This is a genomic window from Pseudomonas sp. P7758, assembly GCF_013386485.1.
Taxonomy (GTDB): domain Bacteria; phylum Pseudomonadota; class Gammaproteobacteria; order Pseudomonadales; family Pseudomonadaceae; genus Aquipseudomonas.
The window spans coordinates 1-50,352 of sequence record NZ_JACARS010000033.1; the positions used below are offsets into that span (position 1 = coordinate 1).

General features: G+C 61.7%; 44 protein-coding genes and 1 tRNA gene. 16 read left to right on the plus strand and 29 right to left on the minus strand.

Annotated elements, in window-relative coordinates; translation table 11 throughout:
• Window positions 1-39: 39 nt before the first annotated feature.
• From HX873_RS08520 to HX873_RS08535, 4 genes are read right to left on the minus strand one after another with little or no spacing between them, the layout of a single operon-like run.
• Window positions 40-984: an aldo/keto reductase gene (locus HX873_RS08520; RefSeq protein ID WP_177122573.1), complete on the minus strand. Its 945-nt coding sequence runs from the start codon at window positions 982-984 to the stop codon at window positions 40-42.
• 12 nt (window positions 985-996) lie between these two features.
• Window positions 997-2,376 (minus strand): efflux transporter outer membrane subunit, encoded by a 1,380-nt coding sequence (locus HX873_RS08525; protein ID WP_177122574.1) that lies wholly within the window; start codon window positions 2,374-2,376, stop codon window positions 997-999.
• Between the two features lie 18 nt (window positions 2,377-2,394).
• Window positions 2,395-3,849, minus strand: a complete 1,455-nt coding sequence (locus tag HX873_RS08530; RefSeq protein ID WP_177122575.1) for an MFS transporter — start codon at window positions 3,847-3,849, stop codon at window positions 2,395-2,397.
• Complete coding sequence (locus tag HX873_RS08535; RefSeq protein WP_003216514.1) at window positions 3,846-4,877, minus strand: HlyD family secretion protein; 1,032 nt, start codon at window positions 4,875-4,877, stop codon at window positions 3,846-3,848. The genes HX873_RS08530 and HX873_RS08535 overlap by 4 nt, the downstream gene beginning before the upstream one ends.
• Before the next feature lie 104 nt (window positions 4,878-4,981).
• Here HX873_RS08535 and HX873_RS08540 point away from each other — a divergent pair, with 104 nt between their 5' ends.
• Together HX873_RS08540 and mug are read left to right on the plus strand one after the other, a co-directional pair.
• The gene (locus HX873_RS08540; protein ID WP_003216516.1) at window positions 4,982-5,605 is read left to right on the plus strand and encodes a TetR/AcrR family transcriptional regulator; all 624 of its coding nucleotides are present in this window, start codon (window positions 4,982-4,984) and stop codon (window positions 5,603-5,605) included.
• Window positions 5,602-6,117, plus strand: coding sequence for a G/U mismatch-specific DNA glycosylase (gene mug / locus HX873_RS08545; RefSeq protein WP_134326032.1), 516 nt, complete (start codon window positions 5,602-5,604; stop codon window positions 6,115-6,117). The genes HX873_RS08540 and mug overlap by 4 nt, the downstream gene beginning before the upstream one ends.
• On the opposite strand, the gene HX873_RS08550 is transcribed toward mug, so the two are convergent.
• Window positions 6,104-8,149 (minus strand): prolyl oligopeptidase family protein, encoded by a 2,046-nt coding sequence (locus HX873_RS08550; RefSeq protein ID WP_177122576.1) that lies wholly within the window; start codon window positions 8,147-8,149, stop codon window positions 6,104-6,106. The two genes, mug and HX873_RS08550, sit on opposite strands and share 14 nt — an antisense overlap.
• 152 nt (window positions 8,150-8,301) lie before the next feature.
• On the opposite strand from HX873_RS08550, the gene HX873_RS08555 reads away from it, so the two are divergent.
• Complete coding sequence (locus tag HX873_RS08555; RefSeq protein ID WP_177122577.1) at window positions 8,302-8,565, plus strand: Ada metal-binding domain-containing protein; 264 nt, start codon at window positions 8,302-8,304, stop codon at window positions 8,563-8,565.
• Window positions 8,566-8,630: 65 nt separating this feature from the next.
• Here HX873_RS08555 and HX873_RS08560 read toward each other — a convergent pair.
• Window positions 8,631-8,706: transfer RNA gene (locus HX873_RS08560), tRNA-Asn, on the minus strand.
• Between the two features lie 176 nt (window positions 8,707-8,882).
• On the opposite strand from HX873_RS08560, the gene HX873_RS08565 reads away from it, so the two are divergent.
• Window positions 8,883-10,265: a glycerophosphodiester phosphodiesterase family protein gene (locus HX873_RS08565; protein WP_177022147.1), complete on the plus strand. Its 1,383-nt coding sequence runs from the start codon at window positions 8,883-8,885 to the stop codon at window positions 10,263-10,265.
• A 42-nt stretch (window positions 10,266-10,307) separates the two neighbouring features.
• Here the strand turns inward: HX873_RS08565 and HX873_RS08570 are convergent, their stop codons facing one another.
• Genes HX873_RS08570 through HX873_RS08580 form a run of 3 tightly spaced genes read right to left on the minus strand, consistent with a single transcriptional unit; the run spans window position 10,308 to window position 13,884 of the window.
• Entirely contained in the window at window positions 10,308-11,540 is a 1,233-nt protein-coding gene (locus HX873_RS08570) for a CaiB/BaiF CoA-transferase family protein (protein WP_003216714.1), read from the minus strand.
• A gap of 26 nt (window positions 11,541-11,566) precedes the next feature.
• Window positions 11,567-13,096 carry a 3-hydroxyacyl-CoA dehydrogenase gene (locus tag HX873_RS08575; protein WP_102368468.1) on the minus strand — a complete coding sequence of 510 codons (1,530 nt, stop codon included), beginning with the start codon at window positions 13,094-13,096 and terminating at the stop codon, window positions 11,567-11,569.
• Between the two features lie 2 nt (window positions 13,097-13,098).
• On the minus strand, window positions 13,099-13,884 hold the full coding sequence (locus HX873_RS08580) for an enoyl-CoA hydratase (protein ID WP_010175990.1): 786 nt from the start codon (window positions 13,882-13,884) through the stop codon (window positions 13,099-13,101).
• Window positions 13,885-14,147: 263 nt separating this feature from the next.
• On the opposite strand from HX873_RS08580, the gene HX873_RS08585 reads away from it, so the two are divergent.
• The 4 genes from HX873_RS08585 (at window position 14,148) to HX873_RS08600 (ending at window position 18,782) form a co-directional block, all read left to right on the plus strand.
• Window positions 14,148-15,005, plus strand: coding sequence for an IclR family transcriptional regulator (locus tag HX873_RS08585; protein WP_008433245.1), 858 nt, complete (start codon window positions 14,148-14,150; stop codon window positions 15,003-15,005).
• A gap of 69 nt (window positions 15,006-15,074) precedes the next feature.
• Window positions 15,075-16,229 (plus strand): acyl-CoA dehydrogenase family protein, encoded by a 1,155-nt coding sequence (locus HX873_RS08590; protein ID WP_003216725.1) that lies wholly within the window; start codon window positions 15,075-15,077, stop codon window positions 16,227-16,229.
• A 182-nt stretch (window positions 16,230-16,411) separates the two neighbouring features.
• Complete coding sequence (locus tag HX873_RS08595) at window positions 16,412-17,686, plus strand: MFS transporter (protein ID WP_003216727.1); 1,275 nt, start codon at window positions 16,412-16,414, stop codon at window positions 17,684-17,686.
• 169 nt (window positions 17,687-17,855) lie between these two features.
• Window positions 17,856-18,782, plus strand: a complete 927-nt coding sequence (locus HX873_RS08600) for a GGDEF domain-containing protein (RefSeq protein WP_003216729.1) — start codon at window positions 17,856-17,858, stop codon at window positions 18,780-18,782.
• Between the two features lie 21 nt (window positions 18,783-18,803).
• Here HX873_RS08600 and HX873_RS08605 read toward each other — a convergent pair whose 3' ends face one another.
• The 7 genes from HX873_RS08605 to HX873_RS08635 form a co-directional block, all read right to left on the minus strand.
• Window positions 18,804-19,565 (minus strand): TenA family transcriptional regulator, encoded by a 762-nt coding sequence (locus tag HX873_RS08605; protein ID WP_218166164.1) that lies wholly within the window; start codon window positions 19,563-19,565, stop codon window positions 18,804-18,806.
• 79 nt (window positions 19,566-19,644) lie between these two features.
• On the minus strand, window positions 19,645-22,107 hold the full coding sequence (locus HX873_RS08610; RefSeq protein ID WP_177122578.1) for an EAL domain-containing protein: 2,463 nt from the start codon (window positions 22,105-22,107) through the stop codon (window positions 19,645-19,647).
• A gap of 75 nt (window positions 22,108-22,182) precedes the next feature.
• Window positions 22,183-24,003 (minus strand): ABC transporter ATP-binding protein, encoded by a 1,821-nt coding sequence (locus tag HX873_RS08615; protein ID WP_003216734.1) that lies wholly within the window; start codon window positions 24,001-24,003, stop codon window positions 22,183-22,185.
• Window positions 23,996-24,631, minus strand: a complete 636-nt coding sequence (locus HX873_RS08620) for a DsbA family protein (RefSeq protein WP_008433236.1) — start codon at window positions 24,629-24,631, stop codon at window positions 23,996-23,998. The genes HX873_RS08615 and HX873_RS08620 overlap by 8 nt, the downstream gene beginning before the upstream one ends.
• Window positions 24,632-24,634: 3 nt before the next feature.
• Window positions 24,635-25,579 carry a rhodanese-related sulfurtransferase gene (locus HX873_RS08625; protein ID WP_003216738.1) on the minus strand — a complete coding sequence of 315 codons (945 nt, stop codon included), beginning with the start codon at window positions 25,577-25,579 and terminating at the stop codon, window positions 24,635-24,637.
• A gap of 274 nt (window positions 25,580-25,853) precedes the next feature.
• Window positions 25,854-26,147: a BolA family transcriptional regulator gene (locus tag HX873_RS08630; protein WP_003216739.1), complete on the minus strand. Its 294-nt coding sequence runs from the start codon at window positions 26,145-26,147 to the stop codon at window positions 25,854-25,856.
• A 6-nt stretch (window positions 26,148-26,153) separates the two neighbouring features.
• Window positions 26,154-26,672: a DUF2059 domain-containing protein gene (locus HX873_RS08635; RefSeq protein ID WP_003216742.1), complete on the minus strand. Its 519-nt coding sequence runs from the start codon at window positions 26,670-26,672 to the stop codon at window positions 26,154-26,156.
• Between the two features lie 193 nt (window positions 26,673-26,865).
• Here HX873_RS08635 and HX873_RS08640 point away from each other — a divergent pair, with 193 nt between their 5' ends.
• Window positions 26,866-28,254 (plus strand): class II fumarate hydratase, encoded by a 1,389-nt coding sequence (locus HX873_RS08640; RefSeq protein ID WP_003216744.1) that lies wholly within the window; start codon window positions 26,866-26,868, stop codon window positions 28,252-28,254.
• Here HX873_RS08640 and HX873_RS08645 read toward each other — a convergent pair.
• From HX873_RS08645 to pap, 3 genes are all read right to left on the minus strand, one after another.
• Window positions 28,251-29,207, minus strand: a complete 957-nt coding sequence (locus HX873_RS08645; protein ID WP_003216745.1) for a DMT family transporter — start codon at window positions 29,205-29,207, stop codon at window positions 28,251-28,253. The genes HX873_RS08640 and HX873_RS08645 overlap by 4 nt on opposite strands.
• Before the next feature lie 187 nt (window positions 29,208-29,394).
• A complete protein-coding gene (locus HX873_RS08650) occupies window positions 29,395-30,579 on the minus strand; it encodes a thiolase family protein (RefSeq protein WP_003216747.1) in 1,185 nt (394 codons plus the stop codon).
• A gap of 102 nt (window positions 30,580-30,681) precedes the next feature.
• A complete protein-coding gene (gene pap, locus HX873_RS08655; protein WP_177122579.1) occupies window positions 30,682-32,199 on the minus strand; it encodes a polyphosphate:AMP phosphotransferase in 1,518 nt (505 codons plus the stop codon).
• A 141-nt stretch (window positions 32,200-32,340) separates the two neighbouring features.
• Between pap and mnmC the strand changes: the two genes are divergently transcribed.
• From mnmC to HX873_RS08680, 5 genes are all read left to right on the plus strand, one after another.
• Complete coding sequence (gene mnmC, locus HX873_RS08660) at window positions 32,341-34,329, plus strand: bifunctional tRNA (5-methylaminomethyl-2-thiouridine)(34)-methyltransferase MnmD/FAD-dependent 5-carboxymethylaminomethyl-2-thiouridine(34) oxidoreductase MnmC (protein WP_177122580.1); 1,989 nt, start codon at window positions 32,341-32,343, stop codon at window positions 34,327-34,329.
• 154 nt (window positions 34,330-34,483) lie between these two features.
• Entirely contained in the window at window positions 34,484-36,256 is a 1,773-nt protein-coding gene (locus HX873_RS08665) for an N-acetylglutaminylglutamine amidotransferase (RefSeq protein ID WP_003216754.1), read from the plus strand.
• 3 nt (window positions 36,257-36,259) lie between these two features.
• Complete coding sequence (ngg, locus tag HX873_RS08670) at window positions 36,260-38,005, plus strand: N-acetylglutaminylglutamine synthetase (protein WP_177122581.1); 1,746 nt, start codon at window positions 36,260-36,262, stop codon at window positions 38,003-38,005.
• Window positions 38,006-38,175: 170 nt separating this feature from the next.
• On the plus strand, window positions 38,176-39,360 hold the full coding sequence (locus tag HX873_RS08675; protein ID WP_003216760.1) for an osmoprotectant NAGGN system M42 family peptidase: 1,185 nt from the start codon (window positions 38,176-38,178) through the stop codon (window positions 39,358-39,360).
• Between the two features lie 59 nt (window positions 39,361-39,419).
• A complete protein-coding gene (locus tag HX873_RS08680; RefSeq protein ID WP_003192759.1) occupies window positions 39,420-39,647 on the plus strand; it encodes a YheU family protein in 228 nt (75 codons plus the stop codon).
• 3 nt (window positions 39,648-39,650) lie between these two features.
• On the opposite strand, the gene csrA is transcribed toward HX873_RS08680, so the two are convergent.
• Together csrA and HX873_RS08690 are read right to left on the minus strand one after the other, a co-directional pair.
• Window positions 39,651-39,860 (minus strand): carbon storage regulator CsrA, encoded by a 210-nt coding sequence (gene csrA, locus HX873_RS08685; RefSeq protein WP_008433220.1) that lies wholly within the window; start codon window positions 39,858-39,860, stop codon window positions 39,651-39,653.
• A gap of 268 nt (window positions 39,861-40,128) precedes the next feature.
• Entirely contained in the window at window positions 40,129-40,950 is an 822-nt protein-coding gene (locus tag HX873_RS08690; RefSeq protein ID WP_177122582.1) for an SDR family oxidoreductase, read from the minus strand.
• A 329-nt stretch (window positions 40,951-41,279) separates the two neighbouring features.
• On the opposite strand from HX873_RS08690, the gene HX873_RS08695 reads away from it, so the two are divergent.
• Window positions 41,280-41,432 carry a DUF3309 family protein gene (locus tag HX873_RS08695; RefSeq protein WP_003216767.1) on the plus strand — a complete coding sequence of 51 codons (153 nt, stop codon included), beginning with the start codon at window positions 41,280-41,282 and terminating at the stop codon, window positions 41,430-41,432.
• Window positions 41,433-41,492: 60 nt separating this feature from the next.
• Here the strand turns inward: HX873_RS08695 and HX873_RS08700 are convergent, their stop codons facing one another.
• The 5 genes from HX873_RS08700 to HX873_RS08720 all read right to left on the minus strand — a co-directional run bounded on the left by HX873_RS08700 (window position 41,493) and on the right by HX873_RS08720 (window position 47,247).
• Window positions 41,493-43,580 (minus strand): LTA synthase family protein, encoded by a 2,088-nt coding sequence (locus HX873_RS08700; RefSeq protein ID WP_003216769.1) that lies wholly within the window; start codon window positions 43,578-43,580, stop codon window positions 41,493-41,495.
• A gap of 396 nt (window positions 43,581-43,976) precedes the next feature.
• Window positions 43,977-44,168, minus strand: coding sequence for a PLDc N-terminal domain-containing protein (locus HX873_RS08705; protein WP_003172956.1), 192 nt, complete (start codon window positions 44,166-44,168; stop codon window positions 43,977-43,979).
• Between the two features lie 68 nt (window positions 44,169-44,236).
• Window positions 44,237-44,767, minus strand: a complete 531-nt coding sequence (locus HX873_RS08710; protein ID WP_102605280.1) for a hypothetical protein — start codon at window positions 44,765-44,767, stop codon at window positions 44,237-44,239.
• A gap of 41 nt (window positions 44,768-44,808) precedes the next feature.
• Window positions 44,809-45,324: an ankyrin repeat domain-containing protein gene (locus HX873_RS08715; protein ID WP_010176046.1), complete on the minus strand. Its 516-nt coding sequence runs from the start codon at window positions 45,322-45,324 to the stop codon at window positions 44,809-44,811.
• A 96-nt stretch (window positions 45,325-45,420) separates the two neighbouring features.
• Window positions 45,421-47,247, minus strand: coding sequence for a long-chain-acyl-CoA synthetase (locus tag HX873_RS08720; protein ID WP_177122583.1), 1,827 nt, complete (start codon window positions 47,245-47,247; stop codon window positions 45,421-45,423).
• A 398-nt stretch (window positions 47,248-47,645) separates the two neighbouring features.
• Here HX873_RS08720 and HX873_RS08725 point away from each other — a divergent pair, with 398 nt between their 5' ends.
• The gene (locus HX873_RS08725; protein ID WP_003216777.1) at window positions 47,646-47,924 is read left to right on the plus strand and encodes a DUF3509 domain-containing protein; all 279 of its coding nucleotides are present in this window, start codon (window positions 47,646-47,648) and stop codon (window positions 47,922-47,924) included.
• Between the two features lie 54 nt (window positions 47,925-47,978).
• Here HX873_RS08725 and HX873_RS08730 read toward each other — a convergent pair whose 3' ends face one another.
• The 3 genes from HX873_RS08730 to HX873_RS08740 form a co-directional block, all read right to left on the minus strand.
• Window positions 47,979-48,263 (minus strand): response regulator transcription factor, encoded by a 285-nt coding sequence (locus HX873_RS08730; protein WP_003216779.1) that lies wholly within the window; start codon window positions 48,261-48,263, stop codon window positions 47,979-47,981.
• Window positions 48,264-48,498: 235 nt separating this feature from the next.
• Window positions 48,499-49,044, minus strand: a complete 546-nt coding sequence (locus tag HX873_RS08735) for an acireductone dioxygenase (protein ID WP_003216782.1) — start codon at window positions 49,042-49,044, stop codon at window positions 48,499-48,501.
• A 28-nt stretch (window positions 49,045-49,072) separates the two neighbouring features.
• Window positions 49,073-50,224: an MFS transporter gene (locus HX873_RS08740; protein ID WP_177122584.1), complete on the minus strand. Its 1,152-nt coding sequence runs from the start codon at window positions 50,222-50,224 to the stop codon at window positions 49,073-49,075.
• Between the last annotated feature and the right edge of the window lie 128 nt (window positions 50,225-50,352).

Below are 50,352 nucleotides of genomic sequence, written 5' to 3' on the forward strand. Positions count from 1 at the left end.
TAAATAACGGATATGTACCCCCCCCTCCTCCGGCCAAACTCAACACTTCTCCCGCGAAATAAACCCCAACACCCCAGTATCCATCACCGGATTAAAACGAACCCGGGTCGTAATGTCCTGCTCAATCTCACGCATCGCCACCTGCGGCAACGTAGAAATATCCGCATCCTCCCGTATCCGCGCCGGCGTCACCGACGAGGTCAAAAACGCCACCCCACGCTGCACCGACCACGCCAACGCAACCTGAGCCGGCGTCTTCTGCACCCGCCGTGCAATCCCGGTAATCACCGGTTCATCCAGCACCCGCGGCCTCATCCCATGCCCCAACGGCGCAAACGCCAACACCACAATCCCATGCTGCCTGCAAAACTCCAACAGCTCCCACTCCGGCAGATAAGGGTGTGACTCAACCTGCACCACCGCAGGCTTTATCCGCGCCACCGCCACCAACTCCCGCAGCGTTTCCAGGCTGATATCCGACACCCCGATGGACTTGCAACGCCCCTCATCCACCAGACGCTCAAGCACCCGCCACGTCTCGATCAACGTAACCCCCGAGTCATACAACACATGCCCAAACGCATCCCGTGGGTGCAGCTCGTCACCCGGCAAAAACGCAAACGGCGTATGGATCATGTAGCAGTCGATCACCTCCACCTGAAGCCGGCGGCAACTGGCTTCGAACGCCGGCACCACACGCTCGGGCCGATGGTTGTTGTTCCACAGCTTGGTGGTGATGAACAGGTCCTCGCGCCGGACTTTACCGGCCGCCACCGCATCGTGAATCGCCGCGCCGACCTGCGCTTCGTTGCCATAACGCTCCGCACAATCGAAATGGCGAAAGCCCGCCTCCAACGCTTGCGTGACCGCCTGGGTGGTGGCCGTCAAATCCCTGAACAGCGTCCCGAACCCTACCGCCGGCATCGCGCCCGAGCCATGCTGCAAAGGAAAACGGGTATCGCGAAGTGCATCGTAATAGCTCATGTGTTTGCTCCACTAGCGTTTGAAATCGTTGACCGAGCGACCACCGAGCGCCACGAACAACCGCACGGTGTCGAGATGTTGGGCGGTGCTCGCCCGGATCTGCCCGAGCAGGGCCTGCTCATAGGCGCGTTGTGCCTCCAGCACTTGCAACAGCCCGCTCTCCCCTGCCCCATAGGCCTGCTGGTTCAGGCGCAAACTGTTGGCGGCGGCCTGTAGCGCGGCGGTCTGTGCCTGGTACTCCTCGGCGTCGTGGTTGATCGCCTGCAAGGTGTCTGCGACCTGGCAGAAGGACTTGATGACGGTCTGCTGATAGTTGGCAAGCGCGGCGTTGTAGCCCTCCACGGCGGCCTGGCGTTCGGCCTTGAGAGTTCCGCCATCGAAGATCGGCCCCGCCAACCCGGCGGCAAAACCCCACAGCGCCGCACCACCATTGCCCGACGCGGCCTGGGCCAGTGACGCGGACAACTCCACACGGGGATAGAGATTGGCGGTGGCCACGCCGACCGCCGCGCTGGCCGCATGCAATTCGGCTTCGGCTTGCAGCACGTCCGGGCGGTCATGGGCCAGTTCGGACGGCAAGCTGACCGGCAGCGTGGTGGCCGAGGCAAATCCAGCCAGTTCGAAATCCGGTGCGCGCCAATCCGCCGGGCCCTTGCCCGCCAGGATCGACAGCGCATGCCGCGCCGCATCGCGCTGCTGGGCGAGTGGTGGCAACAGGGTGCGGTCCTGCGCCAGTCGCGTTTCGGCCAGGGAGACATCGAGCTGCGTCGTCGTGCCGCTGTGTTGCGCCGCGCGCACCAGTTCGAGGTTTTTCGCGTCGGTGGCGAGCAAGGTCTGCACCGCTTCCATCTGCGCGCTGGCCGAGGCCATCAGCAACGCCTGGCTGGCGACGTCGCCCGTCAGCGTCAGGTACGCCGCCTCGAAGCGATGCTGCTGGAAATCGGCCAATGCCTGCTGCTGTTCGACCCGGCGCTGATTGCCGCCGAATACGTCGAGGTCGAAACTGACCTGCGGCCCGACGCCATAGAAGTTCGTCACCGCTGGCCGCGCGGCGTTGTGCACGCGCTGGCGGCCCGCTTGCGCGGCGAAATCCACCTGCGGGAAAAGTGCACCCTCGGCCGCAGCCACCGAAGCGGCGGCCTGACGCAACGTCGCGTCCGCTGCCGTCAGCTCAAGGTTGCCGGCAATCGCCCGGCGCATCACGCTGTCGAGCGTTTCGGAATGAAAGGTCGACCACCAGTCGACGCTGACCTTCTGACTGAAGGAAACGTGCTGCTCAGCCTGCACGTCATAGTGCGGCGAAGCGGTAACGGACGGCGCCTTATAGTCCGGGCCAACCGAACACGCGGACAGGGTCATGACGGCCGTGATAACAAGCCCATGGGATTTCATTACGCACACTCCGGAAAACTAGTGGGTCGTGACAGGTTTACGCAGCAGCAGCACCAGCGGGCTCACCACCAGCATTGCCCACAGCAGAATCTTGAATTGGCCGACCACCGCGATGAAGGCGGCCTGGCCGGTGATGGCTTCGTTCAGCGCGGCGAATCCCGCCAGGGGCGTCGATGCGGGGACCGAATGCACAGTCAGGTGGCCGGCCAGCGCCACGTGCATCGCCTGGGTGTTGTTGAAGAAGAACCACTGCACCACCGCCACACCCAGGGTGCTGCCGTAGACGCGGGACAGGTTGAACAGCCCGCTGCCTTCGGGGCGCAACGTCGGGTCGAGGGTGCTGAACGCCACCCGGGAAAGCGCCGGCATCAGCAGGCCCAGGCCCGCGCCCTGGATTGCGCCAGCCACTGCCACCGGCCAGCCGTCCATCAAGGGTGAATAGCCGAGCATCGAGTGGTTGGCGTAGATCACCACGGCGATCCCGGCGACCACAAATGGGCGGCCGTCGAGATGCGCAGGCACCTTGTTCATCAGCCAGAACGCACCCAGCAGCCCCACACCACGGGGGATGGTGAGGAAGCCTGTGGTGTCGGGCGGGAAGCCCAGCAGTTCATCCAGCATCGGCGAGGTCATCGCCATGGTCGGCAGCAGCACGAAACCGACGGCGAAGAACATGACGGTCGACAGCACGAAGTTGCGGTCGCGCAATAACCCCTTGCTGATGAAGTGTGTGCTCGAGGTGAACCGGTGCATTGCGAACAGGTAGAACCCCAGGGCACTGGTGGCGGCTTCCAGCCAGATCTCGGGCGAGTCGAACCACTCCAGGCGCTGGCCACGGTCGAGGACCATTTGCAGGCCGATCACGCCGAGGGTGAAGCTGGCGAAGCCTGGGAAATCAAACGCAGCAGCGCTGTTGGCTTTCTTCTCCTGCTGAAACATCGCCACGATCAAGAAGGTGTACGCCAACAGCGGCAGGCTGGCGTAGAACATCCAGCGCCAGCCGAAATGCTCGCTGATCCAGCCGCCAATCGCCGGGCCGCTGACAATCCCCAGCAACCCGATCGCCGTCCATGACGGGCCGAATTTTGGCCGTTGCGTCGGGGCCAATGTCTCCAGGGCGATGGCCATCGACAGCGGCGCCAACACGCCGCTGGCAGCACCCTGGATGATCCGCGCGCCGACGAATTGCAGTGAGGTGGTGGCCTGTGTCGCGAGCAGCAGGCCGAGGGCGAAGATCAGCATCGCCGCCTGGTAAACCGCCTTCACGCCGAAGCGCGCAGCAAGCCACTGAGCCACCGGCAACGTAATCGCGCTGGCCGCCAGGTACGACGTGAAGATCCACCCCGCCTCGTCATCCGTCATCGACAAACTGCCCTGCACAAACCGCAGGGCCGAGTTCGGCAGCGACACGTTGACCGCCTGCAACCAGGTCACCAGCAACGCCGCAAACCGGAGAGTACGTGCGCCGTTCATGGGCCGGTCCTGATATCAACCGTCACCGTGGCGCTGGTGCCGGAGAACAGCGGCAAGTCCGCGTTGGCATCGTCCAGTTCCAGGCGCACCGGCACCCGCTGCACCACCTTGACCCAGTTGCCGGTGGCGTTTTCCGGCGGCAGCAGCGCGAAGTCGGCACCGGCGCCCGGGCTCAGGCTGGTGATGTGCGCCTTGAAGGGATGATCCGGGTAAGTGTCGAGCTTGATGGTTGCCTGCTGACCGGCTCGCATATGGGTCATCTGGGTTTCGCGAAAGTTGGCTTCGACCCAGGTGCGACGGGGCGACAGCAAGGCGAAGGCCGGCGCGCCGCTGTTCAGGTAATCGCCGACCTGCACGTCATCCACCTTGGCCACCACGCCGTCGTCGGGGGCATAGACCGTCGCGTACGAGAGGTAGAGTTGCGCCTCGTCGAGCTGCGCCTGGGCCTCGCGAATCGCCGGGTGTCGGTCGATTTCGATGTCGGGATTGCCGTTCAGCGCCACCACCGTATTGGCGATCTGCTGCTCGACGGACGCTACGCGTTGCCGGGCGACTTTCAGGTCGGTATCGGCCCGTTCGAACACGGCCTGGGACACGAACTCGGTGGCCACCAGGGCCTTTTTGCGGGCGAATTCCTTCTGGTCGAAACCCGCCGATTCCTTGGCCGCCTGCAACTCTGCCTGCTGTTGCCGGTAGCTGGCCTTGAGGCCTTCAATCCGCAGGCGCGCCACGCTCAATTGCGCCTGGGCACGCTCGACCGCGACCTGGAACGGCTCGGGGTTGATACGCAGCAGTACCTGACCCTTGTGTACCGACTGGTTGTCTTCCACGGCGACCTCCACGACCTGCCCGGATACCCGCGCATTGATCGACGCCTTCGCCACTCGGGCATACGCGTTATCGGTGGATACGTACGGCGCATCCTTGAGGTAATACACATACCCGGCCGCTGCAATGAGTACCGGAAAGCCCACCATCAACAGTGAACGCCAGGGGGTGCGGGTCGTGTTTTCCAACGCATTGCTCATGATCGAATCACCTTTGCTGAGCCCGGGATTTCTGAGGCCTTAATTTTGTGCGATGATGTAAGAATATCGACCCACCCACCTCTACTCAAGGATTTTTGTACGCCATGGCACAAAAAAAAATCACAGAGGCAAAAGGCCGTGGCCGCCCACGGGCCTACGACCCCGAAACGGCAATGCAAAAAGCCCTCGGGGTGTTCTGGAGCACCGGCTATTCCGGCGCCTCACTGGACAGCATCGCCACCGCCGCCGGGATGAACAGGCCAAGCCTGTACGCCGCGTTCGGCGACAAACACGCGATCTACCTCAAGGCACTTGAGCAGTATTGGGGTCTCGCTTCTGCCGCCATCGACGAGGCGCTGGACGACCCGAGCCTGACCCTCGCAGAGGCGTTGATGCGCTTATATGAAGGCCAGTTATCGATCTACTTTTCGGGGGATGGCGAGCCACGGGGCTGCTTTATCATCGGCACCGCGACCACTGAAGCGGTGGAGGATGCGGAGATTCGCGCCGTGCTTTTGCAGCGCCTCGACGCACTCGACGCCCATCTCGAAACCCGCTTGCGCACGGCCATCGAGGCCGGCGAGTTGAAAGGTGGTGCAGACCCGGCAGCCGTCGCCGTCCTCGCCGCGTCTTTGGTGCACAGCCTTTCGATTCGTGCACGGGCGGGCAAGCCCCACGCCGAATTGATCACCCTGGCGCGCAACGCCGTGCAGGTCATCTGCGGATGAGTGAAGGACTGGAAGACATTCTGGCCGAGCACCTGGCCGTGATTTTCTGCGGCATAAACCCGGGGCTGAAGGCCGCCACCACCGGGCATCACTTCATGGGCAGGAGCAATCGGTTCTGGCGCACGCTGCACCTGGCCGGGTTTACGCCCCATGAAGTGCAGCCGGAGAACGACCTCACGATCCTGCAATACCAATGCGGGCTGACCACGGTGGTGGAGCGGCCTACGGCCCGGGCGGACCAGTTGTCGGCGGATGAATTCAGGGCGGCGGCGGCGGGTTTTGAACGCAAGATCGCACGCTACGCGCCACGGTATGTGGCGTTTCTGGGAAAGGCCGCCTATAGCGCGTTGAGCGGGCAGAAGCAGATTGCCTGGGGGCTTCAACCGCACACCCTGGGGTGTGCGGCGGTGTGGGTTCTGCCCAATCCCAGCGGCAGAAACCTTGGGTTTACGCTCGACCAATTGGTGCAGGCATACCAGCAATTAAGGCTGGCAACACTCAGTCCCGATTAGAACTCAACTTCTCCCACAAAAAGCTGTAGACCAGCGCACTCATATGCGCAGCCTGCGCATTGTCTGCCGCCCCGCCGTGCCCACCTTCGATATTTTCGTAGTACGTCACGTCCTTGCCGGCCTCGATCATCTTCGCCGCCAGCTTGCGGGCGTGGGCTGGATGCACCCGGTCATCGCGGGTCGAGGTCAGGAAAAACACCGGTGGGTAGGCCTTCGCCGGATCGAACAGGTGGTATGGAGAAAATGTCTGGATGTACGCCCACTCTTCAGGTACGTCCGGGTTGCCGTATTCCCCCATCCACGACGCCCCGGCCAACAGGAGGTGATAGCGCTGCATGTCGAGCAAGGGCACCTGGGAGACGATTGCACCGAACAGTTCCGGGTATTGAGTAAGCATATTGCCGACCAACAGACCACCGTTGCTGCCACCCTCCGCGCCCAGGTGTCGGGGCGAAGTAATCCCGCGGTCGATCAGGTCACGGGCCACTGCGGCAAAATCTTCGTAGGCACGCGGACGGTTCTGCTTGAGTGCGGCCTGGTGCCAGCGCGGGCCGTATTCACCGCCACCGCGAATGTTGGCAACCACGTACACCCCGCCCTTCGAAAGCCAGGCGCGGCCTGCCTTACCGGAGTAATACGGGGTCAGGGAGTATTCAAAGCCGCCGTAACCATAGAGCAAGGTCGGCGCCGTGCCGTTGCGCGGCAGGTCTTTGCCGAGCACCAGGAAATACGGCACACGAGTGCCGTCCCTGGAGACCGCAAAGTGCTGCTCGATCACGTGCTGGCTGGAATCGAAAAAGGCCGGCAGGGTTTTCAGTACCTCGGGCGGATGACCTATCTCGGCCAGCGACAAGGTGGTCGGCGTCAGGTAGTCAGTGGTCACCAGCCAGACGGCATCACTGTCGTCGCTGTCCACTGCGCTGGCACCCACCGTCCCCATGCTCGGCGCCCCGGTGAACGGGCTGTGCTGCCAGCCGTTCGCGCCGGGAGTGAGGACGCTGAGGCGGTTCTTGACGTGATCCAGTACGTTCAGCACCAGGTGATTCAGCGTCCAGAAAAACCCTGCCAGCGAGGTGCTGTCCGTAGGGGTGAACAGCACCTCGAAATCCCGCTGGCCTGCCATGAAGCGATCAAACCGGATCGCCAGCAACGAGCCGGCCACAAACACTTCATCAAGCGTCCAGTCCTCCCGCAGTTCCAGCAGCAGCCAGTCTTTGTACACCGACTTTTCCGCCGAGTTCGGCGCGTCGATTTTGCTTAACTGGTTGTCGCTGCCCCGCAGGTACAGCTCGTTGTTGTAGAACGCCAGCGTGCGGCTGACGAAGTCACGCTCGTAGCCGGGCGTGTCGTCGTGCATCGCCGCGATGTACATATCATCCAGCGCGCCTTCATAGACAAGACTGGCGGCACTCAGCGGTGTACCGCGCTGCCACTGCTTGACGATGCGCGGGTAACCGGAACGGGTCATCGTGCCTTCGCCAAAATCGGTATAGACATAGACGTTGTCACGGTCGATCCAGCCCAGGCCGCCCTTGGACTCGGGCAACTGGAAGCCGTCTTCGACCCAGGTCTTGCTGGCCAGATCAAACTCGCGGGTGACATTCGCATCGGCGCCGCCACGGGACAGTGCCAGCAGGCAGCGCTGGTAGTCCGGGCGCAAGAAATCAGCACCGTGCCACACCCAGTTTTCGCCCTCGGCGGCGTTCAGTGCGTCAAGGTCCAGCAACGTTTCCCAGGCAGGCTGAGGCTTGCGGTACTCCGCCAGCGTGGTGCGACGCCACAGGCCCCGCGGGTGGGCGGCGTCCATCCAGAAGTTGTAGTAATAGGCGCCGACCTTATCGACGTAGGGGATGTTGCTGTCCGAGTCCAGTATCTCCAGCACCTCGGCCTGGATTTGCTTGAAGCTGCCGGAGCGGGCGAGCCGGTCTTCGGTCTTGAGGTTCTGGGCGCGTACCCAGTCCAGTGAACGCGTGCCGTCGACGTCTTCAAGCCATTGGTAGGGATCATTGGACGTTTCGGGAAGTTTTGACATGTTCGAATCCTGTCGAAAAGCAGAAATGGATAGCGTGCCCGACTTTGAGCCTTTTTGAGCGATAAAAAAAGCAAGAAACCGGGTGCGCTAGCCGATCTGATCGGCGATACATGGCGGACGTACCGCAGGCTGGTGCGGCAGGAGGACAGGCGATGGCTGACAAAAACGTGTGGATGCTGATGGGCGCAGACGCAAGCCCCTTCCCAAGCCCCGAGCCGGGAACGCTGGGCGGTCACCGTCGCGGCAAGCGCTATGGAAAGCTCGACTGTCGTGCGGCGCTGCGAGCCATTGCGCGTGGCGGCTACGTGAAAAATCGCGTGTTTTTTCTCGATGAAGCGACGGCTGTCGCCGCGGGATTTCGTCCTTGTGCGGTGTGCATGCCTGCCGAATATCGTCTGTTTCGAGGGCACGCCTGAATCGAGTGTCCGGGACAAATTCCAGGCAAAAAAAAGCCTGCATCGCTGCAGGCTTTTTTACTATCTGGCTCCACGACCTGGACTCGAACCAGGGACCCAATGATTAACAGTCATTTGCTCTACCAACTGAGCTATCGCGGAATGCGCCGTATGTTACTGATTGAAAAGGAGAAGTCAAGCATTCAGTGAGATTTTTGCTCCACCCCAGGTGCGCCGCGCTGGAAAATCACCACGCCACTTCCTGTCACGACGCTGTCATACGTCAACGCCAACATCCGCAGATACCCCGCCCCTACCCTCTTCTTGAAGGACGACACATGCACACTCGCTCAGGCCCGCCAGCGGTAAAAACCCTGCTTGCCCGTTTTATCGTTATCGGATGCAGCCTGACGGTGAGCGCGTGTGACAGTGTGACCAGGAGCGCGCCTGTCGCGCCTGCTTCGTTCAAAACCCTGGACGGTGCACCGCCGCTGGTTATCGGCCATCGCGGCCTGCCAGGACTGTACCCGGAAGAAACCCGGGCCTCCTACGAGCATGCAGCCGACGCTGGTGCGGATTCGCTGGAGCTGGACCTGCACATGACCAAGGACTGTGTATTGGTGGCCCGGCACAATCCCTGGTTGAGCGACAACACCAACATCAGCGACGTCGCGAAGACCAATCCCGAAGTTGCACGCCGCAAGCGCACGGTGCCGGGTGTGCTGGTTAACGTCAGGTATCCGGCCACTGCAGAAAATGGCCCGGCCCAGTACCTGAGTGATCTGACTGACCCCAACGATCCAAAATCCGTGTTGAAGTCCTTGATCGTGGATGGCGAAGACCATACCAACGACTGGTCAATCAGCGATTTCACCCTGGCCGAACTCAAGCAATGGATCGGCGGCACGACGTATGATGCCCGCGACGAGCGCCCGACCGAACTCAACGGCAAGCTGCCGATCCTGAGTTTCCAGGAAGTGATCGACATCGCGAAAGCCAAAAGCGCCGCCACGGGCCGCGTGATTACCACCTACCCGGAAAGCAAGAACCCGATCTGGAACAATGCCCAGGCCATCGCCAACGGCTGCGGCTCGCCGGGCAGTCATCCGTTCGAAGCGGCGTTTCTCAAGACCCTTGAAGACAACAACCTCAATCGCAAAGACGCGCCGGTGTTCGTGCAGAGCTTCGACCCGAACAGCCTGAAATACCTGCGCTCCATCGGCCTGCAAACCAGGGCGGTTCAACTGGTGGATGGGAACGGGGTGAACTTCAAGACCGGCGAGACCATTTTCATCACCGACAAACCCAACACCTTCGTCAGCGGCCGCCCCTACAGCTGGACCGTCGCCGGCGACCCACGCGCCTTTGGTGCGATGCTGACCCCGGCCGGGCTGGCCGAGGTCAAGACCTACGCCGACGGCATCGGGCCATGGAAGCCGCAAGCGATGTCGCTGACTGCCGCTTCAGCGCATAACCCCGGCTTGCCCGAGGTCGATACCTTCAAGCCCACCAGCCTGATCAGCGATGCGCACAAGGCCGGCCTGTTCGTGCATATTTTCACCTTCCGCAACGAAGCCAAATACCTGGCAGGTGCCTACAAGGGCAACCCGGCGGCGGAATACATGGCCTTTTTCCGCGCCGGTGTTGACGGTGTGTTTACGGATTTCACGCCGACTGCCGTTGCGGCCCGAACTGCCTACCTTAAAGAAGTCGCGCGCTAAAAAGTCGTGCGCAAAGATGGCGGCCTTATGGGCCGCCATCCTTCAGTCGAGTTGCTCAATCACCCCTCCTGCCTTGAGCTGCCCCAACTGCTCTGCCGACAACCCGAGGCGCTCGCCCAGTACCTCATCGGTATGCTGCCCCAACATCGGCGCCGGCCTTACATACTCTACCGGCGTGCCCGACATCTTGATCGGGCTGCCGACCATCTCGAACTGCGGATTCCTGGGATGCGGGATCTTCACCATCAACCCACGGGCAATCACCTGCGGCTCTTCCAGGGATTGCGCGATGTTGTTGATCGCCCCCACCGGTACTTTCGAGGCGTGAATACTCGCCACCCACTCGTCCGCCGTGCGCCCCAGGAAGTGCGCCGACAACAGTTCGACAATCTCCGCCCGATGCGCAACCCGATCGGCATTGCGCCGAAAGCGCGGGTCTTCCGGCAGGTGCGGCAAACCGATGCTGTGGCACAGCGCTACAAACTGGCTGTCGTTGCCGCAGGCAATAATGAAGTCGCGGTCGGCGGCGCGGAATACCTGGTACGGCACGATGTTGGCGTGGGCGTTGCCGAAACGCTGCGGCACCTTGCCCGAGGCCAGGTAGTTCATGCTCTGGTTGGCCAGGGTTGCCACTTGTACGTCCAGCAGCGCCATGTCGATGTGTTGGCCAACGCCGGTGCGTTCGCGGCTGAGCAGCGCGGCCTGGATCGCGACGGTGGAATACAGGCCGGTCATCAGGTCGGAGAACGCCACGCCGACTTTTTGCGGGCCGCCGCCGGGCAGGTCGTCGCGTTCGCCGGTGATGCTCATCAGGCCGCCGATGCCCTGGATGATGAAGTCGTAGCCGGGTTCTTCGGCGCGCGGGCCGGTCTGGCCGAAGCCGGTGATGGAGCAGTACACCAACCGTGGATTGATCTCGGCCAGGGTCGCGTAATCCAGGCCATAACGCGCCAGGGAACCGGCCTTGTAGTTTTCGATCAGTACGTCGGAGCTGGCCGCCAGGGCCCGCACCAGTTCCTGGCCTTCGCTGGTGGCCAGGTCAATGGCCACGGATAGTTTGCCGCGGTTGGTGGACTGGTAATAAGACGCCTGCCCGGACGACTCGCCGGTGTCGGTCTTCATCCACGGCGGGCCCCAGCCGCGGGTATCGTCGCCACTCTGTGGCCGTTCGATCTTGATCACTTCCGCGCCGAGGTCGGCCAACACCTGGCCACACCAGGGCCCGGCCAATACCCGGCTTAAGTCCAGCACCCGCAAACCTGTCAATGCACCCATTATTCTTGTCCTGTGATGAATCGAAATCAGCCGACTGCCGGCTCTTCATGACGCAGGGAAATCCCCAGCACGGCACGCCGCCGCAGCCAGGGGCTGGGGCGATAACGTGGGTCGTGGGTGAGTTCGCTCATGCGTTGCAAAATCGTGAGGATGCGCCGTGGCCCGAGGGCATCGCCCCAGGCGAGCGGGCCTTGTGGATAACCCAGGCCGAGTTGTACGGCCTGGTCAATGTCGTCGACGCTGGCGATGCGTTGCTGGGCAATGTCGCAGGCCAGGTTGACCACCATCGCCAGGGTGCGCTGGGCAACGAAACCGACGCTGTCGCTGATCACTGTCACACCTACACCGTCATTGGCGAGCAACGCGTGGGCGGCATCGCGGGTGGCGGTGGACGTCAGCGGGTTTTGCATCAGGGTGCGGTGGCGCGACAGGTCGGTCAGCAGGTCGATGCACAGGGTGCGTGCCGGGTCAGTGTGGAAGCGCTCGCTGGCCGAGGTGGCGTCGAGACCGTAGGGCGCCAGCAGGCACAACGCTTCAGGCGAAGGCTGCGCCGCGCTTTCAAGGTGTGCGCCCAACTCGATCACCAGGGCGCTGAGGCGCTCGTAGTCTTCGGCGTTTTCGGTGGCGATCCATACCGGCGGGAATTGCTTGATGGAAGGCACCGGCTGCGGCTGCGGGCCGTCCACCACCTGGCCATTTTCATAGCGGTAGAAGCCCTGCCCGCTCTTGCGCCCGAAGCGTCCGCCCACCAGCATCTGGCGGGTCAAGGGCGATGGTTTGTAGCGCGGGTCCTGATAGAACTGGTTGTAGATCGACTCCATCACCGGGTGGGAAACGTCGAGCCCGGTGAGGTCCAGCAGTTCCAGCGGCCCCATGCGAAAGCCTGCGCCTTCACGCAGGATACGGTCGATGTCGCCACGCTCGGCAATGCCTTCATCGAGCATCTTCAAGGCTTCGGTGCCGTACGCACGGCCGGCGTGGTTGACGATGAAACCCGGAGTGTCCTTGGCGCGCACGCCGCGATGGCCGGTACGGGCGACGAAGGCCAACAGGTCATCGCCGACCTTCGGTGCGGTGGCCAGGCCGTCGATTACTTCGACGACGCGCATCAACGGTACCGGGTTGAAAAAGTGCAGCCCGGCGACCCGCTCAGGGTGTCGGCAGCCGGTGGCGATGGCCGTGACCGACAGCGACGAGGTGTTGGTGGCGAGGATGCACGCCGCGCTGACCACACCTTCCAGCTGCTGCAACAGGCCGCGCTTGGCCTCGAGGTTTTCGACAATGGCTTCCACCACCAGGTCGCAGTCGTGCAGCGCCTCAATGGTGGCGGCAACTTGCAGGTTCGCAAGCGCAGCGTCCACCGCTGCCTGGGTGATCTTGCCCTTGGCGGCCAGCTTCGAGAGCGTGGCGCCGAGGTTATCCCGAGCGGTTTGCGCCGCACCGTCGCGGGCATCGAACAAGCGCACCAACACGCCCGCCTGAGCGGCAATCTGAGCAATCCCGGCGCCCATCACGCCGGTGCCTACCAGGCCCATGATCTTGATTGAATCAGCCATTGTCATTCCCCCAGGTAGTTCGCGGTGCGTTTTTCGAAGAACGCCGCGGCGCCCTCCTTCTGGTCTGCCGAATCGAACAGCAGTTGAAAGGCCTTGCGCTCCAACACCAGCGCGCTTTCCAGCGGCAGGTCGGCGCCGGCCAGCATTACTTCCTTGATCTGTTCCACCGCCAGTGGCGGCAAGGCGGCGATCTGCGCGGCCAGTTCCAGGGCGCGGGGGATGGTCTGGTCATCGGCCACCACTTCGCTGAGCATGCCCATGGCCAGGGCTTCCGGGGCCTTGACCATGCAGCCGGTCAACGCGATGCGCATGGCCTGGAACTTACCCACGGCGCGTACCAGGCGCTGGGTGCCACCGGCGCCCGGCATCAGGCCCAACTTGACCTCGGGCTGGGCGAAGCGCGCCGATTCCCCGGCGACGATCAGGTCGCAATGCATGGCCAGCTCACAACCGCCGCCCAGGGCAAACCCGTTCACCGCGGCGATCACCGGCTTGGGGCAGCGGCTGATGGCTTCCCACAGGTATTCGGTGTGGCGGCGATACATCTCGATCGGGCTGGCGCTGGCGAATTCCTTGATGTCGGCACCGGCCACGAAGAACTGGTCGCCGCCGGTGAGCACGATGGCGCGCACATCACGGCGCTTGGCCAGGGCACGAAAGTGCTCGGCCAGCTCTTCGCGAACCTGGGCGTTCAAGGCGTTTTTCACTTCGGGACGGTGGATGCGTACCACGGCGACGCCATTGTCCTGGACGTCGAGGTGCACTACGGGTTGGTCGAGGCTGGCCACAAATTCTCCTGCTGCAATGTTCTTGTTAGTTCGGATATCGCAAGTTTCGCTATGCGAAACAACATTCCGTATTTAGCGATAATCATAAGGACCGAGTCGCCGTGATGTAAACGTAAAAACCTGACCCTCCGATAAATCGGGCTATAACTCGTTGTTTAGACGAGTTTTATTAAACAAAAAGACAACACCACGCAAAGTTGATTAGTTTCGCTGTGCGGAATACAATTTTGTTTTGTTGATTTTCTAAAAAAAGGGGGACTAACATGCGCCGTCGAAACCTGGACCCGAACACACCCGAAACACCTGCCGGCAACCACGCCTTCGAGCACTTGCTGATCGATCCGATGAATGCCGACGAGGAAGAAGACAAGGACCGCCAGTTCGTCACCGCCCTGGCCCGTGGCCTGGAATTGCTGCGCTGCTTCACCCCCAGCGAAAGCGTGCTGGGTAACCAGGAGCTGGCACGCAAGACCGGGCTGCCAAAGCCGACGATTACGCGGATGACCCATACGCTGACCCGCTTGGGCTATCTCAAGCACCTGCCGCAGTCAGGCCGGTATCAGCTGGATGTGGGCGTGATGGCATTCGGTTACGCAATGCTGTCGAACCTGTCGGTGCGGGCCGTGGCCCATCCGCTGATGGAGACGATGGCCAAGTACGCCCAGGCCGCGGTGGCGATGGCCACGCGGGACCGCCTGGACATGGTTTACCTGGACGTGGTCCAGGGTGAAGCCAACATGACCATGCGCCGCCAGGTCGGCACACGGTTGCCGTTGCACTTGAGTTCCGCAGGCCGCGCCTGCCTGGCAGCGATGCCGGAAAACGAGCGGGAATTTATCCTCGACCATATCCGCCAGCGTCATCTGGAGGACTGGCCGGGCATCAGGAAGGGTCTGGAACGTGCCTTCCGGGATTACACCGACTTCGGCTACTGCATGTCGATCGGTGAGTGGCACCGCGATGTAAACGCCATCGCCGTACCGCTGCTGCATGCACAACATGGGCTGCTGACGTTCAACTGTGGCGGGCCGAGTTTTCACCTTTCCCGGGAGAAACTCGAGGACGACATCGGGCCCCGTCTCAAGCACATGGTGAACAACATCGAGGCCGCCGCCCGCTAGACAGATCGGTGCAAGGCCTCGGCAGATTGACGACAACAGGCCCGCCGAACGGGCCGCTGAGGAATGCACATGATCCGAGACCCCGAAACGCTTCATCTGTTGCTGGAAACCCTCCAGCAGTTCGTCAACGAGGCGCTGATCCCCCGGGAAAACGAACTGGCCGAGACCGATGACGTCCCGGCGGATATCGTCAGCCAGTTCCGCGAGCTGGGCCTGTTTGGCCTGACCCTGCCCGAAGCCTACGGCGGCCTCGGGCTGACCATGGAAGAAGAGGTCAATGTGGCCTTTGAACTGGGCCGCACCTCGCCGGCATTCCGCTCCTACTTCGGCACCAACAACGGCATCGGCTCCATCGGCATCCTGCTGGACGGCACCGAGGCGCAGAAGCAGCACTACCTGCCAAAACTCGCCAGCGGTGAACTGCTCAGTTCGTTCTGCCTGACCGAGCCGGACTCCGGCTCCGACGCCGCCTCGCTGAAAACCACGGCGGTGCGCGACGGTGACCACTACGTCATCAACGGCACCAAGCGCTTTATCACCAACGCCCCCCACGCCGGGATCTACACGGTGATGGCCCGTACCAACCCGGACATCAAGGGCGCGGGCGGCATCAGTGCATTCATTGTCGAGCGCAACACCCCCGGCCTGTCTCTGGGCAAGCGCGACCACAAGATGGGCCAGAAAGGCGCCCACACTTGCGACGTGATTTTCGACAACGTGCGCGTACCGGCCGACCAACTGATCGGTGGCGTCGAAGGCGTGGGGTTCAAGACCGCAATGAAGGTGCTCGACAAGGGCCGCCTGCACATTGCCGCCGTCAGCGTCGGGGCCGCCGAGCGCATGCTCAACGATGCCCTGAACTACGCCCTGGAACGCAAGCAGTTCGGCCAGCCGATCGCCGAGTTCCAGTTGATCCAGGCGATGCTCGCCGACAGCAAGGCCGAGATCTACGCCGCCCGCTGCATGGTGGTGGACGCTGCGCGCAAGCGTGACGAAGGCCTGAACATCGGCACCGAAGCGTCCTGCTCGAAAATGTTCGCCACGGAGATGTGCGGTCGGGTGGCCGACCGTTGTGTGCAGATTCACGGCGGTGCCGGGTATGTGAGCGAGTACGCCATCGAGCGGTTCTATCGCGATGTGCGCTTGTTCCGCCTGTATGAAGGCACTACGCAGATCCAGCAATTGGTGATCGCCCGCAACATGATTCGCGAGGCCAAGCACTGAACCCCGGGAACAACACAAAACCCATGTGGGAGCTGGCTTGCCTGCGATGCAGACAACTCGGTCTGGCAGTAACACCGCGGCGATGCCATCGCAGGCAAGCCAGCTCCTACAGTGACCGTGTTCCAACCGCATTACCGCAACACCCATAACTTGTGCCCTAACAACTACAACAAGGTATCGCTATGGAAGTCGCCGCTTCGGCGGGTGCGTTGTCGCCCGCGCAAAACAAACTGTGGATCATCGTATTCATCTTCTGCTTCCTCGGCCTGCTGATCGACGGTGCCGACTTGATGCTGCTGTCCTACAGCCTCAGCAGCCTCAAGGCCGAGTTCGGCCTGACCAGCGTCGAAGCCGGCAGCCTGGGCAGCTTCACCCTGGCCGGGATGGCCATCGGCGGGATTTACGGCGGTTGGGCCTGTGACCGTTTTGGCCGGGTGAAAACCGTGGTCTGGAGCATCGTGCTGTTCTCCGCCGGCACGGCGATCCTGGGCATGACCCACAGCTATTGGCAGTTCGCGAGCACCCGTTTCTTCGCGTCCCTGGGCCTCGGCGCGCTGTATGTCGCGTGCAACACCCTGATGGCCGAATACGTGCCGACCCGCTATCGCACCACCGTGCTCGGCACCTTGCAGGCCGGTTGGTCGGTGGGCTACATCGTCGCCACCCTGCTCGCCGGCTGGATCCTGCCGAACCACGGCTGGCGCTGGTTGTTCTACGTGGCGATCATCCCGGTGATCCTCGCCGTACTGATGCAACGCCTGGTGCCGGAGCCGCAAGCCTGGATCAAGGCCCAGGCCGAACGTGCCCGGGAAAAGGCCGAAGGCATCAAGCGCGTGTCGGCGAAGAAACCCGACGGCATGTTCAAGCTGATCTTCAGCGACCCGAAAGCCAGCCGCATGTTTATCCTCTGGGCGCTGACCGCAGGCTTCCTGCAGTTCGGCTACTACGGCGTGAACAACTGGATGCCGTCATACCTGGAAGGCGAGCTGGGGATGAACTTCAAGTCGATGACCAGCTACATGGTCGGCACCTACGCGGCGATGATTTTCGGCAAGATCCTCGCCGGGCTCGCGGCAGACCGCCTGGGCCGGCGCCTGGTGTTCGCCGTCGGCGCGCTGGGCACGGCGATTTTCCTGCCGGTGATCGTGCTGTTCCAGAGCCCGGACAACATCCTGTGGATGCTGATTGTGTTCGGTTTCCTGTACGGCATCCCCTACGGCGTGAATGCGACCTACATGACCGAAAGCTTCGAAGCGAAATTTCGCGGCTCGGCAGTGGGCGGCGCCTACAACATTGGCCGAATCGGCGCGGCGGTGGCACCGGCAGCCATTGGTTTCCTGGCGTCCCATGGCTCGATTGGCGTGGGATTCCTGGTCATGGGTGGCGCGTACTTTATCTGCGGCGTAATCCCAGCGCTGTTTATCCGCGACAAGCAGTTCGACCCGCAAAAACAATAAGCCCTAACCCGGGGCCCGCGGCGACGCGGCCCCGGCTATAAGACGTGCGGCAGTTATACCCTTAGACAAACCGGGCTAGACTGTACGTCAGTCCTACGGAACTGAAGGAACAGTACGACGCTCTCACCCAGCCTGTAAGACAGTTTTGTGCTTAGAGGCTCATTCGCTTATGAAAACACCGACCCAGACCAACGCAATTGACTTCGACAGCGCCAAATTGCAACGCCTGGGCTTTGGTCAGCCTTCCCTTCTTACACGACGCCCCGCGACGGTTGAGCAACTTCGCCAGCAACTGGGCATGCAATTGCAAACCAGCCTGGAGCCGGAGCATATCCTTGCGTTGTTCTTCCGCGAGATCCAACGCCTGGTGCCGCTGGACGCCCTGCAATACCGCCACGAAGCCAGCGACCTGCGCCTGGAGTACGGTCACCGCGGCCATCATTCGGTGAGCTATGCCCTCAGCCATGAAGGCGAGCACCTTGGCGAACTGGTGTTTCGGCGCAACCAACGCTTTCTCGAAGACGAACTGGCCAACCTGGAATCGCTGCTGGCCACCTTGCTCTACCCGATGCGCAATGCCCTGCTCTACCGTGCGGCGACTCGCAGTGCCCTGCGCGACCCACTGACCGAAACCGGTAACCGCATCGCCATGGACCAGACCCTGCAACGGGAAATCGACATGGCTCGCCGGCACCTGCAACCCCTGTCCTTGCTGATGCTGGACATCGACCACTTCAAGCACATCAACGACAGCCACGGCCATGCCACGGGCGACAAGGTGCTCAAGGCGGTCGCCGCCTCGATCAAGAGCCAGCTGCGCAATGTGGACATGGTGTTCCGGTTTGGCGGGGAAGAGTTTCTGATCCTGCTGTCCAACACCGGCCGGGACGCGGCATCGATGGTCGGCGAGCGCCTGCGCCAGGCGGCACAGGCCCAGGATTATTGGGCGGATGATGAGCGGATCGAATTGACGGTGAGCCTGGGCTGCTCGACCTTGCTGGCGGGAGAGTCCGCCGAGAGCCTGTTGCGCCGGGCGGACAGCGCCTTGTATGTGGCCAAGCGTGAAGGCCGCAATCGGCTGGCAATGGCGGGGTAATTTACCCCGCCATCACCCCGTTTACGCCTCGCTGGCAACCAGGGCCGGTTGTTTGCGGGGGGCGGCCACCGACTTTTCCAGCTGCATGCAACGTTCCAGGAACAGGTACATGTAGTCGTAGCTCTTGCAGACCGCCTGGCGCAGCTCTACCTGCAGTTCCTTGGTCGGGTTCATGCCGGCCAGGGTGCAGATGATTTCCAGGGCTTCCCAGGGATGTGCGTCATCGTACTGGGCATGCATCTTCAGCCACTTCATCGCGCGCTTGCGGTCTTCCTCAGGGAAAGCCGCGGCATAGACGCCGGTGGAACACACCACGGCGGACCACTCCCCAGTGGCCCCCTCGATGGCGTAGTTGGTGGCGGCAATCGCGACAATCAGCGAATCGGCCGAGCTGGTGTGCCAGCACCAGTGGCTCAGTGCATGCAGCTCCGGCGGCACTTCCTGTGCCTGCAATTCTTCCAGGCTAACACCGTGGGCGCGGGCCCAATGCACCCAATAATCGGCATGGTTGAGTTCCACGCGAATATTGCGCATCAGCCAGCGGCGCGCCATGTCCTCCCCAGGATGGCGGGCAAATTTGGTCTTGGTGAGGTTCTGTGCCATGTACAACGCAAACTGTTCAACCACCGGCCAGCCACCAATCAGGTAGTGGCGCATGGTCTTGGCGCTGAGCTTGTTATCGCGCATGCGCTGGTACAGTTCGTGTTCGACAACGCGACGCTTGCTCTCGCTACAGTCCTGGATCAGCTGTTGCGCCCAGGCGGGGTAACTTGAGGCTTCCATAAGCGGGCCGGTTCTGTTGAATGTGTCGATCACTGTCGGGCTCCTTTTGATTTGTGATATGTACAGACCAGCAAATGTTTCATCGGAACGTGCCAGGCGCCTTGAATAACAGAGGCTGCGGTCGCACAGGTCGACACTGCAAACTATCAAAGGTAAACAACTGCGGTCGCTCGATCAGGTATCCCTGAGCGTAGTCGACCCCGATCTCAAGCAAGGCTTGTTCGATCTGGGGTGTCTCGACAAATTCGGCAATTGTGCGCTTACCCATGACATGACCGATGTGATTGATCACTTCGACCATAGCGCGGTTAATCGGGTCGTCCAGCATATCCTTTACGAAACTTCCATCGATCTTCAAGAAGTCTACAGGTAAATGTTTAAGATATGCGAACGAGGACATCCCGGCGCAGAAGTCATCCAGGGAGAAATGGCACCCTAACTCTTTGAGCTCGTTGATAAAACGAATCGCACTACCCAAATTCGCTATAGCGCTGGTTTCTGTAATTTCAAAACAAATCATTTCCGGTGGAATGCCATAGGCAATGAATTGCTCACGCAGGAACCCAAGAAAGTCCTCATCGCCGATGGTAGTGCCTGACAGATTGATCGCGCACATGGCCATGGGCCGGCCCGGGCGCTCACGCATGCAGCCCGCGATGATCTTGAACACGTTCTCCACCACCCAACGGTCCAGTGAGGTCATCAAGCCGTAACGCTCGGCGGCCGGGATAAAACTGTCCGGCAGGATGATCCGCCCCGCCTCGTCATGCAGGCGCAGCAGGATTTCGATATGCCCATCCCCCTGTTCGGTGTGCCCAAGGGGCGCGATTTCCTGGGCGTACAGGCAAAAACGGTTCTCTTCCAGCGCCATGTGCAGGCGTTGCACCCAGGCCATCTCGCCAAAGCGCAGGGACAATTCCGAGTCATCGGCGTGATACACCTGCACCCGGTTGCGGCCCTTTTCCTTGGCCATGTAGCACGCCATGTCGGCGGCTCGCAGGGAAGTCTCTAGGGTGGTCGGGGCGTGCGTGATGTGCACCAGGCCAATACTCACGGTGGTGACAAACGGCCTGCCCTTCCACACAAAGTGCAGGCTCTGCACGGTGTGGCGCAGGCTTTCGGCGATTTTTTCCGCCACCGGCGCCGGGCAGTTCTCCAGCAGGATGCCGAACTCGTCGCCCCCCAGCCGGGCCAGGGTGTCACCTTCACGCAGGTCGGACTGCAAGAGCGCGCAGATATGCCGCAACAGTTCATCCCCCGCGGCATGCCCACAGGTGTCGTTGACCAGCTTGAACTGGTCCAGGTCGAGGAACATCAAGGCATGGCGCCCGGTTTGCTGGCGCCCGACGTTGTGCAGCACCTGCTCCAGGCGGAACTCGAACTCGCGGCGGTTGGCCAGGCCGGTCAAGGCGTCGTGGGTGGCCTGCCAGGACAGGTTGGCGATGTACTGGCGTTCCTGTGTCATGTCGTGCAACACCAGCACCGCGCCGACGACTTTGCCGGCACTGCGGATCGGCGCGCCCACCAGGGTGACGGACACGGTGGTGCCGTCCAGGCGCTGGATCAGCTTGGAGTGCTCGCTGCCCCCACCGAGCTGGCCGCCCAATATGTGTTCGATCAGGGTAAAGCCGTCGGCCTGGGCATTTTCGTCCAGCAGGTTGAACAGCGCCGCCAGCGGCAGCCCCTGGGCCTGGGCGGCTTTCCAATGGGTCAGGGCTTCGGCGGCCGGGTTCATATACGCAATGGCGCCGTCGACATCGGTGGTGATCACTCCGTCGCCAATCGACTCCAGGGTGATCTGCGCCCGCTCCTTCTCCAACTGGAGCGCGTCGGCAAACGCATGCCGCTGGGCCAGCAGTTTGTGGGTGCGCAACAGCGCCAGCACGATCAAGCCCAGTGCCGTGGCCAGGTTGGTCACCATCAGCAGGCGCAGGATCATCCGCGAGCCTTCACCCAGGGCATCGCTGAAGGCTTTCGCGGCCGGCGTCACCCCGTCGTTGATCGCGAAGATCCGCTGCTTCCAGCGGTGTACGTCGCTGCCGCTGACCTGATTGGCCATGATCGCTCGGTGCATCTCCTGGGCCAGGTCGTCCAGTTGCACCAGGTAGCCATCGCCCACCGTCCACAGTTCAATGGCTTTTTCCAGGTAACTGAAATGGCGGAAGTTGAGGTACAGCCAGATCAGGCTGGAAACGTCGTCAGGGTGGTTACCGCCCTTGAGGATGCCCTGGCGCGCGGCAGGCAGGTCCGGCGTCGGGCGGTCCAGGGCCAGCCGCAGCTCATGCCCGCCCTGGGGTACGGCAATCGCGTTCTGGTATTTGAGGTAGGTGGCTTCGTCGCGGCTGTCGGCGTAGAGCGCCAGGTAAAAGATCGCGTCTTTCTGGCCCTTGGACCACAGGCTTTCGCCCGCCACATAACCGCGCACCGCCGAGAGTACGTAGAGACTGACGCAGCCTAACAATGCCTGGAACAGCACGACGGCGATAAAAGGCCACACAATGCCCAATAACCGAGGGGTTCCGAGAGTCTGCTTTTGCTTCATGAGGTCCCTTGCACATGCACAACTAAAATACGCACGCGAGTGAAAACCGCTCCTGATAGCTCAGCGTAGGCTAAATCACCGCACTTGTTGCAAGTGTCCGTAAAGTTTGGCGTACAAGCCACCATCAGCAATCAACTGCTGATGGTCGCCATCTTCGGCAATATGGCCGCCATCGAACACCAATACCCGATCCGCCTGTTTCACCGCCGACAGCCTGTGGGCGATGATCAAGGTGGTACGGCCACTGAGAAACCGCGCCAGCGCCTGGTGCAGGTTGTATTCGGTTGCCGCATCCAGGGCCGAGGTGGCCTCGTCGAGTATTACCACTTTCGGCTCCGCCAGCACCATCCGGGCAATGGCCAGGCGTTGACGCTGCCCACCGGAAAAGCGCACGCCGGAGCGTCCGACCACGCTGTCCAGGCCCAGCGGCAGCGCCTTGACGGTCGCATCCAGCTGGGCAATTTCCAGCGCCTGCCAACAGGCCTGGTCGCTGCGCTCGCGGCCCATGGTCAGGTTGGCGCGCACCGTATCATTGAACAGTGCCGGGTGCTGCAGCACCACGGAGACATTCTCGCGAATCGTCTCCAGGCCGATTTCCTGCTGGGTCGAACCACCGAAGCGAATGCTGCCGGCCTGCGGCGTATACAGCCCCAGCAACAGCTGCACCAGGGTACTTTTGCCGCCGCCGCTGGCGCCGACAATCGCGACTTTTTCACCCGGGGCGATGTTCAGGTTCAACTGGTCCAGCACCAGTTCCTCGCCGTAGCCGAAATTCAGGCCGCGCACTTCGATGCCGACCGTCTCGCGTCCGGTAAACGGATCGGCACCGCCCGCGTATTGCGGTTCATCGGCGCGGGCCAGCAGTTCGTTGATCCGCGTCAGCGCCCCGCCCGCCGCGTAGTAGGCGTATTGCAGGTTCAGCAACTGTTCCACCGGGCTGATCATGAACCACAGGTAACTGAACACCGCGAGCATCTGGCCGATGGACAGGTCGGAAAACAGCACCGTCAGCATCGCCGCCGCACGGAAGATGTCGATACCGAACTGGAACAGCAAGCCACTGGCGCGGCTGGAGGCGTCGCTTTTCCACTGGGAATTGACCGCAAAATCCCGCACTTCCTGGGCCCGCTGGCCCAGGCGCCCGAGGAAAAAGCCCTGGCGATTGCCGGCACGCACTTCCTGGATCGCATCGAGGGTTTCGGTGAGCGCCTGGGTGAAACGCGATGTGCTGTCGTTTTCCAGCTTCTTCAGGTGCTTGACCCGCTTGCCCAACTGCACCGTGGCGTAGATCACCAGCGGGTTGAACAGCAGGATCAACAGTGCCAGCTTCCAGTGCATCCACATCAGGATCCCGGAGGTGCCTACCAGGGTGAGCATCGCCACCAGGAACCGGCTGAGGGTCTCGCCGACGAATTTGTCCACCGTGTCCAGGTCGGTGACCAGGTGCGTAGTCACCGTGCCGCTGCCCAGGCTTTCGTATTCGCTGAGGGAAATGCGCTTGAGGCGCTCGATCAGCCGCACGCGAATGCGATAGACGATGTCCTTGGCCAGCCGCGCAAACAACCGCGCCTGCAGCACGTTGAACACCAGGGCGCCGCAACGCAACAGCAAGGTCACCAGCAGCATCAGGCCGATATAGCCGGCGGCCTTCTGCCAACCCAGAGGCAATGCGTGGTTCATCACCTTCAGTGCCGCATCGCCATGGCCCAACAGCACTTCGTCCACCAGCAACGGCAGCAGCAATGGAATCGGCACGCTGCACAAGGTTGCCAGCACGGCGACGCCATTGGCGATCCACAGGGATTTCTTGTGATGCAGCGCCAGGCGGCGGACTTCCGCCCAGGTCAGCCGGTCGACACGCTTGGGTTGCTCAACGGGATCGGGCTGATCATGCACAGGCAGCTCGCTCCAGCCAGCGGCTCAGCAGCGGCGCCAATTCGGACAGCGGCTGATAGCCGTTGGTCAGCAGCGCCAGTTGCCCATTACGCTCGGCCAGCAAGGTCGGGAAACCGGCGATGCCCAGGTCCTGGACCCAGGTGAAATCCGCCGCGGTGGCCGCGTGCTGGTCGGCGCGGTCGAAAGCTTCGGCGAACTCGATACGCGGCACGCCGGCGGTCTCGGCCAGTTCCACCAATACGTCGGCGCGGGTCACGTCGCGCCCTTCGACGTAGAACGCCTGCTGGATCAGGCCCAGCAGTTTCCATGCGCAATCCGGCGCCAGGCTGCGGGCAGTGACCACGGCGCGGCAAGCCGGCTCGGTGTCGTAGACAAAACCATCAGGCAGTGCACCTTCACGCTTGAACGGCTGGCCGGTGGCGTCGGTCACGGCCTGCCAATGCTCAAGAATATAGCGCCGGGTCGTCGGCTCCAGCGCCGCGCCACTGCCGGTGCGCAAGCCGCCCACCACCAGGTGCAGCTCCACGCCTGCGGCCTGGGCCTGCTCAACCAGCGCCTTGGCCACCGGGGCGAAACCCCAGCACCAGGAGCACATCGGATCCATTACATAGAGCAGGCGTGCGGACATGGCTCAGGCCTCGGAGGATGGGGATTGCTTGTAGTTGTAGCCAATCGGGTGCGGCATATTGCGGGCCTTGGCCAGTTCAATCTGCTTTTGCCGGTCGATCGCGCTGCGACGGGTCTTCTCTGAAAGCTTATCCCAGCAATGCGGGCAACTGATGCCAGCTACATAGTGTTCGGATGCACGGTCCTCGACGCTGACCGGTGTGCGGCAGGCATGACATTGATCGTAGTCGCCTTCGCTCAAGTCGTGGCGCACGGTCACGCGATTGTCGAACACAAAGCAGTCGCCCTGCCACTTGGTTTCTTCCTGCGGCACCTCTTCGAGGTACTTCAGGATGCCGCCCTTGAGGTGATACACCTCGTCGAAACCCTCGCTGAGCATATAGCTCGAGGCTTTCTCACAACGAATGCCGCCGGTGCAGAACATGGCGACTTTCTTGTGTTTGGCCGGGTCGAAGTTGGCTTTGATGTAGTCGGGAAATTCGCGGAAGCTGGTGGTCTTCGGGTCGATCGCGCCTTCAAAGGTGCCGATGGACACTTCGTAGTCGTTGCGGGTATCGATCAGCAGCACTTCAGGGTCACTGATCAGCGCATTCCAGTCCTGCGGCTCGACGTAGGTGCCGACTTTCTTGTTCGGGTCGACGCCTTCGACGCCCAGGGTCACGATCTCTTTCTTGAGCTTGACCTTGGTGCGGTAGAACGGCTGCTCGTCGCAGTACGACTCTTTATGGTCGATGTCGTCCATGCGCGGGTCGTTCTTGAGCCAGGCCATCAAGCCATCAATGCCTTCGCGGCTGCCGGAAACGGTGCCGTTGATGCCTTCTTCGGCGATCAGCAAGGTGCCTTTGATGCCGTTGTCGACCATCGCCTGCAGCAGTGGCTCGCGCAGGGCGACGTAATCTTCGAGGGTGACGAACTTATACAGTGCCGCCACGACAATCGGTTGAGTCATGGGTGTTCTCTCCAGGTGGCTACCCTCGTAAAGGGTGAACCGGATGCAAAAAAAACGCGCCGACTGAGCGGCGCGTTGCGGATTCTAACAAAAATGGCGACGATTATGGACCGCCTCTTACTGTGGCGAGGGAGCTTGCTCCCGCTGGGCTGCGGAGCGGCCCCAACCAGGCAGTTGCAACCTTTCAGAAAGATCGCGGTGATTGGCAGAAGGGCTGCTGCGCGGCCCAGCGGGAGCAAGCTCCCTCGCCACATCAAGCTGATGTGCCACAGTGTCAGTGACCGCCGGCGCAGGTCGGCGAGGCCGGGGCTGCGTCGATTTTCGCCCATTCTTCAGGCGTGTAGGTATGCAGCGCCAACGCATGGAATTCGCTCATCAGGTCACCCAACGTGGCATAGACCTTCTGGTGGCGCTTGACGCGGTTGAGGCCCTCGAACTGCTGGCTGACCAGCACGGCCTTGAAGTGGGTCTGCAACCCACGGCTGTGCATATGGCTTTCATCCAGCACGCTCAAGTGTTCCGGGCTCAGGGCGACGAGTGCCGATTCGATACGCTGTTGCATGGTCATTCCTGTTTACTTCTTCTTGGCCGGGGCCGGGGCTTTTGGCGTCAGCTCGTTGGTCATGTCTTCCAGCAGCTTGTTCACCACAGGTACCGCGCTTTCCAGCTTGGCCTGGGTCATCTGGGCCGATTGCTGGGTCAGCTGGGGCATTTTCTCCAGGACTTTCTTGCCCAGTGGCGACTGGTAGAACGCAACCAGGTCCTTGAGCTCGGATTCGCTGAAGTTGTCGGTGTAGAGCTTGATCATGTCCGGCTTGAGCTTGTTCCAGCCGATGGCCTGGTCCAGGGCGGTGTTGGCCTTGGCCTGGTAGGTGTCCAGGACGGTTTGCTTGGAAGCAGGCGCCTTGGTCTGCTCGAAACGCTGGGCGAACATTTGTTGCACTTGCATGTACACCGGGGTACCCAGCTTGTCGGCATGGGCCAGGGTAAGGAAGGCTTCGGCACTGGCGTTGTGGCTGGCGGTATCGGCAAAAACCTGGCCGCTGGCACATACCAGAGCAACCGCGGTACAGATGGCACGAAGACGAGTCATCGAGTTTCCTTTTCTAGCAGGCGAGGTAAGACCCCAAGGGCGCCCATTCTGCGCCTAAAAAACGCCGCGGCTCAACCCCACGCCTTGTGGGGCCTGGTTTTGCGGGGCTTAATCCGATGAAAAGTCTTTTAAGGGAACCCCACCGGACGATCAGGGCCTAAACTGCGCAAACGAACCTGAAGGAGTGTGCCCGATGAGCCGTATCGAAACCGACAGCCTGGGAGAAGTGCAAGTCCCGGATGACGCTTACTGGGGCGCGCAGACCCAACGCTCGCTGGTGAACTTCGCCATCGGCGACCAGCGCATGCCCCTGGCTGTGTTGCACGCCCTGGCCCTGATCAAGAAGGCTGCGGCCCGGGTCAACGACCGCAATGGCGACCTGCCCGCCGACATTGCCCGGTTGATCGAACAGGCCGCCGACGAAGTGCTCGCCGGCGAACACGACGACCAGTTTCCCCTGGTGGTGTGGCAGACCGGCAGCGGCACCCAGAGCAACATGAACGCCAACGAAGTGATCGCCGGCCGTGCCAACGAGCTGGCGGGCAAGCCCCGTGGCGGCAAGAGCCCGGTGCATCCCAACGACCACGTCAACCGTTCCCAGAGCTCCAACGACTGCTTCCCCACCGCCATGAGCATCGCCGCCGTGCAGGCCGTCACCGAGAAGCTGTTGCCGGCGATCCGTGAACTGTCTGGTGGTTTGGCAGAGTTGTCGGCGCGCCACATGAAGCTGGTGAAAACCGGCCGCACCCACATGATGGATGCGACGCCCATCACCTTCGGCCAGGAAGTCTCGGCCTTTATAGCGCAACTCGACTACGCCGAACGCGCGATCCGCAGCGCCCTGCCCGCCGTGTGTGAACTGGCCCAGGGTGGTACTGCCGTCGGCACCGGGCTCAATTCACCCCACGGTTTTGGCGAGGCGATTGCCTCGGAATTGGCCGCGCTGTCGGGCCTGCCGTTTGTCACCGCACCGAACAAATTCGCCGCGCTGTCGGGCCATGAGCCGTTGACCACCCTGCACGGCGCCTTGAAGACCCTGGCCGTGGCCCTGATGAAAATCGCCAACGACCTGCGCCTGCTGGGCTCCGGCCCGCGTGCCGGGCTGGCGGAAGTCAAGTTGCCGGCGAATGAACCGGGCAGCTCGATCATGCCCGGCAAGGTCAACCCGACCCAGTGCGAAGCGCTGTCGATGCTGGCCTGCCAGGTGCTGGGCAATGACGTGACCATTGGCTTCGCCGCCAGCCAGGGCCACTTGCAGTTGAACGTGTACAAGCCGGTGATCATCCACAACCTGCTGGAATCGATCCGCCTGCTGGCCGACGGTTGCAGCAACTTCCAGGAGCACTGCATCGCCGGCCTGGAACCCGACGCCGAGCAAATGGCCGCGCACCTTGAGCGTGGCCTGATGCTGGTGACTGCGCTGAACCCGCACATCGGCTACGACAAGTCCGCCGAGATTGCCAAGAAGGCCTATGCCGAAGGGCTGACCCTACGGGAAGCGGCGCTGAAGCTGGGCTATCTCACGGACGAAGAGTTCGACCAGTGGGTGCGTCCGGAAAACATGCTGGAAGCCGGTCATTAAGACGCCAATCGTGCACGCCGGGCCCTGAGCCCGGCGAACAGCGACGGCGCCAACGCCACGGTCGCAGACCCCAGCACCACCAACACGGCACCGCCGTAGCCGAGGGCATTGATGTCTTCGGCGTGCACATACTCGGGCCACATCCACGCGGCCAGCGCCACCGCGACGAAGGTCACCAATGGCGTCAGCGCCAGGGTGGCGCTGACGCGCGAGGCTTCCCAGTGGGCCAGGGCTTCGGCGAATGCGCCGTAGGCAATCAGCGTATTGAAGCAGCAGGCCAGCAGCAGCCAGCCTTGCAGCGGGCTCAGTTGCAGCGCTTCCATCGGGTGCGCCCATGGCGTCAGCAAGAGCGCGCAGGACAGGTAGATCACCATCATCACCTGCAACGAATTCCATACCGTCAGCAACTGCTTCTGGCCCAGGGCGTAGAAGGTCCAGATGGTGGTGGCCAAGAGAATCGTCAGCACCCCGGCGGTGTAGCTGCCCAGGGAGGTCAACAACTCGGTCAGGCGCTGGTTGAAGAACAGGCCGAAGCCGATGATCAGCACCAGCAGGCCCATGCCCTGCCCGAGGCTGAAGCGTTCCTTGAACACGAAGACGCTGGCGATCATCAGGAAGATCGGGCCCACCTGTACCACCAGTTGCGCGGTGCCGGGGCTCAGCAGTTTGAGGCCGACCAGGTAGAGCACGTAGTTGCCCATCAGGCCGCACACGGCGATTGCTACCAGCCAGCCACCTTTTGGTCCGAGGGAACGCCAGCTGGGCAGGCGCCTTACGGCGGCGAGATAGATAAACAGACAACTGCCGGAGACGACCAGGCGAAACCAGGTGACGGTGACGGGATCCATCACCTGCAAGACCTGTTTGAGTTTGATCGGCAGAATGCCCCAGAGCAGCGCGGTCAGCAGGGCCAGGGATAAACCGTAGACCCAACGGCCCGATGAGATGTGCATGAGTGCCCCGAATGCCTGAGGTGGAGGAGGTGCATTCTAGGGGGATGTGAACGGATTGGGATACGGTGCTGATCAAATGTGGGAGCGGGCTTGCTCGCGAAGGCGGTCTATCAGCCAACATTTTCATCGACTGCCCCGCCGCATTCGCGAGCAAGTCGAATCGTCGCACCGCCACTCCCACACTGAGTCAGCGTACGGCTTCGAACAAGCCGGTGGCCCCCATGCCGCCGCCCACACACATAGTGACAATGCCGTAACGCAACTTGCGCCGCTGCAACTCACGCACCAGATGCCCCACCTGCCGCGACCCCGTCATCCCAAACGGATGCCCGATGGAAATCGACCCACCGTTGACGTTGTACTTGGCGTTATCAATTTCCAGCCGATTACGCGCATAAAGGCACTGCGAGGCAAACGCCTCATTCAACTCCCACAAATCAATATCTGCCACCGCCAGCCCACGGGCCTTGAGCAACTTGGGCACCGAAAACACCGGCCCGATCCCCATCTCATCCGGCTCACACCCCGCCACCGTAAACCCGCGAAAAAACGCCTTGGGCTTAAGCCCCAGTTCCAGCGCTTTTTCCAGGCTCATCACCAGTGTCATGGAAGCCCCATCAGACAACTGCGAGGAATTCCCCGCCGTCACCGACCCATCCTCCGCAAACACCGGCTTCAATCCCGCAAGACTGGCCAACGTCGTATCCGGACGATTGCAATCATCCCGATCCACCACCCCCTCCAACACCTGCACCGCGCCAGTGTTCTTGTCCTCAACCTTGTACTTCACCGCCATCGGCACGATTTCATCATCGAACAACCCGTCAGCCTGGGCCTGAGCCGTACGCTGCTGGCTTTGCAGCGCATACAGATCCTGCTCTTCACGACTGACGTGATACCGCCGCGCAACGATTTCCGCCGTCTGCCCCATGGGAAAGTAAATGCCCGGCACCTGCTCCTTGAGCAACGGATTGATCAGGTTATCGGTGTTGACGCTCTTCATGGTCAGGCTGATGGACTCGACTCCACCGGCCACGATGATCTCGCTGCAACCGGAAGCAATCTGGTTGGCGGCGATCGCAATCGCCTGCAACCCCGAGGAACAGAAACGGTTGAGGGTCATGCCCGCCGTACCGGTACCCAGTTGCGACAACACCGCCACATTGCGGCCGATGTTGTAGCCCTGGGCACCTTCGTTGGAACCGGCGCCGACGATGCAGTCCTCGACCGTGGCCGGGTCGATGCCGTTGCGGGTCAGCAACGCGTTCACGCAATGGGCAGCCATGTCATCGGGACGGGTCTGGTTGAACTTGCCGCGAAAGGACTTGGCCAGGCCGGTTCGCACGCTGTCGACGATCACTACTTCACGCATGGGCTACCTCAATTGTTGTGGTTGTTGAGAGATGGATCGAGCATAGATCCCGCCCTCTTCAACCGCGACAATCATTCACCCCGCGTATGCAAAAGCATGGCGTTACTTCTTCTTGTCCTTCTTGTCATGCTTGTCGGACTTGTCGAACGCTTCCTCCAGCGCCCGGTTGATGGTGCGCAGTACCTTCACCCGCGCCCAGCGCTTGTCGTTGGCTTCAACCAGCGTCCACGGCGCAATCTCGGTGCTGGTGCGGTCCACCATGTCACCCACCGCCGCCCGGTAGTCGTCCCACTTCTCGCGGTTACGCCAGTCGTCCTCGGTGATCTTGAAGCGTTTGAACGGGATTTCCTCGCGGGCCTGGAACCGCTCCAGCTGCGTCTGCTTGTCGATCGCCAGCCAGAACTTGACCACGATCACCCCGGCGTCGCGCAGTTGCTCTTCGAAGTCGTTGATCTCGCCGTAGGCGCGCATCCAGTCCGTCGGCGTGCAGAAGCCTTCGATGCGTTCCACCAGCACCCGGCCATACCAGGAGCGGTCGAACACGGTGAACATGCCCCGCGCCGGAATCTTCTGCCAGAAACGCCACAGGTAAGGCTGGGCGCGCTCGTCTTCACTGGGCGCGGCGATCGGCACGATGTGGTACTGCCGGGGATCGAGGGCTGCCGCCACACGCCGGATGGCCCCACCCTTGCCCGCCGCGTCGTTGCCTTCAAACACTGTCACCAACGCGTGCTTGCGCATGCGTTTGTCGCGCATCAGCCCGGAGAACCGCGCCTGCTCGGTAATCAGTTGTTCTTCGTAATCGTCCTTTTCAAGGCTCAGGGTCATGTCCAGGCTGTTCAGCAGGCTCATCTGGTCAACCGCCGATGGCAGCGGCGCCGGGTTCATGCCGCTGGCTTTACCCTTGGGCACTTTCAAGGCGTTTTGCAGGCCTTCGAGCAGGATCTTGCCGACGGTCAGCCCGCGGTAGTGCGCATCGACACCCTCGATCACATACCAAGGCGCATAGTCACGGCTGGTGCGGCGCAGGATCCGCTCACCAAAATGCACAAACTTGTCGTAGGTCTTGGACTGCTGCCAGTCCAGCGGGCTGATGCGCCAGCTGTGCAGCGGGTCGTCCTGCAAGGCTTTGAGCCGGGATTTCATTTGCTTCTTGGAGAGGTGGAACCAGAACTTGAAGATCAGCGCACCTTCATCACACAGCATCTTTTCCAGGCGCTCGGCCCCGGCGATGGCCTGGTCCAGCCGCGCGTCCTTGATCTCGCCATGGACGCGACTCTGCAGCATCTGGCTGTACCAGTTACCAAAAAAGATCCCCATGCGGCCTTTCGCCGGAAGCTGGCGCCAGTAGCGCCAGGCCGGTGGGCGGGCCAGTTCTTCGTCGGTCTGCTGGTCGAAGGTGCGCACCTCGATCAGGCGCGGGTCCATCCATTCATTCAGCAACTTGACGGTTTCACCCTTGCCCGCGCCTTCGATGCCATTGATCAGGATGATCACCGGGAAGCGCTTCTGCTGTTGCAGTTCGTACTGCACTTCCAGCAAGGCTTCACGCAGGGCCGGCACTTCGGCGTCGTAGGTGTCTTTGTCGATGGCGTGACCGATTTCGGCAGATTCGAACATGGGCGGCTCCGTTCCAGAAGTGATCAAGACTAGCGGATTGGGCAACAACACGTGGCAGGAAATTCCACAGCGGCTTGCCATGGATCAATGACAACCCTGTTGATCAGCTAGAATGGCCGCCTTGCCTTTACCGAGCCGCTCATGAACCCCGTATCCCACGCCCAGCTTGACTGGGATGACCAAGGTCGCCCGCACTCGCGGGTCTTCGATGACGTGTACTTCTCCGACAAGTCGGGCCTTGAAGAAACCCGCTACGTATTCCTCGAACAGAACCGTCTGCAGGAACGTTTTGCGGCGCTGCCGGTGGGTGGGCGCTTGGTGATTGGTGAGACCGGCTTCGGCACCGGCCTGAATTTTTTGTGCGCCTGGCAACTGTTTGAACAGCATGCGGTGGCGGGTGCACGCCTGCATTTTGTCAGCGTGGAAAAGTACCCGCTGAGCCACGCCGACCTGCAGCGCACCCTCGCCCTCTGGCCGGAACTGGCACCGTTCGCCGAGCAGCTGCTGGCGCAATATATCGCGATTCACCAAGGCTTCCAGCGGCTGGTACTGGATAACGGTCGAGTCACCCTGACGTTGCTGATCGGCGACGCCCTGGAGCAATTGCCGCAACTGGACGCACAGGTCGACGCCTGGCTCCTCGACGGTTTCGCCCCGGCCAAGAACCCCGACATGTGGACTGCCGAGCTGTTCGCCGAACTGGCGCGGCTGGCGGCGCCGGGCTCGACCATCAGCACCTTTACCAGCACCGGCTGGGTACGGCGGTTGATCAACGCCGCCGGGTTCAAGATGAAGCGCACCCCCGGCATCGGCCACAAGTGGGAAATCCTGCGGGGTGAGTTTCTCGGCTGGCCCGCTGAAACGCCTGCGCCTGCCGCGGCAAAACCCTGGTTTGCGCGCCCGCCTGCGGTTTCCGGTGAACGCCATGCACTGGTCATCGGTGGTGGCCTGGCCGGTTGCGCCACGGCGGCCAGCCTGGCGGCACGCGGCTGGCGCGTCAGTTTGCTGGAACGCCACGCGGCGCTCGCACAGGAAGCTTCCGGCAACCCGCAAGGGGTGTTGTACCTCAAGCTTTCCGCCCATGGCACGGCACTTTCGCAGTTGATTCTCAGCGGTTTCGGCCACACCCGGCGCCTGCTGGAACACCTGCAACGTGGCGTGGACTGGGATGGCTGCGGCGTGCTGCAACTGGCCTTCAACGCCAAGGAAGCCGAGCGCCAGGCACAACTGGCCGGCGCTTTTGCCCCGGACCTGTTGCACCTGCTGGATAAAGAGCAGGCACAGGCGCGCGCCGGGATAACGCTGGAGCAAGGTGGGTTGTTCTTCCCCGAGGGCGGCTGGGTTCACCCGCCGGCGCTGTGCGAATGGCAAGCCAGGCACCCGCTGATCGAAGTGCTCCAGCACCACGACGCCCTTGAACTCAAGCAGGTCGACGGTCAGTGGCAGGCGTTGCAGGGCGATACGGTTCTGGCTCAAGCCAGTGTGGTCGTGCTGGCCGGCGCCGCCGAGATCAAGCGGTTTTCCTTCAGCGCTGACCTGCCCCTCAAACGTATCCGCGGGCAAATCACCCGGCTGCCGCAAACGGCGCAAAGCCAGGCGTTGGCCACGGTGGTGTGTGCCGAGGGTTACGTCGCCCCGCCACGCCTGGGCGAGCATACCCTCGGCGCCAGCTTTGACTTCAAGAGCGACGACCTTACGCCTACGGTGGCCGAGCACGTGGGCAACCTCGAGATGCTGCGGGAAATCTCCCTCGATTTGCTGCAACGCCTGGGCGCCGACAGCCTGGCACCCGAACAGCTTGAAGGCCGCGCCGCCTTCCGTTGCACCAGCCCGGACTACCTGCCGATCGTCGGGCCGCTGGCGCAGCGAGAGGCGTTTGATCACACCTACGCCGCCCTCGGCAAAGACGCCCGGCAGGTCCCTGATGCGCCGTGCCCGTGGTTGCACGGCGTGTATATCAACAGTGGCCATGGCTCACGGGGGCTGGTCACCGCGCCACTCTGTGCAGAGCTGCTGGCCGCCTGGCTCGACAATGAGCCCCTGCCGCTGCCGCGCAGTGTCAGCGAAGCCTGTCACCCCAATCGCTTCGCGCTGCGTGCCCTGATCCGCGGTAACCCAGGCAAATCCTGAGGGCCACGACGGGCTTGCAACCCGTCAAGGCTCTTTGCCTTATAACGTATTGTTCTAAAACTCCCACAATTTACCCGGGTCAGTCTCTGGGTACCCGCCGTTTTGGCGGGCTGCATTTCTATCCCTCCCCAACGGAAAAACCGGTAAGGAATTTATGTGCGGATTAGCTGGAGAGTTACGTTTCGATCACCAACCTGCCGACCTGGCAGCGGTGGAACGAATCACCCATCACTTGGCGCCACGCGGTCCTGACGCGTGGGGCTTTCATGCCCAGGGGCCGATTGCCCTGGGCCATCGACGCCTGAAAATCATGGACCTGTCGGATGGCTCCGCCCAACCGATGGTCGACGCCCAGCTGGGCCTGTCCCTGGCGTTCAACGGCGCGATCTATAACTTCCCGGAATTGCGTGAAGAGCTGGAAGCCCTGGGCTACGCCTTCTATTCCGGTGGCGACACCGAAGTGTTGCTCAAGGGCTACCACGCCTGGGGCGAAGCCCTGCTGCCCAAGCTCAACGGGATGTTCGCCTTCGCCATCTGGGAGCGCGATGCCCAGCGCCTGTTTATCGCCCGTGACCGCCTCGGCGTGAAGCCGCTGTACCTGTCGCGCACCGGCCAGCGCCTGCGTTTTGCCTCGGCCCTGCCGGCGCTGCTCAAGGGTGGCGATATCAACCCGATCCTCGATCCGGTGGCCCTCAATCACTACCTGAACTTCCACGCCGTGGTACCGGCGCCGCGCACCCTGCTGGCGGGCATTGAAAAGCTGCCGCCCGCCTCCTGGATGCGCATCGACGCCGATGGCAAGACTGAACAGAAAACCTGGTGGACCCTGCCCTACGGCCCCCACGCCGACGAAGCCAACCTGACCCTGGAAGACTGGACCGACCGCGTGCTCGACAGCACCCGCGAAGCCGTGGCGATTCGTCAGCGGGCGGCGGTGGATGTGGGCGTGCTGCTTTCCGGCGGTGTCGATTCCAGCATGTTGGTGGGCCTGTTGCGGGAAGTCGGCGTGCAGGACCTGTCGACCTTCTCCATCGGTTTCGAAGACGCGGGCGGCGAGCGCGGCGACGAGTTCCAGTATTCGGACTTGATCGCCAAGCATTACGGCACGCGTCACCACCAACTGCGTATCGCTGAAAGCGAAATCATCGAGCAATTGCCGGCGGCGTTCCGCGCCATGAGCGAGCCGATGGTCAGCCATGACTGCATTGCCTTCTACCTGCTGTCCCGGGAAGTGGCCAAGCATTGCAAGGTGGTGCAAAGCGGCCAGGGCGCCGATGAACTGTTCGCCGGTTACCACTGGTACCCGCAGGTGGATGGCGCAAGCGACCCGTACGCGGCCTACCGCGACGCATTTTTCGACCGCAGCTACGACGACTATGCCGCTACCGTCGCGCCGAAATGGTTGACCGCGAATGACGCCGCCGGTGACTTCGTGCGCGAGCATTTCGCCCAGCCCGGCGCCGATGCGGCGGTGGACAAAGCCCTGCGCCTGGACAGCACCGTGATGCTGGTGGATGACCCGGTCAAGCGCGTCGACAACATGACAATGGCCTGGGGCCTGGAAGCGCGCACGCCGTTTCTCGACTATCGCCTGGTAGAACTGTCGGCCCGCGTGCCGGGCAAATTCAAACTGCCGGACGGCGGCAAGCAAGTGCTCAAGGAAGCGGCGCGCCGGGTGATCCCGAGCGAGGTCATCGACCGCAAGAAAGGCTACTTCCCGGTGCCCGGCCTCAAGCATTTGCAGGGTGATACCTTGAACTGGGTGCGTGAGCTGCTGCTGGACCCAAGCCAGGACCGCGGCCTGTTCAACCCGGCCATGCTCGACCGCCTGCTCACCGATCCCCAAGGCCAACTGACCCCGTTGCGCGGCTCCAAGCTGTGGCAACTGGCGGCGCTGAACCTGTGGCTCAGCGAACAAGGAATCTGATTCATGAAACCTCATGCCACGGCTTACAGCCAACGCTTGCTGCGAGGCCAGGCGCCCTCCTACGAGCGCCTGCAAGCCCGCTTCGCCGAAGACGGCAGCGAACTGGACCCCACGCCGATTGCCGTGCATTGCGGTTGGGGCCGGCTGTTGATCGGCCACACCTTCCCGGACCCGGCGAGCCTGGCCCTGGAGTTGCTCAACGAGCAGCCCGGCGAGCGGGATATCGCGCTGTATGTGGCGGCGCCGCAGCAGATCCTCGGGATTGATCCCCAGCAGTTGTTTCTCGACCCGTCCGATACCCTGCGCCTGTGGTTCACCGACTATCGTCCGGCGACCCGGGTGTTTCGCGGGTTCCGGATTCGCCGGGTACAAACCGAGGCGGACTGGCAGGCGGTGAACCAGCTGTACCAGGGGCGCGGCATGTTGCCGGTGGACCCGGCACTGCTGACGCCACGTCATCAAGGCGGCCCGGTGTATTGGCTGGCCGAGGATGAAGACAGCGGCGCGGTGATCGGCAGCGTGATGGGCCTGAACCACCACAAAGCCTTCAACGACCCGGAGAACGGCTGCAGCCTCTGGTGCCTGGCGGTCGACCCGCAATGTACCCGCCCCGGGGTGGGTGAAGTGCTGGTGCGCCACTTGATCGAACACTTCATGAGCCGTGGCCTGAGCTACCTCGACCTGTCGGTGCTGCACGACAACCGCCAGGCGAAAAGTCTCTACGCCAAGCTTGGCTTTCGCGCGCTGACCACCTTCGCCATCAAGCGCAAGAACGGGATCAACCAGCCGCTGTTCCTCGGCCCTGGCCCGCAGGCGGAGTTCAATCCCTATGCGCGAATCATTGTCGAGGAAGCCCATCGGCGCGGGATCGACGTGCAAGTGGACGATGCCGATGCCGGCTTGTTCACCCTGAGCCACGGTGGCCGCCGGGTGCGCTGCCGCGAATCCCTCAGCGACCTGACCAGCGCCATCAGCATGACTTTGTGCCAGGACAAGAGCCTGACCCACAAGGCACTCAAGGCTGCAGGCTTGAAGCTGCCGGAGCAGCAGTTGGCCGGCAGTGCCGACGACAACCTGGAGTTTCTCGACGAGCACCAGCGTATTGTGGTCAAGCCGCTGGATGGCGAACAAGGCCAGGGTGTGGCGGTGGATTTGCAGACCATTGAAGACGTGCAAAAAGCCATTGAGGCGGCCCGCCAATTCGACACCCGTGTACTGCTGGAAAGCTTCCACGAAGGCCTCGACCTGCGCATTCTGGTGATCGGCTTTGAAGTGGTTGCCGCCGCCATTCGCCGCCCGGCGGAAGTCACCGGCGATGGCCAGCATTCCATTGGCGCGTTGATCGAAGCCCAGAGCCGCCGACGCCAGGCCGCCACCGATGGCGAAAGCAAAATCCCCCTGGACCATGAAACCCAACGCACCCTGCAGGCGGCCGGCTACGACTACAACAGCATCCTGCCCCGTGGCGAACGCCTGGCAGTGCGGCGTACCGCCAACCTGCACACCGGCGGTTGCCTGGAAGACGTCACCGCCATCCTCCACCCGACCCTGGTGGACGCCGCCGTGCGCGCCGCCCGTGCCCTCGACATTCCCATGGTGGGCCTGGACCTGATGGTGCCGGCCGCCGACCAACCGGACTACGTGTTTATCGAAGCCAACGAACGGGCCGGGCTGGCCAACCATGAACCGCAGCCGACGGCTGAAAAGTTCGTGGACCTGTTGTTCCCGCATAGCCAACCGACGGCTTGAGAAAGGTGTTGCCTTGACTGGCGCTTTCGCGAGCAAGCCCGCTCCCACAGGGGAATGCATTCCAAATGTGGGAGCGGGCTTGCTCGCGAAGACGCCGGTACAGCCAACACAATCTCTGAGGCGCCCCTTTCATCGAAACCATCGATGCCCTCAACTCATCAGGAGTTTCCATGACCCGAACCATCCCCGAACCGGATCTCGCTTACCTGCAAAAAGTGCTGCTGGAAATGCTCGCCATTCCCAGCCCCACCGGGTTTACCGACACCATCGTGCGCTACGTTGCCGAGCGCCTTGAGGAACTGGGCATTCCCTTTGAAATGACCCGGCGCGGCACCATCCGCGCCACCCTCAAGGGCCAGAAAAACAGCCCCGACCGCGCCGTTTCCGCGCACCTGGACACCATCGGCGCCGCCGTGCGGGCGATCAAGGACAATGGCCGCCTGACCCTCGCGCCGGTCGGCTGCTGGTCCAGCCGTTTTGCCGAAGGCAGCCGCGTCAGCCTGTTCACCGATAACGGCGTGATCCGTGGCAGCGTGCTGCCGTTGATGGCCTCCGGTCACGCGTTCAATACGGCCGTGGATGAAATGCCCATCAGTTGGGACCACATCGAACTGCGCCTGGATGCCTACTGCGCCACCCGCGCCGACTGTGACTCCCTGGGCATCAGCGTCGGCGATTTCGTCGCCTTCGACCCGCTGCCGGAGTTCACCGAGAGCGGGCATATCAGCGCCCGCCACCTGGACGATAAAGCCGGGGTTGCCGCGCTGCTGGCGGCGCTCAAGGCGATTGTCGACAGCGGCCAGCCGCTGCTGATCGACTGCCATCCGCTGTTCACCATCACCGAAGAAACCGGCAGTGGTGCGGCGGCGGCATTGCCGTGGGATGTGAGTGAGTTCGTCGGCATCGACATTGCGCCGGTGGCCCACGAGCAGCACTCCAGCGAGCACGCGGTGAGTGTGGCGATGCAGGATTCCGGCGGGCCGTATGACTATCACCTGTCCCGCCACCTGCTGCGCCTGGCGGCGGAAAATGAGTTGCCGGTGCGCCGCGACCTGTTTCGCTACTACTTCAGCGACGCGCATTCGGCGGTAACCGCTGGCCATGACATTCGCACCGCGCTGCTGGCATTCGGTTGCGATGCCACCCACGGCTATGAGCGCACGCACATCGACAGCCTCGCCGCGCTGAGTCGCCTGCTGGGCGCGTACATCCTCAGCCCGCCGGTGTTCGCCAGCGATGCACAGCCGGCCAAGGGCTCCCTCGACCGGTTCAGTCACCAGATCGAACACGACACACAAATGGAGAGTGATACCCGCGTGCCGTCGGTGGACAGCCTGGTGGGCCAAAAAACCTGAGACTGGCAACTCGGATCCCGGCGCAGTAGCATCGCCGGGATTCCCTAGCCGAGGCTTGTATGCTGATTCCCTACGATGCACTTGAAGTCGACACCCTGACACGCCTCATCGAAGACTTCGTGACCCGCGACGGCACCGACAATGGTGACGACACACCTCTGGAAACCCGGGTGCTGCGGGTACGCCAGGCGCTGACCAAGGGCCAGGCGCTGATTGTTTTCGACCCCGAGAGCGAGCAGTGCCAGTTGATGCTCAAGCACGATGTGCCCAAGCACCTGTTCGACTGAGACTCAAGGATTGGGCACAGGCACTGGATGGGTGTTGGCCTGCTGCCCGTGGCGACTGAGGATCTTCTGATAGACCTCCGCCCGGTGCACATTGACCCCCACCGGCGCTTCCACACCCAGCTTCACTTGGGTGCCGTTCACTTCCAGAATGCGCAAGGTGATCTGGTCACCCACCGAAATTATTTCACCTACCGCGCGGCTTAATACCAGCATGGGGTTCGTCCTTTTTAAGTTACCGAACCCCGACCATGCGCTCCCTGCCTGGCACCATCAATGGCCTTCAGGTTAAACAGGCATGCCTTACACATCAGGGTAAATTACCCTACAGACAGGCAGTGAATAATCTCGAATTACACCCAAGAACCAAACGATATGTTCACATTTGCAGGCGCTCTCTGTGGCTAGAGAGCTTGTTGTGGCGAGGGAGCTTGCTCCCTCGCCACAGCAAGCTCCCTCGCCACATCAGGTGCTCACCTGAAATTCAACCTTTTACCGCCTGCGACTGGGCTTTCGCCCGCATCTTGTCCGCCATCACGGTCATCTCGTCATACAGCAGTTGCGGGTTCTTCTGTTTCAGTGCCCAGGCCATGCGCCCCTGCTCGTGGGGCAGGATCATGAATTGCCCTTCAGCCACCTGCTGGTAGATGTAGTCGGCGATTTCTGCGGCGGTGATCGGCGAGCTTTCCAGCAGCTTGCCCACCTGGGCTTTCATCGCGGGCGTCGGCCCGCGGAACGAGTCCAGCAGGTTCGTCTGGAAGAAGGATGGGCACACCACATGCACGCCGACTTCCTGTTGCTTGAGTTCCACCAGCAGGCTCTCCGAGAGCGCCACCACGCCGGCCTTGGCCACGTTGTAGTTGCTCATGGCCGGGCCCTGCATCAGGGCGGCCATGGACGCGATGTTGATGATGCGGCCCTTGCTCTTTTCCAGCAGCGGCAGGAAGGCCTTGCAGCCCTTGACCACGCCCATCAGGTTGATCGCGATCTGCCAGTCCCAGTCTTCCAGGGACAGTTCGCTGAAGAACCCGCCCGATGCGACACCGGCGTTGTTGACGATCACGTCGATGCCACCGAGCTTTTCCTCACAGGCCTGTGCGAACGCGGTGAGCTGGCTGTAGTCGCGCACGTCGCAGCGCTGGGTGAAACCGTCACCGCCGGCCTGGCGTACAAGCTTGAGGGTTTCTTGCAGGCCTGCTTCGCTGACGTCCGACAAGGCCAGTTGCCAACCCTCGCGGGCCCAGCGCAGAGCGATTTCGCGACCCAGGCCAGAACCGGCGCCGGTGATCATCATGCGATTTTGCATAGGAAAGTAGCCTTGTGGTTCACGGAAGAAGTGAGCCGCAGTGTAGCGAAGGTTTTTCCCGCACCCACGCACCATCAGACTGCTGAATGCCCCAGGCAAACCGTGGGCCGGGTCGGATAGCGGGAAACCCGCCAAGTTCCATTTATTTGAACTAAGGACAGTTATTTGCAACGGGGTTAAAGGAAATAAGCAAGTTAGCGAAAAGCTTTAAAAAAACACGGAATTTTCTGCCAAACACATGGGTCGGAGTTATTAAGGCGTCCGTATCAGTTGTCGGGCCTATCCGTTAAATACCAGGTCTTTTCAGAAGACAATAAGGAAAACAAAACATGAGCCTCATTCTTATCATTATTCTGATCCTCCTGCTGGTCGGCGGTCTTCCAGTGTTCCCTCACTCACGCAATTGGGGTTACGGGCCATCGGGTATTCTCGGTACTGTGTTGGTAGTGCTGTTGATTCTGTTGTTGCTCGGCAAGATATAACGCGTTCCAGCGTGCAAAAAAAAGAGGCCTTGAAAGGCCTCTTTTTTTATGCGCGGGTATTTAGTCCGGCTTGCCGTCCACTACACCGGCGGTGTTGTCCAGCAGGCTCTTGGTAGCGGTCTGCAGGAACGATTCGAGCTTCTGCTTCAACGCAGCCTCGTCCGGCGACTCTGGAATCACTTTCCCGGTCGGGTTGGCGCCCAGTTCGTATTCCCACAACTTCGGCGGCATTTCCTTGGGCAGTACCAGCACGCGGTCACCGGTAAGCAAGGCGACGGTCTGGTCGCTGCCCGACGGCTTGATCACGCCAAAGCCCTTGTCACCTTCCGGCAGGTTGAGCAGGTCACGGCCCCAGCACTGGTGCAGGGTGTCACCGCCCAGGCGGCCCATAATGGTCGGCACGATGTCGATCTGGGTGCCCACGGTGTGGTCACGCTCGCCGAACTTCTCCTGCATGCCCGGTGCGATCATCAGCATCGGCACGTTGAAGCGGCCCAAGTCCATCTCGGTGATCTGCTGCTCGTTGCCGAAGCCGTGGTCGCCCACGATCACGAACAGGGTTTCCTTGAAGTACGGCTCCTTGCGGGCCTTTTCAAAGAACTGGCCCAAGGCCCAGTCGGAGTAGCGCATGGCCGTCAAATGCTCGTTGAGGCTGCCACGGTCGGTGACCTTCTCGACCGGCAATGGCGTCGGCAACGCGTACGGCGTGTGGTTGGACAGGGTTTGCAGCAGCGCATAGAACGGCTTGCCGCCTTCACGGGCCTTCAACTCTTCCAGGCCACGGTTGAACATGTCCTGGTCGGACACGCCCCAGGTCGGGTCCGAGAACACCGGGTTGACGAAGTCATTACGCCCGATGAAGTTGGTCATGCCCTGGTTGCTGAAGAAGCCCGACTGGTTATCCCAGGCGAAGTCGCCGTTGTAGACGTACACGTCATCGAAATCGCGATGGCTGAGCAACTGCGGCAGGCCCGACAGCTTGTGGCTGCCTTCCGGAGTCTGCATCAGGTATTCGAAACCCGGCAGGTTCGGGAAGCAGGCCATGGTGGCGAACATACCCTGGTGGGTGTGGGTGCCGTTGGAGAAGAAGCGGTCGAACAGCAGGCCTTCCTTGGACAGTTTGTCGAAGTACGGCGTGATGTTGCCCGGGCGGCCCAGGGCGCCCACCGAGTGACCGGCGAAGCTTTCCATCAGGATAACCACGACGTTCTTGATCGGCAGGGTCTTCTCGGCCGGCGGCGTGAAGTCACGGCGTACCGCGGCGGTGTCGGTGTCGACCAGTTTCTCGCTCGGCAATACCAGCATGTCGCGCACGGTCTGGGTGGCCAGCGGCTGCTCCAGGGTGGCTTTCCAGATGTTCGAACGCTCCTCGGAGAAGCGCGATTTCGCCGCCGCAATCAGCGACAAGGTACCGTTGAGGCCCAACTGGTTGGCGAAGTTCGAGTCGGTGGTGTACACGTCGCCCCAACGCAGTGGCGGGCCCTGGCGCAGGGTGCCACGGATGGCGACCACGGCGACCAGCAGGCAGACCACGAACACCGCGATGCGCGTGTACCACGGCGCTACCTGGCGAGTGCCGATGCTGCCACCGCTGAACGGGCCGCGTGGGCGCGTTGCACGGTCGGCGCCTTTGAAGGCGATGCTCAGGATCAGCGTACCCACGGCCCAGGCCAGCAGGTAGCGCACCACCGGGAAACCGTACCAGAGCATGCTCATCACGGTTTTCGGGTCTTCCTTCACGTACTGGAAGACCAGGCCGTTGAGGCGCTGGTGGAACTCGCGGTAGAAGTCCATTTCCATCAGGCCCAGGAACAGCGCGATGCTGGACGCGACCGTCAGCCACAAGCGGAAGAACCCGCGCGCCGCCATGGCCCGTACGCTGAACAACGCCAGCAGCAGCGGCACCAGCACGTACATCACCAGGCGGATATCCAGGCGCAGGCCGTTGGCGAACGCTTCAAGGAAAGTCGAGGCCGGTGTGTCGAGGATCATCTCGCGGTTGTAGACCAGCAGCGCCAGGCGCAGCAGGGAGAACATCACCATCATGATCAAGGCACAAAGCAGCGTGTACGCCAGATGGGATTTGACGGTCGGTTGCAGCAAGCGATTAGAAGCTCGCTGCTGATTCAGGGCGTCCGGGTTTGCCATGTCGTTTTAGGACCCATTGGAAGTTTAAGTTGCGAATGAATACAGCGGCGCCCCGCCCTCGCCCAGGCAGGCTGGGGTAGACGGTGAACGCAATGGCGCAAATGGTGCCCGATCAACGCCGGCAACGCCATTGATTACTCACTCCTGCAGTAGGTGGGCACTCGTTTTAGAGCACTCGACAGGGGAAATAGCCGGCGAATTGTCTTGGATGGAATGTGAAAATTTTGTACAGCGAATATCTCGAAACACAATAACGGGCGTACGGAAACAGATGTGGGAGCGGGCTTGCTCGCGAATACGGTAAATCAGTCGATACATCAGGTGACTGTTACACCGTATTCGCGAGCAAGCCCGCTCCCACACTTACTGTGCCCGCTCTGGATAGCGTTGTTTGGATCAGATCCGCACGTTACCGCGCGGCCCGGCGATCGCCCAGATGATCAAGCCCAGTACCGGCAGCAGCAGGATCAACAGGATCCACAACACTTTGGCGCCGGTACTCGCGCCGCTTTTGAACACGTTGATGATCGCCCAGATATCCAGCGCGAGGATGATCAACCCGATCAGACCATTAAAAGTGGAACCCATGGTGTCGCTCCTAAGTGAGGGCTTGCCTGCTTAGGATAGTCAGCCGTGGCCGGGGGTTCCGTTTTATTTCAGACGTGTACCGCAACCCGCAGGGCTTCCAGCGATGGTTCGCCCTTTATGCCGGTTTCGGCACACAACTCCAGCACCCGTGGCACGTCGTTGCCGTAGACCAGCACAGCCTGGATCTCGTCGTCCAGCAACTGGCTGAAGTTCATCAGCACGTAGCCGCCGTTCTCCGGGTTGAGGGCGCTCATCTGGATCTGGATGCGGTTCAGCGCGGTCAGGGCTTCGGTCTTGGCCAGTTGCTTGGGCTTGAGGTTGAACGCCACGCCGGGGCCAAAGGAGGCGACGATCTGGGCGAACAGGTCCTGGTAAGTGTCGGCCTGGAACAGCACGGTGTCAGGCAGGCTGCCGACGACGATCCACTCACCCAGGGGAATCGGGAAAGTGTCGTCGTAGTTGATGTCGGGGTTGGCGGCCAGGAAAGCGTCGGGATCGGCGTAGGCCTGGGCCGCTTCGTCAGCCACCTTGGCGATCTCGGGTTCGCTCATGCAGCCGGAGCTGATTTTGCTGATGAGTTCGACGAGTGCGGTTTTCATGGGGTGGTCCTGTGGCGGGGCTGATTTTGAGGGCGCAAAGCCTACACCAGTTTTTGCAACTGCGCCGCCGTATCCACCGCCCCCATGGTCTGCGCGGCTGCCAGCGCGGTCACGCCCTGGGCATCGGTGGCCTTGGGATTGGCGCCCTGGCTGATCAGGTAGTCCACCATTTCGGTACGGTTGAACATCGCCGCCATCATCAAGGCGGTGCGACCATCAGAGGATGCGCCTTCGACCAACGCTCCGCCTTCGATCAATGCCTTGACCACCGGCAGGTTGCCCTTGAACGCCGCGCCGGCAATCGGCAGCTGGTTCTTGTCGTTGGCAATCTGGGGGTCGGCCTTGAATTCCAGCAGCACTTTCACCGCGTCCACATGACCATGGTAGGCCGACAGCATCAACAGCGTATCGCCATTGTGGTTACGCAGGTTCGGCGGCAAGCCCTTGGCCAGCAACGCCGCCAGCATCGCGGCATCGCCTTTGCGCGCCACATCGAACACCTGCTCGGCAAATTCGGCGGCTTCGTCTTCGGTCATTTGTTTGGCTTGGTCTGACATGTGGGGCTCCTTGTCTGGTGTTTCATAAGGCGCCCAGTCTCGCGATGGAGTTCCCCACTGTCATGCCTTTTTTCCCAAAAGCGGCGATAGGCAGAATCAATAACGGAACTTACCCGCCTGGATGTCCGCCAACAGTTGCCCGGTGACCGGCACATAACTGTCCGACCCAGGCAGCCAGGCAAAGATCGGATCATCACCGGCCTTGCCCGGGTCGAACGCTTCCTCCTTCAGCTTCACCTTCTGGTATTTGAAGGTGCCCGTGGTTTCCATCTTCACCTTGATCCGCAGGAACAACGGCACCGCATACGCGGGCAATTGCCCGTGGGCGAAGGTCAGCAACTCGCGCATGTCCAGGGAAGCCAGGGATTCGGCAGGCGTAATGGCCGCCATGCCCGCGCGGCCGTTGGTGTTTTCAATCTCCACGCCGTAGGCCACCACTTCGGAAATCTGCGGGTGCTGCAGGAAGATGTTCTCGACTTCGGTGGTGGAGACGTTTTCACCTTTCCAGCGGTAGGTGTCCCCCAGCCGGTCAACGAATTGGGCGTGGCCGAAGCCGATATTGCGCAACAGGTCGCCGGTGTTGAAATAACGGTCGCCCTTCTCGAACACGTCGCTGAGCACCACCTTGCGGTTCTTCTCGGGGTCGGTGTAGCCGTCGAACGGTGCCTTGTCATCGATCCTGGCCAGCAGCAGCCCCTGGCCCCCCTTGGGCACTTCGCGCATGAAACCGTCGGCGCCGCGAATCGGCTCACAGCTGTCATGGGCGTAGTCCACCAGTGCCCAGTGCATCAGGGAAAAGCCGATGGTGTTGTCGAAGTTCAGCACATTGGTGAAGCCGATGTTGCCGTCACTGGCGGCGTACAGCTCGCAGATATGATCAACGCCAAAGCGCTGCTTGAACTCAGCCCAAACCCCAGGGCGCAGGCCGTTGCCGATCATCTTCGTCACCCGGTTATCACGGTCCTGCTCGCTCGCGGGCTGGTCGATCAGGTAGCGGCACAGCTCGCCGACATAACCCAGGGTGGTCGCATTGAATTTGCGCACATCGTCCCAGAACTGGCTGGCGCTGAACTTGCGGCGAATCGCGAACCCCGACGCCCCGGCAATCGCTGAACCCCAGCACACGCACAGGCCAGTGGCGTGATACAGCGGCAAGGTGCAATAGACGACATCCTCGGGCCCCATATCCAGGGCGATGGTGCCGAAACTGGCCGAGGACTTCATCCAGCGGCCGTGTTTGAAAATGCCGGCCTTGGGCAAGCCGGTGGTGCCGGAGGTGTAGATATAGAAGCAAGGGTCGTTGAAAAAAATCTGCTGGGTGCTGGCGGGGTTTTCCACCGGGCAGTCGGCGCTGGCAGCCATCAGGTCGACGTAATCCGGCGGCACATGGCTGTGCTGCTGATCGGCAATAAACCAGGTTTTATCCGCCTCGATGGCCACCTGGCTGCGCACGGCCTCGTAGGCCCCTACCAACTCGGCTCCCACCACGATGGCCGCCGGTGCCACCAGGTTGAGGCTATGTACCAGCGCCGACTGGGTTTGCGAGGTATTGAGCATCGCGCAAATGCCGCCCACCTTGGCCACGGCCAGTACGCTGAGCAACAACTCGGGGCGGTTCTCGATAAACAACGCCACCACGTCGCCCTTGCCGATCCCCTGCTGCTGCAGGTAGTGAGCCATGCGGTTGGCCTGCTGGTTGGCCTGGCGGTAGCTCAGCACCGTGTCGCCATACAGCAGCGCGGCGCCGTCGGGGTTGCGTTGGGTGGCTTGTTCAAAGGTCCAGCCCAGGCCGCACGGCTGGTCGGGATCGGTGATGTTGGCAACGCGGATTCCGCGCACCAGGCGCGGCAGCGCACGGACAATGGTGGGCACCTTACGCAGCATCATGCCCCAGGTGATCATGTCACTTGGCGGGTGGTTCATGGCGGGAACGTCCTTTTTCTTATTGTTCGTATGACCCTCAAGGCACCCATCGCACTGTAAGACCCGCGCCGAATGCCTTGCAGGAAAATACGCCAGCCGTTCTTCGGCTGTACACGCAGGATTTGAAAAGTTTTGTATCCCGAAAGGAAAAGGAATTTTGCGCACCGCCAGGTGGTCACTATGGAAGACCTGCCTTGCGTGCCAGCGGTGAAACACTTGGCAAAACCCCGCAAAATGCAGGATGCACGATGGCCATTCATGCAAATTGCACGAAACTGAAATTCTTAAAATTTTATAAATATTTGATTTATAAGGATTTTTTAAGATAGTCAGTACTGGCACAATCACTGCACCTATCACTCCACGCTGCAAAACATGAGCTAACGGAGCTGATAGACATGAGCCTGATCCAAGATAAATTTTCTTCTGTGTTCTCCAATTTCGACGTCACCACCCAGGCGCGTCCTGATGGCGGCATCCTGCTGACCTTGCGTAACAGCGAAGGCAAGCAGATCAAACGTTCGATCTCTTATCAGCAACTGCACACGGCCGACCAACTGACGTGGGTCATCAGCGCCATTCGCCGCGACCTGGCTGAACAAGCCAGCGACCTGCCACAGATTTCGATGCTGCAAAGCCAGAACCGCTTTGCCCTGCCGACCTACCATTCGGCTTGACCGTCATGCAGGACCCGAACAGGTCGTGGTGCCGTTGCGCACCACGGCCTTTTTTTATTTGCACAATCCCTGTTTCACCGCCTCGTTCACGGCCTGGACCCGGTTAGTCACCTGCAACTTGCCGTAGATGTTGCGCAGGTGAAACTTCACCGTGGCCTGGGAGATGGAGCGAATCCTGCTGATTTCCCACACCGTCTTGCCCTCGACCGCCCAATGCAGGATTTCCCGTTCCTTTGGGGTCAGGGGTTTACCCGACAACATCGCACGCGCCTTGCGGTTGGCAACCGGCGCGCTGTCCGTTTGCGTGGACGGTTGTTCCTGTGGCTCCGAACCGCTCATGCAGGCCTCTCTCTTCATATAGGTCTTGTAACGCCCGAAGTCGGATTACTCCTATTGACAGGCGAATAAATATTGAGACCAGAGAGAGTTACACAAAGAGTGGAAGTAACAAGTAAGGTCAACGATAAACAGCTGTTACCCACAAACTTTCAAGTTTATTCCTACAGCGATTTCCAACCTGAAGGAATTGAAGTTAAAAAAAAGCCCCCTGTTCAGGAGGCATTGCCGGACGAACTTAGTCATCAAGCCGGGGGAAACCCTCGGCGATCGCGTCGCCGGTCAGCATGACCGCCAGCCCTTCAGGGTCACTGAACAGGCGGATCGCCACAAAGTGCGGGTTCTCCCCCATATCAAACCAGTGCGGGATGCCGCTCGGCACCAAGATCAGGTCGTTTTTCTCGCAGAACACCGCGTACACATAATCTTCGATGTGCAAGGTAAACAGCCCACGACCCGCTACGAAAAAACGCACGTGGTCTTGGGCCATGCGGTGTTCGTCGAGTCGCTCGGCGCGCAATTGGGCTTTCTGCGGGTGATCGTTGCTGACGCGGAGCACATCAACGGTGGTGTAGCCGCGCTCGGTCATCAGCTTGTCGATGGGCGCCTGGTAGGCGGCGATAATCTCAACCTCGCTGGCCCCGGGCTCAAGTCGGGTAGCCGCCTGCCAGCGATCGAACCCCACACCCAGCTCGGCCAGGGTCGAGGCGATATCGTCCTGGTGAGTCAGGACCTTGTTCGGGGTGTCGGGGGTGCAGACATGGTAAACCGCGAGATAGCTCATCAAACTCTTCCTCTGTCACGGGAGCCGCTCATGGCCGCTCCTTTTGCAATCGAATGCCAATGATTAGGGCGGCGGCCAGGGCCGCGACGCTGGCAATGCTGAAGGTCAGGGTCGGCCCCAGCAGGTTCCAGCTGTAACCTGAATAGAGTGCGCCCAGCGCACCGCCGGTACCGGCCAGTGCCGCATACAGTGCCTGGCCCTGCCCTTGCTGGCGAGCACCAAAGCTGCGTTGCACGAACTGGATGGCCGCCGCGTGGAAGCTGCCGAAGGTCGCCGCGTGCATCACCTGCGCCAGCAACAGCACCCAGAAGAATTCGGCAAACGAGCCCAGCAGCAACCAGCGCAGTGCGGCCAGCAGGAAACTCGCCATCAATACCCGGCGTACCGAAAAGCGCGTGAGAATCCGGCTCATGGCCAGGAACGTCAAGACTTCCGCCACCACGCCCAGCGCCCACAACATGCCGATCACGCCACGGCTGTAACCGAGGTGTTCAAGGTGCAGGGTGAGGAAGGTGTAGTACGGGCCGTGGCTCATTTGCATCAGCGCCACGCAGGCATAAAACGCGAGGACACCGGGGCTGCGCAGTTGCCGCAAAAAGCCGTCACCGGCCAGGCGGTTGCCCTGGGCCGGCGGCTGCGCATTCGGCACCCAGAGGCTCGCGCCGATGATGCCGGCCATGATCACCACGACCACCACCGGGTAGATATCCAGGCTCAGCCAGTCGAACAAGCGGCCCATGATCACCACGGTGAGGATAAAACCGATGGAGCCCCACAACCGCACCTGGCTGTAGCGCGAGGTCTGGCCTTGCAGGTGCGCGAGGGTGATGACTTCAAACTGCGGCAGGACCGCGTGCCAGAAGAACGCGTGCAAGGCCATCACCAGCGCCAGCCAGGCGTAAGTCTTGCTGACAAAGATCAACGAGAAACTCACCAGGGTGCACACCGCGCCAAAGCGCACGATGGCCAGGCGCCGGCCGGTGTAATCCCCCAGCCAGCCCCACAGGTTGGGTGCCACGCAGCGCATCAGCATGGGGATGGCCACCAGCTCGCCGATGCGCGCGCTGGAGAACCCAAGGTGATCGAAGTACAACGCCAGGAACGGCGCCGTCGCCCCCAGCAGGGCGAAATAGAACAGGTAGAAGCTGGAGAGTCGCCAGTATGGAAGGGCTTGCGTCAGCATAAGTGACTTGTGGCGAGCGAGCCTGCTCGCGCTGGGTCGCGAAGCGGCCCCGATAGAAGCGCCGCAGTTCTCCAGGTACTACCGGGTTGCAGGCTTTGGGGCCGCTGCGCAGCCCAGCGCGAGCA

Coding starts and splice junctions, on each gene's coding strand:
- HX873_RS08520 (WP_177122573.1), bottom strand. CDS start 984: ATGAGCTATTACGATGCACTTCGCGATACCCGTTTTCCTTTGCAGCAT.
- HX873_RS08525 (WP_177122574.1), bottom strand. CDS start 2,376: ATGAAATCCCATGGGCTTGTTATCACGGCCGTCATGACCCTGTCCGCG.
- HX873_RS08530 (WP_177122575.1), bottom strand. CDS start 3,849: ATGAACGGCGCACGTACTCTCCGGTTTGCGGCGTTGCTGGTGACCTGG.
- HX873_RS08535 (WP_003216514.1), bottom strand. CDS start 4,877: ATGAGCAATGCGTTGGAAAACACGACCCGCACCCCCTGGCGTTCACTG.
- HX873_RS08540 (WP_003216516.1), top strand. CDS start 4,982: ATGGCACAAAAAAAAATCACAGAGGCAAAAGGCCGTGGCCGCCCACGG.
- mug (WP_134326032.1), top strand. CDS start 5,602: ATGAGTGAAGGACTGGAAGACATTCTGGCCGAGCACCTGGCCGTGATT.
- HX873_RS08550 (WP_177122576.1), bottom strand. CDS start 8,149: ATGTCAAAACTTCCCGAAACGTCCAATGATCCCTACCAATGGCTTGAA.
- HX873_RS08555 (WP_177122577.1), top strand. CDS start 8,302: ATGGCTGACAAAAACGTGTGGATGCTGATGGGCGCAGACGCAAGCCCC.
- HX873_RS08565 (WP_177022147.1), top strand. CDS start 8,883: ATGCACACTCGCTCAGGCCCGCCAGCGGTAAAAACCCTGCTTGCCCGT.
- HX873_RS08570 (WP_003216714.1), bottom strand. CDS start 11,540: ATGGGTGCATTGACAGGTTTGCGGGTGCTGGACTTAAGCCGGGTATTG.
- HX873_RS08575 (WP_102368468.1), bottom strand. CDS start 13,096: ATGGCTGATTCAATCAAGATCATGGGCCTGGTAGGCACCGGCGTGATG.
- HX873_RS08585 (WP_008433245.1), top strand. CDS start 14,148: ATGCGCCGTCGAAACCTGGACCCGAACACACCCGAAACACCTGCCGGC.
- HX873_RS08590 (WP_003216725.1), top strand. CDS start 15,075: ATGATCCGAGACCCCGAAACGCTTCATCTGTTGCTGGAAACCCTCCAG.
- HX873_RS08595 (WP_003216727.1), top strand. CDS start 16,412: ATGGAAGTCGCCGCTTCGGCGGGTGCGTTGTCGCCCGCGCAAAACAAA.
- HX873_RS08600 (WP_003216729.1), top strand. CDS start 17,856: ATGAAAACACCGACCCAGACCAACGCAATTGACTTCGACAGCGCCAAA.
- HX873_RS08605 (WP_218166164.1), bottom strand. CDS start 19,565: ATGGAAGCCTCAAGTTACCCCGCCTGGGCGCAACAGCTGATCCAGGAC.
- HX873_RS08610 (WP_177122578.1), bottom strand. CDS start 22,107: ATGAAGCAAAAGCAGACTCTCGGAACCCCTCGGTTATTGGGCATTGTG.
- HX873_RS08620 (WP_008433236.1), bottom strand. CDS start 24,631: ATGTCCGCACGCCTGCTCTATGTAATGGATCCGATGTGCTCCTGGTGC.
- HX873_RS08625 (WP_003216738.1), bottom strand. CDS start 25,579: ATGACTCAACCGATTGTCGTGGCGGCACTGTATAAGTTCGTCACCCTC.
- HX873_RS08630 (WP_003216739.1), bottom strand. CDS start 26,147: ATGACCATGCAACAGCGTATCGAATCGGCACTCGTCGCCCTGAGCCCG.
- HX873_RS08635 (WP_003216742.1), bottom strand. CDS start 26,672: ATGACTCGTCTTCGTGCCATCTGTACCGCGGTTGCTCTGGTATGTGCC.
- HX873_RS08640 (WP_003216744.1), top strand. CDS start 26,866: ATGAGCCGTATCGAAACCGACAGCCTGGGAGAAGTGCAAGTCCCGGAT.
- HX873_RS08645 (WP_003216745.1), bottom strand. CDS start 29,207: ATGCACATCTCATCGGGCCGTTGGGTCTACGGTTTATCCCTGGCCCTG.
- HX873_RS08650 (WP_003216747.1), bottom strand. CDS start 30,579: ATGCGTGAAGTAGTGATCGTCGACAGCGTGCGAACCGGCCTGGCCAAG.
- pap (WP_177122579.1), bottom strand. CDS start 32,199: ATGTTCGAATCTGCCGAAATCGGTCACGCCATCGACAAAGACACCTAC.
- mnmC (WP_177122580.1), top strand. CDS start 32,341: ATGAACCCCGTATCCCACGCCCAGCTTGACTGGGATGACCAAGGTCGC.
- HX873_RS08665 (WP_003216754.1), top strand. CDS start 34,484: ATGTGCGGATTAGCTGGAGAGTTACGTTTCGATCACCAACCTGCCGAC.
- ngg (WP_177122581.1), top strand. CDS start 36,260: ATGAAACCTCATGCCACGGCTTACAGCCAACGCTTGCTGCGAGGCCAG.
- HX873_RS08675 (WP_003216760.1), top strand. CDS start 38,176: ATGACCCGAACCATCCCCGAACCGGATCTCGCTTACCTGCAAAAAGTG.
- HX873_RS08680 (WP_003192759.1), top strand. CDS start 39,420: ATGCTGATTCCCTACGATGCACTTGAAGTCGACACCCTGACACGCCTC.
- csrA (WP_008433220.1), bottom strand. CDS start 39,860: ATGCTGGTATTAAGCCGCGCGGTAGGTGAAATAATTTCGGTGGGTGAC.
- HX873_RS08690 (WP_177122582.1), bottom strand. CDS start 40,950: ATGCAAAATCGCATGATGATCACCGGCGCCGGTTCTGGCCTGGGTCGC.
- HX873_RS08695 (WP_003216767.1), top strand. CDS start 41,280: ATGAGCCTCATTCTTATCATTATTCTGATCCTCCTGCTGGTCGGCGGT.
- HX873_RS08700 (WP_003216769.1), bottom strand. CDS start 43,580: ATGGCAAACCCGGACGCCCTGAATCAGCAGCGAGCTTCTAATCGCTTG.
- HX873_RS08705 (WP_003172956.1), bottom strand. CDS start 44,168: ATGGGTTCCACTTTTAATGGTCTGATCGGGTTGATCATCCTCGCGCTG.
- HX873_RS08710 (WP_102605280.1), bottom strand. CDS start 44,767: ATGAAAACCGCACTCGTCGAACTCATCAGCAAAATCAGCTCCGGCTGC.
- HX873_RS08715 (WP_010176046.1), bottom strand. CDS start 45,324: ATGTCAGACCAAGCCAAACAAATGACCGAAGACGAAGCCGCCGAATTT.
- HX873_RS08720 (WP_177122583.1), bottom strand. CDS start 47,247: ATGAACCACCCGCCAAGTGACATGATCACCTGGGGCATGATGCTGCGT.
- HX873_RS08725 (WP_003216777.1), top strand. CDS start 47,646: ATGAGCCTGATCCAAGATAAATTTTCTTCTGTGTTCTCCAATTTCGAC.
- HX873_RS08730 (WP_003216779.1), bottom strand. CDS start 48,263: ATGAGCGGTTCGGAGCCACAGGAACAACCGTCCACGCAAACGGACAGC.
- HX873_RS08735 (WP_003216782.1), bottom strand. CDS start 49,044: ATGAGCTATCTCGCGGTTTACCATGTCTGCACCCCCGACACCCCGAAC.